At 29.3% G+C, this 57,671-nt stretch carries 60 protein-coding genes (1 of these 60 running past the window's edge); 23 read left to right on the top strand and 37 right to left on the bottom strand.

Annotated elements, in window-relative coordinates; translation table 11 throughout:
- Nucleotides 1-18 carry the start of a geranylgeranylglycerol-phosphate geranylgeranyltransferase gene (locus V3V28_RS05560; protein ID WP_331364038.1) on the bottom strand. Its footprint begins 843 nt before the window's first position, so only the first 18 of its 861 coding nucleotides appear in the window; it begins with the start codon at nt 16-18; its stop codon lies off the left edge, out of view.
- Nucleotides 19-69: 51 nt separating this feature from the next.
- Nucleotides 70-537 carry an SsrA-binding protein SmpB gene (gene smpB / locus V3V28_RS05555; RefSeq protein ID WP_331364037.1) on the bottom strand — a complete coding sequence of 156 codons (468 nt, stop codon included), beginning with the start codon at nt 535-537 and terminating at the stop codon, nt 70-72.
- Nucleotides 538-603: 66 nt separating this feature from the next.
- Here smpB and V3V28_RS05550 point away from each other — a divergent pair, with 66 nt between their 5' ends.
- A complete protein-coding gene (locus V3V28_RS05550; protein ID WP_331364036.1) occupies nt 604-1,368 on the top strand; it encodes a DUF6503 family protein in 765 nt (254 codons plus the stop codon).
- On the opposite strand, the gene V3V28_RS05545 is transcribed toward V3V28_RS05550, so the two are convergent.
- Both V3V28_RS05545 and clpB read right to left on the bottom strand, forming a co-directional pair.
- Complete coding sequence (locus V3V28_RS05545; protein WP_331364035.1) at nt 1,365-1,856, bottom strand: SixA phosphatase family protein; 492 nt, start codon at nt 1,854-1,856, stop codon at nt 1,365-1,367. The genes V3V28_RS05550 and V3V28_RS05545 overlap by 4 nt on opposite strands.
- A 98-nt stretch (nt 1,857-1,954) precedes the next feature.
- Nucleotides 1,955-4,564, bottom strand: a complete 2,610-nt coding sequence (gene clpB / locus V3V28_RS05540; RefSeq protein WP_331364034.1) for an ATP-dependent chaperone ClpB — start codon at nt 4,562-4,564, stop codon at nt 1,955-1,957.
- A gap of 168 nt (nt 4,565-4,732) precedes the next feature.
- Between clpB and ytxJ the strand changes: the two genes are divergently transcribed.
- From ytxJ to V3V28_RS05525, 3 genes are all read left to right on the top strand, one after another.
- The gene (gene ytxJ / locus V3V28_RS05535) at nt 4,733-5,134 is read left to right on the top strand and encodes a bacillithiol system redox-active protein YtxJ (RefSeq protein WP_331364033.1); all 402 of its coding nucleotides are present in this window, start codon (nt 4,733-4,735) and stop codon (nt 5,132-5,134) included.
- Nucleotides 5,135-5,195: 61 nt separating this feature from the next.
- A complete protein-coding gene (locus tag V3V28_RS05530; RefSeq protein ID WP_331364032.1) occupies nt 5,196-6,746 on the top strand; it encodes a DEAD/DEAH box helicase in 1,551 nt (516 codons plus the stop codon).
- A gap of 184 nt (nt 6,747-6,930) precedes the next feature.
- Nucleotides 6,931-7,920 (top strand): hypothetical protein, encoded by a 990-nt coding sequence (locus tag V3V28_RS05525; protein WP_331364031.1) that lies wholly within the window; start codon nt 6,931-6,933, stop codon nt 7,918-7,920.
- Between the two features lie 171 nt (nt 7,921-8,091).
- Here the strand turns inward: V3V28_RS05525 and V3V28_RS05520 are convergent, their stop codons facing one another.
- A complete protein-coding gene (locus V3V28_RS05520; RefSeq protein WP_331364030.1) occupies nt 8,092-9,126 on the bottom strand; it encodes a serine hydrolase domain-containing protein in 1,035 nt (344 codons plus the stop codon).
- 212 nt (nt 9,127-9,338) lie between these two features.
- A complete protein-coding gene (gene fahA, locus V3V28_RS05515) occupies nt 9,339-10,616 on the bottom strand; it encodes a fumarylacetoacetase (protein WP_331364029.1) in 1,278 nt (425 codons plus the stop codon).
- Nucleotides 10,617-10,815: 199 nt separating this feature from the next.
- Between fahA and glyA the strand changes: the two genes are divergently transcribed.
- Nucleotides 10,816-12,090, top strand: a complete 1,275-nt coding sequence (gene glyA, locus V3V28_RS05510; RefSeq protein ID WP_331364028.1) for a serine hydroxymethyltransferase — start codon at nt 10,816-10,818, stop codon at nt 12,088-12,090.
- Between the two features lie 156 nt (nt 12,091-12,246).
- Entirely contained in the window at nt 12,247-13,962 is a 1,716-nt protein-coding gene (locus V3V28_RS05505; protein ID WP_331364027.1) for an FG-GAP-like repeat-containing protein, read from the top strand.
- Between the two features lie 79 nt (nt 13,963-14,041).
- Here V3V28_RS05505 and rmuC read toward each other — a convergent pair whose 3' ends face one another.
- Entirely contained in the window at nt 14,042-15,382 is a 1,341-nt protein-coding gene (gene rmuC / locus V3V28_RS05500) for a DNA recombination protein RmuC (protein WP_331364053.1), read from the bottom strand.
- A gap of 44 nt (nt 15,383-15,426) precedes the next feature.
- On the opposite strand from rmuC, the gene V3V28_RS05495 reads away from it, so the two are divergent.
- The gene (locus V3V28_RS05495) at nt 15,427-15,966 is read left to right on the top strand and encodes a 1-acyl-sn-glycerol-3-phosphate acyltransferase (protein ID WP_331364026.1); all 540 of its coding nucleotides are present in this window, start codon (nt 15,427-15,429) and stop codon (nt 15,964-15,966) included.
- A 153-nt stretch (nt 15,967-16,119) separates the two neighbouring features.
- Here V3V28_RS05495 and pepT read toward each other — a convergent pair whose 3' ends face one another.
- Genes pepT through V3V28_RS05480 form a run of 3 tightly spaced genes read right to left on the bottom strand, consistent with a single transcriptional unit; the run spans nt 16,120 to nt 18,966 of the window.
- Nucleotides 16,120-17,361 carry a peptidase T gene (gene pepT / locus V3V28_RS05490; protein WP_331364025.1) on the bottom strand — a complete coding sequence of 414 codons (1,242 nt, stop codon included), beginning with the start codon at nt 17,359-17,361 and terminating at the stop codon, nt 16,120-16,122.
- Nucleotides 17,362-17,363: 2 nt separating this feature from the next.
- Complete coding sequence (locus V3V28_RS05485; protein WP_331364024.1) at nt 17,364-17,918, bottom strand: hypothetical protein; 555 nt, start codon at nt 17,916-17,918, stop codon at nt 17,364-17,366.
- A 4-nt stretch (nt 17,919-17,922) separates the two neighbouring features.
- Nucleotides 17,923-18,966 (bottom strand): WD40/YVTN/BNR-like repeat-containing protein, encoded by a 1,044-nt coding sequence (locus V3V28_RS05480; RefSeq protein WP_331364023.1) that lies wholly within the window; start codon nt 18,964-18,966, stop codon nt 17,923-17,925.
- Nucleotides 18,967-19,012: 46 nt separating this feature from the next.
- Between V3V28_RS05480 and V3V28_RS05475 the strand changes: the two genes are divergently transcribed.
- Nucleotides 19,013-19,981 carry a patatin-like phospholipase family protein gene (locus V3V28_RS05475; protein WP_331364022.1) on the top strand — a complete coding sequence of 323 codons (969 nt, stop codon included), beginning with the start codon at nt 19,013-19,015 and terminating at the stop codon, nt 19,979-19,981.
- 181 nt (nt 19,982-20,162) lie between these two features.
- Here the strand turns inward: V3V28_RS05475 and V3V28_RS05470 are convergent, their stop codons facing one another.
- Both V3V28_RS05470 and V3V28_RS05465 read right to left on the bottom strand, forming a co-directional pair.
- Entirely contained in the window at nt 20,163-21,584 is a 1,422-nt protein-coding gene (locus tag V3V28_RS05470; protein WP_331364021.1) for a S41 family peptidase, read from the bottom strand.
- 28 nt (nt 21,585-21,612) lie between these two features.
- Complete coding sequence (locus V3V28_RS05465; RefSeq protein ID WP_331364020.1) at nt 21,613-23,064, bottom strand: S41 family peptidase; 1,452 nt, start codon at nt 23,062-23,064, stop codon at nt 21,613-21,615.
- 168 nt (nt 23,065-23,232) lie between these two features.
- On the opposite strand from V3V28_RS05465, the gene V3V28_RS05460 reads away from it, so the two are divergent.
- The 6 genes from V3V28_RS05460 (at nt 23,233) to V3V28_RS05435 (ending at nt 28,808) form a co-directional block, all read left to right on the top strand.
- Nucleotides 23,233-23,742, top strand: a complete 510-nt coding sequence (locus tag V3V28_RS05460; RefSeq protein WP_331364019.1) for an RNA polymerase sigma factor — start codon at nt 23,233-23,235, stop codon at nt 23,740-23,742.
- The gene (locus V3V28_RS05455) at nt 23,729-24,151 is read left to right on the top strand and encodes a hypothetical protein (RefSeq protein WP_331364018.1); all 423 of its coding nucleotides are present in this window, start codon (nt 23,729-23,731) and stop codon (nt 24,149-24,151) included. The genes V3V28_RS05460 and V3V28_RS05455 overlap by 14 nt, the downstream gene beginning before the upstream one ends.
- Before the next feature lie 39 nt (nt 24,152-24,190).
- On the top strand, nt 24,191-24,703 hold the full coding sequence (locus V3V28_RS05450; RefSeq protein WP_331364017.1) for a DUF4252 domain-containing protein: 513 nt from the start codon (nt 24,191-24,193) through the stop codon (nt 24,701-24,703).
- Between the two features lie 62 nt (nt 24,704-24,765).
- Entirely contained in the window at nt 24,766-25,311 is a 546-nt protein-coding gene (locus tag V3V28_RS05445; protein ID WP_331364016.1) for a DUF4252 domain-containing protein, read from the top strand.
- 146 nt (nt 25,312-25,457) lie between these two features.
- Nucleotides 25,458-27,893, top strand: coding sequence for a M1 family aminopeptidase (locus V3V28_RS05440; RefSeq protein WP_331364015.1), 2,436 nt, complete (start codon nt 25,458-25,460; stop codon nt 27,891-27,893).
- A 36-nt stretch (nt 27,894-27,929) separates the two neighbouring features.
- A complete protein-coding gene (locus V3V28_RS05435; protein ID WP_331364014.1) occupies nt 27,930-28,808 on the top strand; it encodes a bile acid:sodium symporter family protein in 879 nt (292 codons plus the stop codon).
- A 254-nt stretch (nt 28,809-29,062) separates the two neighbouring features.
- Here V3V28_RS05435 and V3V28_RS05430 read toward each other — a convergent pair whose 3' ends face one another.
- From V3V28_RS05430 to V3V28_RS05370, 14 genes are all read right to left on the bottom strand, one after another.
- Nucleotides 29,063-29,488: a MaoC/PaaZ C-terminal domain-containing protein gene (locus tag V3V28_RS05430; protein ID WP_331364013.1), complete on the bottom strand. Its 426-nt coding sequence runs from the start codon at nt 29,486-29,488 to the stop codon at nt 29,063-29,065.
- Between the two features lie 44 nt (nt 29,489-29,532).
- Nucleotides 29,533-30,453 carry an EamA family transporter gene (locus V3V28_RS05425; protein WP_331364012.1) on the bottom strand — a complete coding sequence of 307 codons (921 nt, stop codon included), beginning with the start codon at nt 30,451-30,453 and terminating at the stop codon, nt 29,533-29,535.
- Between the two features lie 29 nt (nt 30,454-30,482).
- A complete protein-coding gene (locus tag V3V28_RS05420; RefSeq protein WP_331364011.1) occupies nt 30,483-30,788 on the bottom strand; it encodes an NIPSNAP family protein in 306 nt (101 codons plus the stop codon).
- A 12-nt stretch (nt 30,789-30,800) separates the two neighbouring features.
- Nucleotides 30,801-31,832 (bottom strand): threonine aldolase family protein, encoded by a 1,032-nt coding sequence (locus V3V28_RS05415; protein WP_331364010.1) that lies wholly within the window; start codon nt 31,830-31,832, stop codon nt 30,801-30,803.
- A 59-nt stretch (nt 31,833-31,891) separates the two neighbouring features.
- On the bottom strand, nt 31,892-32,194 hold the full coding sequence (locus V3V28_RS05410) for an ArsR/SmtB family transcription factor (protein WP_331364009.1): 303 nt from the start codon (nt 32,192-32,194) through the stop codon (nt 31,892-31,894).
- 65 nt (nt 32,195-32,259) lie between these two features.
- On the bottom strand, nt 32,260-32,595 hold the full coding sequence (locus V3V28_RS05405) for an antibiotic biosynthesis monooxygenase (protein WP_331364008.1): 336 nt from the start codon (nt 32,593-32,595) through the stop codon (nt 32,260-32,262).
- Between the two features lie 135 nt (nt 32,596-32,730).
- Nucleotides 32,731-33,309, bottom strand: coding sequence for a YceI family protein (locus tag V3V28_RS05400; RefSeq protein WP_331364007.1), 579 nt, complete (start codon nt 33,307-33,309; stop codon nt 32,731-32,733).
- Nucleotides 33,310-33,358: 49 nt separating this feature from the next.
- On the bottom strand, nt 33,359-34,240 hold the full coding sequence (locus V3V28_RS05395) for a nuclear transport factor 2 family protein (RefSeq protein WP_331364006.1): 882 nt from the start codon (nt 34,238-34,240) through the stop codon (nt 33,359-33,361).
- Between the two features lie 100 nt (nt 34,241-34,340).
- A complete protein-coding gene (locus V3V28_RS05390) occupies nt 34,341-35,201 on the bottom strand; it encodes an AraC family transcriptional regulator (protein ID WP_331364005.1) in 861 nt (286 codons plus the stop codon).
- A 51-nt stretch (nt 35,202-35,252) separates the two neighbouring features.
- Nucleotides 35,253-35,399 carry a PepSY-associated TM helix domain-containing protein gene (locus V3V28_RS14665; protein ID WP_442957520.1) on the bottom strand — a complete coding sequence of 49 codons (147 nt, stop codon included), beginning with the start codon at nt 35,397-35,399 and terminating at the stop codon, nt 35,253-35,255.
- Nucleotides 35,400-35,645: 246 nt separating this feature from the next.
- Nucleotides 35,646-35,804 (bottom strand): hypothetical protein, encoded by a 159-nt coding sequence (locus V3V28_RS05385; RefSeq protein WP_331364004.1) that lies wholly within the window; start codon nt 35,802-35,804, stop codon nt 35,646-35,648.
- 26 nt (nt 35,805-35,830) lie between these two features.
- Nucleotides 35,831-36,352, bottom strand: coding sequence for a LysE family translocator (locus V3V28_RS05380; protein ID WP_331364003.1), 522 nt, complete (start codon nt 36,350-36,352; stop codon nt 35,831-35,833).
- Between the two features lie 124 nt (nt 36,353-36,476).
- Nucleotides 36,477-36,854, bottom strand: a complete 378-nt coding sequence (locus V3V28_RS05375; RefSeq protein WP_331364002.1) for a RidA family protein — start codon at nt 36,852-36,854, stop codon at nt 36,477-36,479.
- A 14-nt stretch (nt 36,855-36,868) separates the two neighbouring features.
- Nucleotides 36,869-37,948 (bottom strand): alanine racemase, encoded by a 1,080-nt coding sequence (locus V3V28_RS05370; protein WP_331364001.1) that lies wholly within the window; start codon nt 37,946-37,948, stop codon nt 36,869-36,871.
- Nucleotides 37,949-38,059: 111 nt separating this feature from the next.
- On the opposite strand from V3V28_RS05370, the gene V3V28_RS05365 reads away from it, so the two are divergent.
- Nucleotides 38,060-38,551 (top strand): MarR family winged helix-turn-helix transcriptional regulator, encoded by a 492-nt coding sequence (locus tag V3V28_RS05365; RefSeq protein ID WP_331364000.1) that lies wholly within the window; start codon nt 38,060-38,062, stop codon nt 38,549-38,551.
- A 385-nt stretch (nt 38,552-38,936) separates the two neighbouring features.
- Here V3V28_RS05365 and V3V28_RS05360 read toward each other — a convergent pair whose 3' ends face one another.
- Complete coding sequence (locus V3V28_RS05360; protein WP_331363999.1) at nt 38,937-39,818, bottom strand: hypothetical protein; 882 nt, start codon at nt 39,816-39,818, stop codon at nt 38,937-38,939.
- Nucleotides 39,819-40,037: 219 nt separating this feature from the next.
- On the opposite strand from V3V28_RS05360, the gene V3V28_RS05355 reads away from it, so the two are divergent.
- Nucleotides 40,038-41,897, top strand: a complete 1,860-nt coding sequence (locus tag V3V28_RS05355; protein WP_331363998.1) for a B12-binding domain-containing radical SAM protein — start codon at nt 40,038-40,040, stop codon at nt 41,895-41,897.
- Between the two features lie 3 nt (nt 41,898-41,900).
- Here V3V28_RS05355 and V3V28_RS05350 read toward each other — a convergent pair whose 3' ends face one another.
- Together V3V28_RS05350 and V3V28_RS05345 are read right to left on the bottom strand one after the other, a co-directional pair.
- The gene (locus V3V28_RS05350) at nt 41,901-42,185 is read right to left on the bottom strand and encodes a hypothetical protein (protein ID WP_331363997.1); all 285 of its coding nucleotides are present in this window, start codon (nt 42,183-42,185) and stop codon (nt 41,901-41,903) included.
- A 9-nt stretch (nt 42,186-42,194) separates the two neighbouring features.
- A complete protein-coding gene (locus V3V28_RS05345; RefSeq protein WP_331363996.1) occupies nt 42,195-42,545 on the bottom strand; it encodes a helix-turn-helix domain-containing protein in 351 nt (116 codons plus the stop codon).
- 348 nt (nt 42,546-42,893) lie between these two features.
- Here V3V28_RS05345 and V3V28_RS05340 point away from each other — a divergent pair, with 348 nt between their 5' ends.
- The 6 genes from V3V28_RS05340 (at nt 42,894) to V3V28_RS05315 (ending at nt 48,393) form a co-directional block, all read left to right on the top strand.
- Complete coding sequence (locus V3V28_RS05340) at nt 42,894-43,952, top strand: M14 family zinc carboxypeptidase (RefSeq protein ID WP_331363995.1); 1,059 nt, start codon at nt 42,894-42,896, stop codon at nt 43,950-43,952.
- A 78-nt stretch (nt 43,953-44,030) separates the two neighbouring features.
- Nucleotides 44,031-44,510 carry an Lrp/AsnC family transcriptional regulator gene (locus tag V3V28_RS05335; protein ID WP_331363994.1) on the top strand — a complete coding sequence of 160 codons (480 nt, stop codon included), beginning with the start codon at nt 44,031-44,033 and terminating at the stop codon, nt 44,508-44,510.
- A gap of 111 nt (nt 44,511-44,621) precedes the next feature.
- Entirely contained in the window at nt 44,622-46,610 is a 1,989-nt protein-coding gene (locus V3V28_RS05330; RefSeq protein ID WP_331363993.1) for an alpha-ketoacid dehydrogenase subunit alpha/beta, read from the top strand.
- A gap of 9 nt (nt 46,611-46,619) precedes the next feature.
- Nucleotides 46,620-47,165, top strand: coding sequence for a PepSY-associated TM helix domain-containing protein (locus tag V3V28_RS05325; RefSeq protein WP_331363992.1), 546 nt, complete (start codon nt 46,620-46,622; stop codon nt 47,163-47,165).
- Nucleotides 47,166-47,212: 47 nt separating this feature from the next.
- Complete coding sequence (locus tag V3V28_RS05320; protein WP_331363991.1) at nt 47,213-48,214, top strand: NADP-dependent oxidoreductase; 1,002 nt, start codon at nt 47,213-47,215, stop codon at nt 48,212-48,214.
- Nucleotides 48,214-48,393: a CPXCG motif-containing cysteine-rich protein gene (locus V3V28_RS05315; protein ID WP_331363990.1), complete on the top strand. Its 180-nt coding sequence runs from the start codon at nt 48,214-48,216 to the stop codon at nt 48,391-48,393. The genes V3V28_RS05320 and V3V28_RS05315 overlap by 1 nt, the downstream gene beginning before the upstream one ends.
- Nucleotides 48,394-48,770: 377 nt before the next feature.
- Here the strand turns inward: V3V28_RS05315 and V3V28_RS05310 are convergent, their stop codons facing one another.
- The 8 genes from V3V28_RS05310 to V3V28_RS05275 all read right to left on the bottom strand — a co-directional run bounded on the left by V3V28_RS05310 (nt 48,771) and on the right by V3V28_RS05275 (nt 56,626).
- A complete protein-coding gene (locus tag V3V28_RS05310) occupies nt 48,771-49,475 on the bottom strand; it encodes a pseudouridine synthase (protein WP_331363989.1) in 705 nt (234 codons plus the stop codon).
- Nucleotides 49,472-50,668: a multidrug effflux MFS transporter gene (locus V3V28_RS05305; RefSeq protein WP_331363988.1), complete on the bottom strand. Its 1,197-nt coding sequence runs from the start codon at nt 50,666-50,668 to the stop codon at nt 49,472-49,474. The genes V3V28_RS05310 and V3V28_RS05305 overlap by 4 nt, the downstream gene beginning before the upstream one ends.
- Before the next feature lie 111 nt (nt 50,669-50,779).
- On the bottom strand, nt 50,780-51,196 hold the full coding sequence (locus V3V28_RS05300; protein WP_331363987.1) for a DUF805 domain-containing protein: 417 nt from the start codon (nt 51,194-51,196) through the stop codon (nt 50,780-50,782).
- Nucleotides 51,197-51,231: 35 nt separating this feature from the next.
- Nucleotides 51,232-52,566, bottom strand: a complete 1,335-nt coding sequence (locus tag V3V28_RS05295; RefSeq protein ID WP_331363986.1) for a DUF58 domain-containing protein — start codon at nt 52,564-52,566, stop codon at nt 51,232-51,234.
- 174 nt (nt 52,567-52,740) lie between these two features.
- Nucleotides 52,741-53,745, bottom strand: coding sequence for an AAA family ATPase (locus V3V28_RS05290; protein WP_331363985.1), 1,005 nt, complete (start codon nt 53,743-53,745; stop codon nt 52,741-52,743).
- Nucleotides 53,746-53,748: 3 nt separating this feature from the next.
- Nucleotides 53,749-54,900, bottom strand: coding sequence for a DUF4350 domain-containing protein (locus V3V28_RS05285; RefSeq protein ID WP_331363984.1), 1,152 nt, complete (start codon nt 54,898-54,900; stop codon nt 53,749-53,751).
- A gap of 53 nt (nt 54,901-54,953) precedes the next feature.
- Nucleotides 54,954-55,661, bottom strand: coding sequence for a hypothetical protein (locus tag V3V28_RS05280; protein ID WP_331363983.1), 708 nt, complete (start codon nt 55,659-55,661; stop codon nt 54,954-54,956).
- Complete coding sequence (locus tag V3V28_RS05275; RefSeq protein WP_331363982.1) at nt 55,661-56,626, bottom strand: stage II sporulation protein M; 966 nt, start codon at nt 56,624-56,626, stop codon at nt 55,661-55,663. The genes V3V28_RS05280 and V3V28_RS05275 overlap by 1 nt, the downstream gene beginning before the upstream one ends.
- Before the next feature lie 22 nt (nt 56,627-56,648).
- Between V3V28_RS05275 and V3V28_RS05270 the strand changes: the two genes are divergently transcribed.
- Nucleotides 56,649-57,461, top strand: coding sequence for an RDD family protein (locus tag V3V28_RS05270; RefSeq protein WP_331363981.1), 813 nt, complete (start codon nt 56,649-56,651; stop codon nt 57,459-57,461).
- Nucleotides 57,462-57,671 lie beyond the last annotated feature (210 nt).

The following is a 57,671-nucleotide window of genomic DNA, read 5'->3' as shown; positions in this document are numbered from 1 at the left end:
CATTGTTAATAAAACCATTAGAAGGTTTTTATAGCGAATGAGTTTTAAAAAAGAAATCATAAAATAAGTTTACGAATTAAAACTTTTTTTAATTCTAGCCAAGTCTCGTTTATTATCTCGGTCTTTCATCGTTTCTCGTTTATCATGCGTCTGTTTTCCTTTTGCTAGCGCAAGTTCTAGTTTAGCAAAACCGTTATCATTAATAAACAAACGTAAAGGAACAATTGTATTTCCTTTCGCTTCAACATCTTTTCTTAAAGAACGTAATTCGCGTTTATTCATTAACAATCTACGCTCACTTTTAGGCTTATGATTAAAATGATGACCAAACAAATATTCTTGTATATACATGTTTACAATAAATAATTCTCCACGATCATTAAACTCACAAAAACTTTCTGTAATTCTTGCTTGACTTAAACGAATCGATTTTATTTCTGTACCAGTTAATTGAATTCCAGCCACATATTTGTCTAGAATTTCAAATTCGAAACGTGCTTTTTTATTCTGTATGTTTATCTTTTTCTGAACAGCCATAGACTGATTTTTATTTTAATAATTTTAACAAAGATACATTTTTACTTTGGTCAAAGAAATGTAATTTTGAAATCTATTACCGACCAAACAAAACAAAAACCAATGAGATATTTATCATTCTTTTTATTAGTTCTTTTAATTTCTTGCAAACCATCAGAAACAAAATTAACAGTACAACAAATTATAGATAAAACCATTGTGTATTCTGGAGCTGATAAGGTTTCAAATTCTGAAGTTTCTTTTCAATTTAGAGATAAAGAGTATACTGCAGTTAGGGAAGCTGGAAAATTTATTTTAACCAGAAATTTTGATTCTATCAAGGATATTTTAGATAATAATGGTTTTGAAAGATATATAAATGGACAACCTTTTTCTGTTAACGATGGTTTTATTTCAAAATATAGCAATTCAATAAATTCTGTTCATTATTTCTCGGTTTTGCCTTTTGGCTTGAATGATAAAGCTGTCAATAAAAAACTACTAAAACCTTCAGCAATTAAAGGAAAAGAGTATTATAAAGTAGAAATTACTTTTTCTGAAAATGGTGGAGGAGAAGATTTTGAAGACGTTTTTATTTATTGGATTGGTAAAGAAGATTTTTTAATTGATTATTTAGCATATTCTTACCACACAAATGGTGGTGGAAAACGCTTTAGAGTATTAAAAGAACAATGTGTAAAAAACGGAATTCGTTTTGTAGATTATCATAATTACAAGCCTTTAACTAAAGAAATTACTTTATCAAATATTGACAAAGCATTTGAAGAAAATCAGCTTAAAAAAGTATCTGAAATCGTTTTAAAAGATATTGAAGTTAAACTTATAAATTAATTTACTTTCTCAATTAAACTCGTTTTTTTATCATTAGAAATAGTAACAATATATAGGCTAGCATTGTCATGATCGTCCATATTTTCATACTTTTTTTCTCTTAAAATTTTATTTACAAAAACCGGAGTAGTATTACTATGTCCAACTACTAAAACTGTTTTTCCTTTTGTATTTATTTGAAAAATAGAATCGTACATTTTACTAGGGTTATAATTCAGAATTTCTAAACCTTTACTCTTTGCGGTTGGTGTTGCAGTTTGCATTGTTCTGTTATACTTTGTAGAGTAAACAGCATCAAATTGTACCTCTTTAAATCTTTCTGTCCATTTTTTTGCTCTTTCTTGTCCGTTTTCATTCAAATCAGGATTTCTGTTTGTTTTATCTGTTCTGTCTTTTTCTGCATGTCGAATTAAATAATACTTAGTTGTATTATCTGACGTACAAGAACTTAATAAACTAAGAGCAAAAACAAAAAAATATTTTTTCATAATATATGATTTAAACAACGAATATAAACAAAAAAGAAAAAGTGATATTTTTAAGACATCACTTTTTCCAAACTAATCAAACAAACCAAACTTTATTTTCAAGAATTCTCTACCAAATCAGACTGATTTCTAAAAACCAATTTATCATCAAAAGCATCAATTAAAATTATACTATCTGTTGTTATTTTTCCTGATAAAATTTCTTTAGAAAGTTGATTTAAAATTTCTTTCTGAATTACTCTTTTTACAGGTCTTGCACCAAATTCTGGTTGATACCCTTTTTTTGCTAGGTATGTAATTGCCTCATCTGTTGCGTCTAAAGTTATTTCTTGTTTACCAATCATTTTCTTTAACAGCGCTATTTGTAATTTCACAATTTTAAAAATATCGCTTTGTTTTAACGGTGTAAACATAATTACATCATCAATTCTATTTAAAAATTCTGGTCTTACAGATTGTTTTAACAATCCAAGAACTTCAATTTTTGCTAACTCAGTAACAACATCAAAATCTGCTTTTGGATCACTGAATTTTTCCTGAATTATATGACTTCCAATGTTAGAAGTCATAATAATTATTGTGTTTTTAAAATCAGCTACACGGCCTTTATTATCTGTTAATCTTCCTTCATCTAAAACTTGTAACAATACGTTAAAAGTATCTGGATGAGCTTTTTCAATTTCATCTAATAAAACTACAGAATAAGGCCTTCTTCTAACAGCTTCTGTTAATTGACCACCTTCATCATAACCAACATAACCTGGAGGCGCACCAACCAATCTACTTACAGCATGTTTTTCTTGATATTCACTCATATCAATACGTGTCATAGCGTTTTCATCATCAAATAAATATTCTGCCAATGCTTTTGCTAATTCTGTTTTTCCAATTCCAGTGGTTCCTAAAAATAAGAAGCTACCAATTGGTTTATTAGGGTTTTGTAAACCAGCTTTAGAACGTCTTACAGCATCAGAAATTGCAACAATTGCTTCTTCTTGTCCAACAACTCTTTTATGTATTTGATCTTCTAATTTTAGTAGCTTTTCACGTTCAGATTGAATCAATTTTGTAACAGGAACTCCCGTCCATTTCGCAACAACTTCAGCAATATCATCATAAGTTACTTCTTCTTTTATCAACGTTTTTTCTGATTGATTATCTTCCAATACTTTCTGAAAACCTTCTAAATCTTCTTGCGCTTGCTTTATTTTTCCATATCTAATTTCAGCAACTTTTCCATAATTACCATCTCGTTCTGCTCTTTCTGCTTCAATTTTTAAATCTTCAATAGTTGCTTTTGCATTCTGAATATTATCTACAATTTCTTTTTCAGATTTCCATTTTGCATTCATCTCATTTCGTTCTTCCTTCAAATTTGCTAAATCTGAACGTAAAGACTTTAATTTCGTTTCATCTTTTTCACGCTTAATGGCTTCAATTTCAATCTCTAATTGCATAACTTTTCTGTCTAAAACATCTAGTTCTTCTGGTTTAGAGTTGATTTCCATACGCAGTTTTGCCATGGCTTCATCCATTAAATCAATAGCTTTATCTGGTAAAAAACGATTGGTAATGTAGCGTTGAGACAATTCTACAGCTCCAATTATTGCTTCATCTTTAATTCTAACTTTATGATGCGTTTCATATTTATCTTTAATTCCTCTTAAAATAGAAATCGCACTTTCGGTATCTGGCTCATTTACTTGTACTTTTTGAAAACGTCTTTCTAAAGCTTTGTCTTTTTCAAAATATTTTTGATATTCATCTAAGGTTGTTGCACCAATTGCGCGCAATTCTCCACGAGCTAAAGCAGGTTTTAAAATATTTGCAGCATCCATAGCACCATTTCCACCACCAGCACCAACTAATGTGTGAATTTCATCAATAAAGAGTACAATATCTCCATCTGAAGTTGTTACTTCTTTAATAACGGCTTTTAAGCGTTCTTCAAATTCTCCTTTGTATTTTGCGCCTGCAATTAATGCCCCCATATCTAAAGAGAAAATTAATTTATCTTTTAGATTTTCTGGTACATCTCCATCTACAATTCTGTGTGCTAAACCTTCTGCAATTGCCGTTTTACCAGTTCCTGGTTCACCAACTAAAATTGGATTATTCTTTGTTCTACGAGATAAAATCTGTAAAAGTCTACGAATCTCTTCATCTCTACCAATTACTGGATCTAGTTTACCGTTTTTGGCTAATTCATTTAAATTATTAGCAAACTTATTCAACGAATTATAGGTTTCTTCTTGAGATTGAGAAGTTACCCTTTCTCCTTTTCTTAACTCATCTATAGCAGTTTGTAAATGTTTTTCTGTAACTCCTTGGTCTTTTAAAATTTGAGAAATATTAGATTTCGACTTAAAGATTGCTAGAATTAAATGTTCAATAGAAACATAATCATCTTTCATTTTTTTAGCAATCACAAATGCTTCTGTTAATGTTTTATTTGCTTCTCTAGAAATCATTAATTCAGCTCTAGAAACTTTAGGAAAACTCTCTAACTGTTTATCTAAAATTTGATTTACTACTTCTATATTAATGTTCAGTTTCTTCAATAAAAAAGGCAATACATTTTCATCTACTTGTGTTAATGCTTTAAAAATGTGTTCATTTTCTATTTGATTATGACCAAAACCTTGCGCAATTTGCTGCGCCATTTGTATAGTCTCTTGTGATTTTGTTGTATAATTATTAAAATTCATTTTCTTTTATTTTTAGGGTTTCACTTTTTCAAGATGATATAATCAAATTTAATACCATCTAATTTCTAAAACAAAAACAAGTCAAATTGACTTGTAAAGTATTGTTTTTACTGACTTTTTGACAACTGAAAGTTTCTTACATTTGCAGCGACCAATAAAAAAAACGAAATGGGTATATTGAACAAGATGTTTGGCGATAAAAGTAATAAAGAGACAAAACCAGAAAAAAAATCATATTTAAATTGGCTTCCACTAACAACTATAGAGCAGTTAGAAGAAATTAAAAATGTTTCTAATACAGAAGCTGTTTTAATTTTTAAACACTCTACAAGATGCGGAATTAGTAGTATGGTAATTAAACAGTTTGAAAAATTATTTACAGAAGAACATCAAAAATTAAAAGTGTATTATTTAGATTTATTAAACTACCGAGATGTATCTGATGAAGTTGGTTATAAATTTCAAGTAATGCATCAATCTCCGCAGTTAATTGTTGTTAAAAATGGTGTTTCGGTTCACGATGCAGCACAATATGATATCACTCAGGCGAATTTAACAAGATTTATATAGTATAAATTTGGGATAAACCTATTTTAAGTCTTATTTTTGTAGCTTATCAAAAATAATAACCTTGGCAGAGACAAATACTTCACAAGTAAAAGTAGGTAAAGAATTATACGGGTATCAGAAAGATGCACTTCAGGAGATTTTTAATCGTTTTGAAACTGCGCCCCAAGATTATCACTTATTATATCAGTTGCCTACTGGTGGTGGAAAAACAGTTATTTTTTCTGAAATTGTTAGACGTTATATAGAAACTTTTAAAAAGAAAGTTTTAGTGTTAACGCACAGAATTGAATTGAGCAAGCAAACTTCTAAAATGATTAGCGAGTTTGGTGTTGATAATAAAATTATTAACAGTACTGCAAAGTTAGACGACCAAGAAGATTATCATTGTTTTGTAGCAATGGTAGAAACCTTAAAAAATAGGTTGAATGACGATAAGTTAGATATTTCTGATATCGGTTTAGTAATTGTCGATGAGGCACATTACAATTCTTTTACTAAAATTTTTAAATTTTTTGATCAATCTTTTATTCTTGGTGTAACTGCAACTCCTTTAAGTTCTAACATTAAATTACCAATGTATGAGAACTATCAAGAATTATACGTAGGTGAACCAATTCATCATTTAATAGAAAGTGGTTATTTAGCACAAGCTAATATGTACTCTTACAATGTAGGTTTAACTTCTCTTGAAGTTGGAGCAAATGGTGATTATACAGTAAAGTCTTCTGAAGATTTATATATGAATTCAGACATGCTAACCAAATTGGTAAGTGCGTATGAAGAAACAGCAAAAGGTAAAAAAACACTAATTTTTAATAACGGTATTAATACTTCTATACAAGTATTTCATGCGTTTAAAAAAGCAGGTTACCCAATTGCACATTTAGATAATACCAACACTAAAAAAGAGCGTGAGCTAATTTTAAGATGGTTTCATAAAACACCAAATGCCATCATTTCTTCAGTAAGTATTTTAACTACTGGTTTTGATGAGCCTAGTATTGAGGCTATTATCTTAAATAGAGCTACAAAATCTTTGACTCTTTATTACCAAATGATTGGTCGTGGTTCTCGTATTTTTGGCCAAAAAAATACGTTTGAAGTAATAGATCTAGGAAACAATTTCCACAGATTTGGTCCTTGGGGAGCAGATTTAGATTGGCAAAAAATGTTTAGAGCGCCAGATTATTATTTAGACGCTATTCTTTCTGATGAAGAAATAGAAAGTACGTTTAGATATGAGTTGCCTGCAAACGTTAAAAAAGAATTTGAAAAATCTACGGATACTTATTTCGATATGAAAAAAGTATATATAGATACAATTAAAGCAGGAGAGTCTTCTAAAAGAGTTTTAGAGAAGTCTATTGTACATCATGCAAAAATGTGTATTGAAAATAGTGAAGATGTTTTTGATGCGTTAATTTTAGCAAAAATGCTAGGTGAGGAGATAGATGATAGAATTAACAGATACGGAAAATGTATTTCTAAAAGTACACACAACTTTATCACTTGGTTAAAAGACGATTATCGTAAAAAATTAAATGCTTATTTAAGAGAAAACTTCGATGATGATTTTGAAGACATTAATGGTCATCCACCAATTGAAGAATAAAATATTAATTAAAAAGCTCTGAATTTTCAGAGCTTTTTTTTGTTTAGTTGATAATTTACTTTCTTTCCAAATACTTTTAAAAACATGTACAAATACCTGTTTTTTATAAAACGAATTTATACTGTTTTATAAAAGTTAGATTGTATTTAGTTTTGTTTAAATCTTAATTTTAAACAAAAAACGTATGCAAAAGTTAAAACCAAATCATATTCCTGCTAAAGGTTGGAAAGGTGGATTTTTAAAAAAGAATCCTGAAATGAACTATACAACACCTAATTTAGGTAGTTTAGATTTTAATGATAATTTACATAAAATACAAAATATAAAAAGGCAGCAGCGTGTGTTATGGCCAGAGTTTACTTGGGAAACTAAAAAAGGGCAAAAAGACCCAAAAAGATGTTTTCAAATGTTTGCTCCAGATATTTCTAGAGTAGGGTATGATAATACGGGGCAATCTTGGTCTATTATTTGTCCGCAACAAGGAACTTTTATTCCTGGTGTTGGTACTTTTAATGTAGAAGTTACAGTAAAAGGACAAAAAGGTTGGGTAGACGAAGCTAACAAATCTTTGGCTGTAGATATGATTGTAAAACCTAAAATTTGGTTTAGTCCTGCTGCAAATGAATCTGCGTATGGTAAATTATTATGGTCTATTTTCGAATTAAATAATCTAGGATATTGTTTTCCTTCAGAAAAAACGAAAGCGATTGAGTTAAATACATACCAAACTACTAGCCAAAAAACGACTACTATTACTTTACGAGATGGTTTATTTATGGAAGGAGATTTACCACCTTTTACTATACATAAAGAAGCGTGGAGTCATGCAAATGTGGAAGTTGAAATTGGTGAAATTGATTTAAATCATAGCGATTTGGTAAATGAATTTAATACCATAATGATGAAAGCTTTTAATATTGGTTCTGGTAATATGTTGCAACAAGGAAACATATTGGCTTGGAATGTTTGGTTTGATGCACCAAGTATCGTGAATAGAAAAGAATGGGAAAATCATGCAGATGTTTGGCGAAGATCTATTGATGTAGATCATTGCAGCCCAGACGGACCAGGAACAGACCCTAGATTTGCAGATGGTTCCATTTTTAATGTGGAAAAAGAACTTTTTGCTGAAGTTATAAATGAAATTAAGAAATTTATAAAGAAACATCTTTAAAATAAAAAAATAACTCTGAAATTTCAGAGCTATTTTATGTTTTTCGCTAACGTGTTTGTGTATGATTTCGTTGCGTGTTTCAGCAACTAACTTAGTAAACAAAAACGAACCAGAGGGAATTCCGAAGAAATTTCCAAGTAGGCGAGAACTAGCAATGAATTATGCATTTTGTTATGAGTTTTTTTTATTTCTAATTATTTTTATTATTCGGGTATATACTATTTCTGCCAAATTCCACATATATAGTTTAGAATCGGTTGTGTTATTAAACTGAACAACAACAGTATCAATATCTTCATGATATTCGGAAAAACTCTGATATCCAAGAACCCACCCCGAATGTTTGTACACATAGATTGAAGAATAGATTTCTTGTTCGCCTTTATCAAACACTGAACCATTGTTTAGTGCTCTTAAAAAAATGCCAACATCTTCTGCTGTAGCAAACATTCCACCATATTCCGCTTTTAAATCGGATTCATGGCCAACATGATAGCCACTCATAATATCGTCTATATTTACTTCATTAAGGGAATTGAATGTATTGTTTAGTTCGAGTGGTGTCAAAATTTTCTCCTTAATATATTGGTTACGGCTATAACCTAAGACCTTGTCCATGAGTTCCCGAAGCAATAAATAATTCGTGTTTGAATAACCATAATCTTCACCTGGTTCAAAATTGGCTGGCAAATCAAGTGCCAATTCAAGAGTTTCTTTACGGCTTCTCGGTGGATTATCCCAATAACCATAATCCGTATAATTTGGAATACCACTCCGATGTTGTATCATCAACCTCAGAGTAATTTTTTCTGCATTTTCAATTCTACCCACAAGTTCTGGGAAGTAATCAGCGAGCGTTTTATCTAAAGATAAATGTTTGTCTTTAACTAATTTTGTGATAGCAACAGCGACATATAGCTTGCTGATACTGCCAATATTGAATAAAGCTTGCGGGTCGGTAGGTGTTTTGTTTTTTCGGTCTTTCCAACCACTTGTATAAAATGCTGGCGGTTTACCAGCTTCGTCCACATAAACAATCACTCCATCAAACCCATAATCAATTGCCTTATTTACTTGTTCTTCAACAGTATCAGGTAGTGGTAATATCCAAGCTTTTACCAAAATCCATGGTACGAACCACAAAGAAGATATACTTGCAATAATAAACACTAATCTGAGTATTCGTTTTGTTTGTTTTTTTGTCATTTTATTTCAAGGGAATGGTTTTTTAATTGCTCATAACATTAACACGAATATGACGTCATTTTAATGACTTATATTCGTAGTTAGCGAAGTTCGGTTTTATTTAGTAGAAAATCAAAAATTAAAACCCCACTAAAAGTGAGGTTTTAAAATTTATAAAATTTGTAGATTCCTGTTTACACAGGAATTGCAATTAATATTTTTTAATATTAATTTTATTTAGCAGGTAAAACTTTACCAATACATTCACCAAAACCAATACGTACCTTATCGTTTTTACAATGCGCACGCATAATTACAGTATCGTTATCATTAATAAACTTACGTGTTGTACCATCTTTTAAAGTAATAGGGTTTTGTCCGCGCCAAGTTAATTCTAACATAGAACCATAACTATCTTTTGTTGGTCCAGAAATAGTACCAGAACCCATCATATCACCAGAACGAACATTACATCCGTTTACTGTATGGTGCGCTAATTGTTGCGCCATGGTCCAATACATATATTTAAAGTTAGAATTTGCAACTACTGTTTCTTCACCGTTTTCTGGTTGAATACCTACTTGCAAATGAATATCATAACTTCCTTTTCCTTCTTGTTTTAAATAAGGTAGTGGTTCATGAACTTGTTTTGGGTTGTCTGTTCTAAAAGGTTCTAAAGCATCTAAAGTTACAATCCAAGGAGAAATTGTAGATGCAAAGTTTTTACCTAAAAAAGGTCCTAACGGTACATATTCCCAACCTTGTATATCTCTTGCAGACCAATCGTTAAATTGTACCAAACCAAAAATATGTTCTTCAGTTTCACCAATAGGGATTCTTTCGCCTAAAATATTAGAATCTGTAGTAATAAATGCCATTTCTAATTCAAAATCCAATAATTTACTGGGTCCAAAATTAGGTGTTGTTTCTCCTTCATTAGGTTTTGTTTGTCCATAAGGTCTTCTAATTGGTGTTCCAGAAGGAATAATTGAAGAACTTCTTCCATGATAACCAATAGGAATTTGAAGCCAGTTTGGAAATAATGCATTTTCTGGGTCTCTAAATAAAGAACCAACATTAGTTGCATGTTCTTTACTTGCGTAGAAATCTGTATAATCTCCTACAGAAACAGGTAATAACATTTCAACTTCATCCATTCTAAAGATAATTTTATCTTTATGGTTTGCATTGTCTCTTAAACTTCCGTTGGTTACATCAAAAACTTCGGCAATTTTATTTCTTACTAAACGCCAAGTTTTTCTACCATCTGCAATAAAATCATTTAAGTTATCTTGTAAAAAAATATCGTCTGTTAAAGGAATTCCTTCAAAATAACCTAATTGATGAAATGCACCTAAATCAATTGCAAAATCACCAATTCTACTTCCTATTGTAATTATATCATCTCTTGTAATAAAAACGCCAAATGGAATATTTTGTATCGAAAAATCTGAATTTTCTTCTACTTTTAACCATGATTTTCTATTGGGATTATTTGCTGTTATTATCATAATAATAAATCTTTAATTTTTATCAAATCTATGCATTTTTTTTTCATTTTTAAAATGAAATTTCACGAATAACTTATTTTTAACACACCTTTTTTTAGAATAATATAAATCTTAATAACTTGTTGAAAGTTTACGGAAAAGATATTTAATACAATTTGGTTTTTAGTTACTTTTGATTCTTATTTTTAAAACGATAACAATGCAATTAGACAATCAAATTTTTGACCTTATTCAGGAAGAGAAAGAAAGACAGTTAAATGGATTAGAATTAATCGCTTCAGAAAACTTTGTAAGTGATGATGTAATGAGAGCTCAAGGTTCTATTTTAACCAATAAATATGCTGAAGGATATCCTGGTAAAAGATATTACGGAGGTTGTGAAGTAGTAGATGTTATTGAACAAATTGCTATTGATAGAGCTAAAGAATTATTTGGTGCTGAATATGTAAATGTGCAACCACATTCTGGTTCTCAAGCAAATACAGCTGTTTTTGCAGCTTGTTTAAAACCAGGTGAAACTGTTTTAGGTTTCGATTTATCTCATGGTGGGCATTTAACGCATGGTTCTCCGGTAAATTTTTCTGGTAAATTATACAATCCAGTTTTTTATGGAGTAGTTAGAGAAACAGGGATTATTGATTATGATCATGTTGCTGCACAAGCAAGAGAGCACAAGCCAAAATTAATTATTGCTGGTGCTTCTGCATATTCTAGAGATATCGATTTTGAAAAATTCAGGGAAATTGCAGATGAAGTTGGTGCTATTTTAATGGCAGATATATCTCATCCTGCAGGTTTAATTGCCAAAGGTATTTTAAACGATCCTTTACCTCATTGTCATATTGTTACTACTACAACTCACAAAACTTTACGTGGACCAAGAGGTGGAATGATTATGATTGGTAAAGATTTTGAAAATCCTTTTGGATTAAAATTAAAATCTGGTAAATTAAAGAAAATGTCTACTTTAATTAATTCTTCAGTTTTTCCAGGAAACCAAGGTGGACCTTTAGAGCATGTTATTGCTGCTAAAGCTGTTGCTTTTGGTGAGGCTTTAACAGATGAGTTTTTAGAGTATCAATTACAAGTAAAAGCAAATGCTGCTGAAATGGCAAAAGAATTTGTTGCTAAAGGGTATAATATTATTTCTGGTGGTACAGACAACCATTGTATGTTAATTGATTTACGTAATAAAGATATTTCTGGAAAAGATGCAGAAATTGCATTAGGAAAAGCAGATATTACTGTAAACAAAAACATGGTTCCTTTTGATGATAAAAGTCCATTTGTAACTTCAGGAATCCGTATTGGAACTGCTGCTATAACTACTCGTGGTTTAGAAGAACAAGATATGAAAGCTGTTGTAAACTTTATTGATGAAGCAATACAGAATGCAGAAAATGAAGAAGCTTTACATGAAATAAGCGAACGTGTTTCTCATATGATGAGTGCAAGAAGATTATTCGTTATGTAAACCACATTGTAGTTTTTATTATCTCACTCTTGTGAGTCTAAAATTTAAAAAGCATCAAGTTAATTCTTGATGTTTTTTTATTTATACACTAATTTTATAAGCTTGTTAAAGATTAAAATATTTGGTTTATATTTGTTTTTTAACAAATATTTAACAATGCGTAAAGTTTTAATTTTCCTCTTATTATTTTCTAACTTTTGTTGGTCTCAATTGCAATTTTCAGACATGGCAACTGGTACAAGTTTAGATTTTTCTTTTGGTGCAGGTGTTTATGGAGGTGGAATTTCTTTTGTAGATTATAATAATGATGGTTGGGACGATTTAACAATTGCAACAGAAACTGGTAGTTCTGTTCGTTTTTTTAAAAATAATGCTGGCACATATACAGAAGATTCTTCAATTTCAATTAATGATGGAAATATAGAAACCAAACAAATTATTTGGGTAGATTTTGATAATGACAATGACAAAGATTTATTTTTAACAAGTAGAGAGGGAGTCATAAAATTATTTAGAAACAATGGTAGTCTTATTTTTGAAGATATTTCTTACCAGGCAGGTTTAACTTCTTTTGCAGATTCAACTTGGGGAGCTTCATGGGGAGATATTAATAATGATGGTTATTTAGATATTTTTTTAGCATTCTTAAAAACAGGAAACACACAACCAAATGCATTGCTTAAAAACAATGGAGATGGAACTTTTACAAATATTAGCGCTAGTGCAGGAATTAATCAAATAAATGACCCTACTTTTTGTTCCGCTTTTTTTGATTATAATAATGACGGTTTACAAGATATATTTGTAACAAATCATAAATATGATCAAAGTTATCTTTATAAAAATAATGGAAATGAGACATTTAGTGATGTAAGTGCATCAACCGGAGCAGATATTTTAGCAGATGGTATGTCTTCAACAATAGGTGATTATAATAATGATGGTTGGTTTGATATTTATGTAACAAATTCTGCCGCAGGAAATTTTCATTTAAAAAATAATGGAAATGATACATTTACTAGAGTAGAAGAAGATATGGGAACAAAATTCTCTAATGTTTCTTGGGGCTCTGTTTTTTTAGATGCTGATAATGATTCTTATTTAGATTTATATGTTAGCGGACAAGAAAATGGTACAGATAACTTATTACCATCGGCTTTTTATAAGAACAACGCAAATTTAGGATTTTTAATTCCAGAAAATATAGGGCTTGAAAATGATAAAAGAAGAAGTTTTTCTAATGCTATTGGTGATGTTGATAATGATGGTTTTCCAGAAATTTTTGTTATCAATGAAAATGATTCTAATTTTTTATGGAAAAATGAATCTACGGATACAAATAATTGGTTGAAAATTAAATTAGTTGGTACAAATAGTAATAAAGATGGAGTAGGGAATAGAATTGAAGTTATTGCTAATGGAAAATCTCAATTTAGATATACACTTTGTGGAGAAGGTTATTTGGCACAGAATTCTAATTACGAATTTTTTGGATTAGCAGATGCAACAGCAATAGAAACCATAAAAGTTACTTGGAACAAAACAGGAATTGTAGAAACTATAAATAATGTTTCTATAAATAATTCTATTATAATTGAAGAAGGAAATGGCGTTTTAAATACGAGTTCTTTTGAAAAATTAAACATAAGTATTTCTCCAAACCCAAGTTCTACAGGTATATATAGTGTAAACTTATCTGGAAATAAAAATAGTAGTATTCAAATTTTTGATGTCTCTGGAAGACAAATACTTGTAAAGGAGGTTTCAGGAAGCAAGACAAATTTAGATTTAACAAAGAATGTTTCGGGTATTTATTTTGTAAAGATTAGTATTGATAATAAACAAAAGGTAATTAAAATAGTTAAGAATTAATTTCACAATAATATTACTATAAAAAAAGCATCAAGAATTAACTTGATGCTTTTTTTATCTAAACCTTTTATTTTTTTATTTACTCTTCACTAGCGCGTTCAATAATTTTCTCTGGAAGAGATTTCTTTGCTTTTGCACCCATTTTCTTTAGTTTTTCTACACTAACTATTAAATTCCCTCTACCATCAACTAATTTATTCATTGCGCTAGAGTATTCTTTTTTACTGTCGTCAATACGTTTACCAATGGTAATTAAATCGGTTAATAATCCTTGAAATTTATCATACAACGCACCAGCTTGCCTTGCAATTTCAAGTGCATTTTTTTGTTGCTTTTCATTATTCCACATAGTATCAATAGTACGTAGAGTAGCTAATAAGGTAGTAGGTGTAACAATTACAATATTTTTTTCGAATGCTTTATTATAAATATTATTATCAAAATTTATGGCAACAGCAAATGCAGGTTCTATAGGTATAAATAATAAAACAAAATCTGGAGATTCAATTTTGTAAATATCTTCGTATTTTTTTTCACTTAATTGTTCTACATGTCTTTTTAAAGAAGCTATATGTTCCTTTAAAAAACGTGCTTTTAAAAGATCATCTTCTTCATTAACAAATTGCTCATAAGCCACTAAAGAAACTTTAGAATCTACAATCATTTTCTTATTATCTGGCAAATGAATAACAACATCTGGTAAAACACGTTTGCCTTCATCATTTGTAAAGCTTTGCTGAACAAAATACTCCCTATCTTTCTCTAAACCAGACTTCTCTAAAACTCTTTCTAAAACCAATTCACCCCAATTTCCTTGCATTTTATTATCACCTTTTAGGGCTTTTGTAAGGTTTATGGTATCTTTACTCATCTGCGCGTTTAACTCTTTTAAATTGTCTAATTGCGTTTTTAAAGCAGATTGAAAACCAGCTCTTTTCTCATCACTATCGGTAACTTTCTTTTCAAAAACCTGAATTTTCTTTTCTAAAGGTTCTAAAATATTTTTAATGTTTTCTCTGTTTTGTTGCGTGAACTTTGTAGATTTTTCATCTAATATTTTATTTGCCAAGTTTTCAAACTCTTTGGTAAATTTTTCTTGAAGTTTATTTACTTCATCTTTATTTTCAGCTAACTTAATTTCGGTGTTTTTATATTCTGTTTCTAAACGTGTATTATCAGAAATTAAATTCTCTTTTTCTTTTTGAATGAATTTTAATTCACTTTGTAAGTCATTTATTTTATTATCCGAATTTTTAAGACCTTCTTGTAACGAAGACTTTTGTAGTTCTAACATCGTTTTTTCTTTTTCTGAACTTCCTTTCTCTTTTTCAAAATTTAGATTAGCAAGTAATCTTCCTATAAACAAGCCAATTACAGTAAAAACTATGGCAATTAATAAGTAAATAATTATTTCGGTCATCATATCAAATTAAGTCCTTAAATTTATCACTTTTAATAGACAACATGAAACGATTTGCAAGATTTATATTATTTACAATTTTAGGTTGGAAATTAGTAGGTGATTTTCCAAAAGACATCAAAAAATATGTAGTTATTGCTGCTCCGCATACAAGTTGGGTAGATTTTCCTATAGCTATACTATCTAGAATGGCTTCTGGTGTTATGATTAACTTTATAGGTAAGAATTCACTTTTTAATGGTCCTTTTGGTTTTTTCTTTAGATCATTAGGCGGAACTCCAGTAGACAGAACTCAAAGTAATAACTTGGTGGATGCTATTGTTGAAATATTTAATAACAAAGAAGAATTTAGATTGGGTTTGTCTCCTGAAGGAACTAGAAAAAAAGTAGACAAATGGAAGACTGGTTTCTATTATATTGCAAAAGGAGCAAATGTTCCTGTAGTAATGGCAACATTAGATTTTGAAAATAAACAAATTAAAATTTCTGCTCCATATTACACTACAGCCAATAAGGATAAGGATTTTGAGGCGTTTCATTCTTTTTATAAAGATGTAAATGGTAAAAATCCTGAATTATTTTAATTTTTAGCAAAAAAATATAGATAAAATGATTAAGTTTGTAAATGTAAACAATACTTTTTAATAGAGATTAGGGGCTTTATTATTGATGAGTTTGCTGAATAGCATACGCTATGATACTAAAGTCTTCAGTTTACTGAAGACTTTTTTTTATGCTTATTTAAATTTTTCTGATACTTTATTCGCAATTCCAACAATAACTTCAGTAGCTTTAACCATAGATTCTACAGGAACATATTCATAACGACCATGGAAATTATGTCCGCCAGCAAAAATATTAGGGCAAGGCAAACCTTTATAAGAAAGTTGAGAACCGTCTGTTCCGCCACGAATTGGTTTAATTAAAGGAGTAATACCAATATCTGTCATAACTTCCTCTACTAAATCTACAATATACATAACAGGTATTACTTTCTGTTTCATATTAAAATACTGGTTCTTAATTTCAACTTTAATTAAATTTTGTTGTAAACGTTCATTAAAGTCGAACGCTATTTTCTGAACTAGATCTTTACGTTTTTCAAACAAATCTAAATCATGATCTCTAATAATATATTCTAAAACAGTTTCTTCTACATTTCCGTTTAAATCGTGTAAATGAAAAAATCCTTCATAACCTGTGGTTTTTTCTGGAACTTCTTCTGCCGGAAGTGCTGCAATAAATTCATTTGCAATTAACATAGAATTTATCATTTTTCCTTTAGCATAACCAGGATGAACAATTTTACCGGTAATTGTAATTTTTGCACTTGCAGCATTAAAATTTTCGTATTCTAATTCTCCAATCTGACTTCCATCCATTGTGTATGCCCATTTTGCGCCAAATTTTTCTACATCAAATAAATGTGCTCCTTTGCCAACTTCTTCGTCTGGTGTAAAACAAATTCTTATTTTACCGTGTTTTATTTCTGGATGCTGAATTAAGTATTCCATAGCAGAAACAATTTCTGTAACACCTGCTTTGTCATCTGCTCCTAAAAGTGTTGTACCATCAGTAGTTATTATAGTTTGACCTTTATATTGTAATAAATCATCAAAATAATCTGGAGATAAAATGATGTTCTGTTTTTTATTTAAAACAATATCTTTTCCATCATAATTTTCTACAATTTGTGGTTTTACATTTTTGCCTGTAAAATCTGGACTTGTATCAATATGAGCAACAAAACCAATAGTTGGTACCTCATAATCTAAATTACTAGGTAATGTTGCCATTATATAGCAATTATCATCTAAATCAACCTCTTTTAAACCAATTTCCTTTAAATCAGCTACTAAAACTTTAGCCAAATCCCATTGATTTTCTGTACTTGGGAAAGCTGGGTTGTTTAGATCTGATTCTGTATCAATAGTAACGTATTTTATAAAACGGTCTATAATGTGTTGTTTATCAATCATTTTTATTGATTTGTTTTAATTTTTTTAATAAGGTTTATAGCTTTACACATTCTTTCATTTACCAAAGAACCTCCATAAACTTCTGCTTTTGCTAATATAAAATTTTGATTATTGACTTTCATAAAAATCTCACAAACTTGATAATTAAACCCGCTTTTGGTTCCTTTAGAAATGGTGTAATAAGAAGGTTTATTAAGAACAATTATTTCTTTAGTTTTAACTTGGATTAACTTTTTAACCAGGTTTTCTTGTTCTTTTTTAAGTTTGAAATCTTCATCAAAATTTATTTCTTTTTTAATATAAGTAACATCTAAAAGTAGCGTTTCTGTTAATTGTTTTGTAGTATCTGCAGTATAAATTGAAGATTGAAGCGCATCATAATATAAATTTGTTTTCCAGTTTTTTGGAATTTCTACAGAAAAAAGGTTTTTTACATCTTTTACTTCTTCTAAATTTTGATAGTTTTCTACTTTACAATCAAAATCTTTATTTATTTCTGATGAATTTTGACACGAAAAAAATAGGAGCGAAGTGACAAAAATAATTACGTACTTCATAAAATTATTTTAAAACCAATTTTCCAATTTTATTATTTCCAGATAACCAGGCATTATTTTTATCAACAAACTGAATTGCATAATAGCCATCTTTAGAAACGTCTTTCCATGTATTTCCACCATCATTAGAAAAAGAAACTCCAGTTTTACCAACAGCAAAAACTTCTTTTCCGTTGGTGTTTGGTACGTATTGAACACCACTTTTATAATTAGGGTTTTGTCCGTTAGAAACTAATGTCCAAGTTTTTCCCCCATCTTTGGTAATTGCTTTGTTAGCTTGGTTCTCTAATGGTTTAGAATAATCGCCACCAATAACAATCCCGTTATTTTTATCAGAAAAATCAATAGAATAAATTCCTTGTGGTCCATTTCCTTGTATGATTGGTGTATTATAAACTTGCCAAGTTTTACCAAAATTATCAGATTTTAGAATACGTGTTTTTTTTCCTCCAGAAGCAATCCAAACAGTGCTACCAATTGTTTTTATATTGGTATTACTTGCTGCAAAAAAGGCTTCACCTTCTTCAAATTTTGGTAAATTATCACAAGCTATTTTTTGCCAAGAATCTCCACCATCCGAAGTAACAATAATTGAGGCACAATTATCAGTAGGATCTCCAACTGCAATTCCGTGTTTATTATCATCAAAGAATTTAATGGCATCATAAAACACTTTTTCATGAGTTTCCTTATAAACTAATTCATGTTTTCCTTCAGAAATTTTATACAATAAAGCAGGATTTCCAATAGAAAGTGCAAAATAATCAGCATTATTATATGCCAAACTTCTAAAATGCGGTACAATAGAATCTTGGTGTTTTATATTTAATTTATTCCATATAATGCCTTTATTAGTTGTAAAACCAACATCACCTTTAGAACCTGCATAGTGCACTGTTTCTGAATTTATAGCATGAATAGCTCTAATACTTGTACTATCTATTTTAAATTCTTGAATGGTTATATTTTCAATATTTCTTGGTTCATATTCTTTAGTACTAGAACTATAAAAAAGTAAAGCGAAAATAAATACGGTTATTCTTATCATTTTTGATATTTTTATGCGACTAAATTAAACAAATCATTTATAGATAATGAAAAAAGCGTTGGTAATTTCTGGTGGTGGAAGTAAAGGAGCATTTGCAGGTGGAGTTGCACAATACTTAATGAAGAATGAAGGTAAAGAATATGATTTATTTTTAGGGACTTCTACAGGTAGTTTAATGGTGTCTCATTTGGCTTTAGGTATGTTAGATGAGTTAAAAGAGTTGTATACTAACGTTAATCAAGAAACAATTTTTAGTAACAATCCTTTTAATATTAAAAAGGTTGCAGGAGAAAAAGTAATTAGTATCAATCACTTAAATACACTTTGGAATCTTTTAAACGGTAGAAAAACTTTTGGAGAAAGTAAAAATCTACGAAGTTTAATTAAAAGAAAGATCACCAAAAAAATGTATGACAAAATTAGAGCAAAAAACAAAGAAGTTGTTATTACGGTTTCTAATTTAACAGCCAATCAAATTGAATATAAATCGATACAAGATTGCACGTATGATGACTTTTGCGATTGGATTTGGGGTTCTTGTAACTACGTACCTTTTATGAGTTTGTTGGAAAAAGATCATTGTCAATATGCAGATGGCGGTTTTGGTTCTTTAGTACCAATTAGAGAAGCAATTTTACGTGGTGCAACAGAAATAGATGCAATTATTTTAGAAACGGAAGTAACTCAAATAAATAGATTACATTCTAAAAATCCGTTTTCATTACTTTTTGATGTTTTTGATTTTATGCTAACTCACGTAGAAAGACACAATATTACAATTGGTAAATTAGCTGCTACTAATAAAGATATTAAACTAAATTTATATTACACACCTACAGTTTTAACTACAAATTCATTGGTTTTTGATGAAAAATTAATGACAAAATGGTGGAAATCTGGTTATAAATATGCAAAAACCAAGCAAGAAGAATTAATGAGTGAGTTTAGACCAGATATTCTTACAGATCAAGAAATTGAAGAAGGAATTGATGATGTAGATAACTTAAATATTTAATTTTTTTAGAAGCTATTTCCAGCTTTCCACTATATCTTTTTGCTGAAAAAGCAAAAAGGATGTCGTTTTAATCTGGGCTAAAATTGTTTGCTAACTTTATTAAGTTAAACGTTTTTAATTTATTGTAAAGAAAAAATCCAGCTTATCGCTGGATTTTATTATTTTGAAAAAGAAAAATTTACTATTCCTTAAGCTCTACATACATATTATTGCTAGAAGGTGTTGCTAATTTAGAATTATAAATCTCTTTATATTCTAGAATATCTTCTTTAAGGCTTGTTTTTGCGCCTGTAGAAATATAAACTAACGTTCTATCTAATAAAGGATCTGAACGTTCTCCTAAAACACCTAAATTACCATAATTTTCTGCCAATTTAATTCCAGGTAAAGTTAAACCAGGTATAAAACCTTCTGGATAATTTTGATTGTTTTTATTAGAAATTTCTAACACAATTGGCTGAATAGCATATTTATGATCTGGATTTAAATTATCACCAGTTCTTTGTAGATTTTCAGAATCATATAAAGTAATAGAGCCAACTTGTTTACCAACAGTTGTAGTACCTACTATTTTTACATCTATATAAGGACTTAAAGCATTAATTACTAATTCTGAAGCAGAAGCTGTACTTCCAGAAACAATAAAATAAACACTTGTTAAATTCAAATTATTTATAGTTTGTTTTATAGAACCATTTTCTATTTCATTTGTAAAGTTATTTATAAACCTATCTGCAGAAACTGCAGCTTGTACTTTTTCGTTCCAAACTTCTTTAGAATACAATTGCCCGTTAAATTGACCGGTAATCATAGATCCTAAATAAGTTGCGGTTCTAACAGAACCACCACCATTGTAGCGTAAATCTATAATTAACTCATCTACATTTGAAGATTTAAAAGTGCTAAAAGCTGCATTTAATTCGCCATCATAAGAACTTGCAAATTGATTGTATAGCAAATAACCTATTTTTTTACTTCCATCAGTAATTATTTTAGAAACTGCTATCGGGTTTTCTTGAATTTGTACTTTATTTAAATCAGCAGAACCTCCATTTGAACTTGGGTTTCCTGCATTATAGTCAGCAAAATTAGCAGTGTAATTGGTGTTACTACTAAATAGTAAACCTGTGTAATTGGTATCTGTAAGTTGTGTTCCGTTTATACCGTTAAAAATCATTCCACGTTTAACACCTTTGTTATCTGCATCAGAATTAGGAACAACATAACGTACATAACCATAGATATTTACAGCACTATTCTCGTACCTTTTTAGGCCAAACTCCATTCCATTGCTTAAGTTTATTCCTTGAAAAGAGTTTTCTAATTCAACATAATCATCAACAATCCAAGAAAAACGATCATTTGGTTTCTTTAATAAGCTTTCAAATACACTTCCTTGAGAAGAATATCCTCTAAAATGTGTGTACAAATCACTAAAAGTAGTAAATCTGTTATCTGCTAAATTTGGTATGTCTTTCTGCCAAAAGTAATAAGCATTCATACCTTTCCAAATGAAGTAATTCGCGTCATCACTTACGCCTGGTTTTATAGTATCTTCAGCTTCTCTATTTGTACAAGCTGCTAATAAAAGGATGATTGCCAATAAACTGAACTATATAATTTTTTTCATTCTAATTTGTATTTGGTAAATTCTGTTTTATAAAAACTCCGTTATCTGTTACTCTTTGCGTATCAATACTATTGTAAATAAATTCAAAATTATTGGGGTTACAATTAGAAGTACCAATAGTTCCTGAAGAAACGTAATTTAAAACACGGTCTAAAATAGGATCTGATGTTTCACCTAAAACACCTAAATTTAAAATATCTTCATTTGTACAAAGATCTATTGTAGGTGTAAATCCGTTTGTATATGTTTCGTCGTTTTTATTCAGAAAACTTAACACTATAGGCTGTAAAGCCACTGTATGTGTTTCATTTCTATTAATAAAATCATAATCTTCAGAATTATACAAAGTAATAGCACCTGTATTATTTCCTGCAGTTTGATTCCCAATTACATGTACCGTAATATGTGATTTTAAACTATTAATTAATAATTCAATTGCAGATGAACCTGTAAAATTATTTCCATTTAATACAATATAAACGTCTGTTAAATTTAAACTATTAATATTTGTAGTTGGGTTTAATTTTAATGGAAACTTGGTAATTAAAGAATCTGGTTGATTTGCCAAAAACCAAGGTTGAGCTTTAGAATTCCATTCTTCTTTTATAATTGTTTCACCTGTAAATTGCCCAGTTATCATGGCTGCAATTTCCGATACGTTTTTAGCAAAACTTCCGCCACCAACATTATACCTTAAGTCTAAAATTAATTCGTTAACAGATTGATTTTTAAAACTTAAAAACGTGTTATTTAAATCGTTGATGTAATTGGTAGAGAAGTCATTATTATACATTAAATAACCAATATTGTCTGTATTTATAGCAAACGTTTTTTCTAAAGAAATTGGAGCGTAATTATAAGTAAGTCTTTCTAAAGTAACTTGTTTTGTATTTGGTGTAATTATAATTCCATCAAAATCTACCATTTCTAAAATGATGGTTGAAGTTGTTGGAAAAAGTAAATTTAAATAATTATCTCTTGTTAATTGAATACCATCAACAGCGTTAAAAAACTCACCTCTTTCAATGTTTTTTGTTGAAGCATCAGAATTTGGTAAAATATGAGAAACATAACCTAAAACATTTTCTGTATTTCCAGGTTCTGCTGTAAGGCCAAACTCCATTCCGTTAGTATCTGCAGTTCTTAAAGGAACAACATCTAAATTTGTATAATCTTCAATTAAGGTCGATTTTGTGTCGGAAGTAATTAATAAACTTGAAAAAAGTGAATTGTAATCTGTAAAACCACTTAAAAAAGCATTTAATTGTTGATCAGAATTAAAACGCCTGTCAGATAAATCTGCTATTTCATTTTGATGTAAGTAATAAGCGTTTAAACCTTTCCAAACAAAATCTTGTACTATTAAATTATCAGGTACCTGATAATCTTTAGAACAATTAAAGAATAATGAGGTTATAAACAGTATTGAAACTATTTTAAAGAAATTTTTCATTCAAGTTTTTATAATAAGTTATCGTAAAACTAACGCAATATAAAGAGAATTAGTATTATTTTCGATTCTATTGTAACAAATTAAATAGTTACTCGTCGTAAAGATGTAAACCCAATAATAAGAAAGGTAACAATTATAGGTTTGCAAACAAAAATCAACCAAAACGAAATGAACCAGTCAGACTTTTTAAAAGTTGTTTTACCGTTTAAAGACAAAGTCTTCCGATTAGCGAAAAGGCTTTTAGTTTCTAGAGAAGAAGCTGAAGATGCTACGCAAGAATTGATTTTTAAATTATGGAAAAGCAAAGAAAAAATAGCTGATTACAAGAATGTTGAAGCATTTGCAATGACCATGACAAAGAATTATTGTTATGACAGGTTAAAATCTAAACAAGCAAGTAATTTAACGCTTGTACACAGTAATTATAAAGAAAAAGAAACGTCTTTAGATAAAAAAATTGAACATCAAGATAGTGTAAACCAAGTACACAAATTGATAGAAGATTTACCAGAACAACAAAAAATTATTATTCAATTAAGAGATATTGAGCAATATGATTTTGAAGAAATCTGTAAAATGGTGGATATGAAACCAACAGCAGTAAGAGTAGCGTTATCTAGAGCAAGAAAAACAATAAGGGAACAATTAATTAAAAAACACAACTATGGAGTTAGCTAACATAGAAAGATTAGTAGAAAAATATTTAAACGCAGAAACTTCTTTGCAAGAAGAAGCAACCTTAAAAAACTATTTTACAGAAGGTAATGTAGCACCACACTTGCAAGAATACGAATATATGTTTAATTATTTTGCAGTATCTAAAGATGAAACTTTTACAAAAACCATTCAGTTAGAACCAAAGAAATCTAAAAGAAGAAACTTAAAATGGTTATCTGTAGTTGCATCAGTAGTACTATTGTTTAGTGTATTTATTGGTAATAATCAATACAAAAAACACCAAGCAGAAAAACAGTTTGCGCAAGTAAGCAACGCGTTAAAAATGTTATCTAATAATCTTCAAAAAGGAGAACAAGCGGTAGCAACTTTATATACGTATGAAAACACAGTAAATAAAATATTAAAATAAACCAAGTAAAAATAATAAAACCAAGTAAACACAGAAATTATGAAAAAAATAATAGTATTAATAGCGTTAGTAATTGCACCAATGATAACCAACGCACAGTCATTTTTTGATAAATTAGAAGATATGGACGGAGTAGATGTGGTAGTAGTTACCAAAGATGCTTTTGAAATGATATCTAAATTCAAAAATGTAAAAATTGAAGATAATGAAACGCTTAAGGTTTTTCAAATGATTCAAGAATTGAAAGAATTAAAAGTTTTCTCTACAAACGATGCAGGTATTGCAGATAAAATGGATGGAATGGTAAAAACTGCCATTAAAAAAAGCAACTTAACAGAGTTTATGCGTGTAAAAAGCGATGGTTCTAGAGTTAAAATTTACATGAAAACGGGTAAGAATAAAGATTATGTAAGTGAAGTATTAATGTTTGTAAAAGGGATTAATAAGAAAACGAAAGAGAATGTAGATTCTGTAATTATTTCTTTAACTGGTAACATAGATATTAATAAATTATCTGATTTAGCAGACACATTCTCAAAGGATAAAAAGTAATAACCTAGATTTTAAAGCCGGGTTTTTATAGCTCGACTTTATATTTAATCAAAATATATACAATGAAAAAATTAACCACCATATTATCTTTAGTATTTTTAGTCTTAATGGTAAGTTCTTGTAAGAATGAAAAATCATTACAAAGTTACTTGGTAGACTCTAGTGCTAAAGAAGATTTTATGACAGGCGATTTACCTGTTGGCTCTATGTTAACAACTAAAGCAGATGTTTCTGATGATGTAAAAGAAACCATTAAAAGTATCAAGAAAATTAATGTTGCTTTCTTAAAGAAAACAGCAGATAATGATGCAGCATACGAAACTGAAAAAGCAAAACTGAAAAGCATTTTTGCAGATAATGACACTTATAAAACACTAATGTCTATGAAGGCAAAAGGTATGAATGTAAAAGTTTATTATTCGGGAGATACTGAATCTATAGATGAAGTAATTGCTTTTGGTTACGGAAAAGAAGCTGGAGTAGGAGTTGCAAGATTATTAGGAGAAAACATGAATCCTGCAAAAATTATAGAAATGATGAACAGTGTAAATGTAGATGGAGACAATTCTTCAATCGAACAATTTGCTAAAATGTTCAATGTAAAATAAACGCTTTCACATATTTATAAAAGCCACAATCTTATTTAGATTGTGGCTTTTATTATTTGTTTTGGTATACTTTTTGAAATTAACTAGTCATTAACAGCTTCAACCTATTTATTTCTTATTTTTGAAGCTTGAAGAAAATGATATTTATGAAGATTCAAAAAATACTGTTATTTGTTTTTGTGTTACTTACAACTTTTGGTTACTCGCAAAACTCATATAGAGCAGAAAATGATAAAGTCCATAGTTTAGTACATACAAAATTAAAAGTCGATTTTAATTTTGCTAAAAAACAGCTAAATGGTGAAGCTTGGGTAACAGCAAAACCACATTTTTACGCAACTAACAAAATTACTTTAGATGCAAAAGGAATGATCATTCATCAAGTTTCTTTAGAAAATAAAAAATTAGAATATTTTTATAATCATTTTGAGTTAGTTATCGATTTACCTAAAGAATACAGTAGAAACGAAGAATTTACATTATATATAAAATATACTGCACGCCCAGAAAAAATAAAACAGAAAGGGAGTAAAGCAATTACATCTGCCAAAGGTTTGTACTTTATAAATGCAGATGGCGCAGACAAAAACAAACCCACACAAATCTGGACACAAGGAGAAACTGAAGCAAGCAGTTGCTGGTTTCCAACCATAGATTCTCCAAATCAGAAAACTTCTCAAGAAATTTATATTACGGTTCCAGATAAATACAAAACACTTTCTAACGGAAAACTAGTCAATCAAACTAAAAACGGAGCCAACCGTACAGATTATTGGAAATTTGATCAAAAACATGCACCGTATTTATTTTTTATGGGAATTGGGGAATATGAAATCATTAAAGATTCGTACAAAAATATTCCGGTAGATTATTATGTAGAAAAGGAATACGCGCCGTATGCAAAAGATATCTTCGGAAAAACGCCAGAAATGATGGGGTTTTTCTCAAATATTTTAGGTGTAGAATACCCTTGGAACAAATACAGTCAGATTGTTGGTAGAGATTACGTTTCTGGAGCTATGGAAAACACAACCGCTGTAATTCATTCAGAAAAAGCATATCAAAAACCAGGGCAATTAATTGATGAAAACGTACAAGAAAACACCATTGCGCACGAATTGTTTCATCATTGGTTTGGCGATTTAGTAACATCAGAAAGTTGGTCTAATCTTACCTTAAATGAATCTTTTGCTAATTATAGCGAATATCTTTGGCGAGAACATAAATACGGAAAATTAGATGCAAACATGCATTTAAATGAAGATACAGAAATGTATATGAATGGTCAGAATTTCGACAAACATTTGGTGCGTTTTAATTACGATGACAAAGAAGATATGTTCGATTTGGTGAGCTACAATAAAGGTGGCGCTATTTTACACATGTTGCGAAATTATTTAGGAGACCAAGCATTTTTTGAAGGCTTAAAAACCTATTTAAACCAATACAAATACAAATCTGCAGAAGTACATCAATTGCGTTTGGTTTTTGAAGAAGTAACAGGTAAAGATTTAAACTGGTTTTTTAATCAGTGGTATTTTGGTGCTGGTCATCCAAAAATTGAAATTTCTTACGATTACAATACCATACAAAAGAAGGTAACTGTTAACATTATTCAAATGCAAGCAGCTTCTTTTAAGTTTCCTTTTGCAATCGATATTTTCGAAAACGGAAAAAGAACGCGTCATACTGTTTTTGTAGACGGAAAAGATGCATCCTTTACATTTCCCTATATAAAACAACCTACATTTATTCAAGTAAATGCAGATGGCGTTGTGTTATGTGAAATTAATGAGAATAAAGTATTAAGCGATTATATTTTTCAACTGAAAAACGCAGAAAACTTTGCACACAGAAAAGAAGCTTTGTTAGAAGTAATAAAAAAGCAAGAAGAAAAAGTTGCATTTAACGCAGTTTCTAATGCTATGAATGATACTTCCTATAAAATTAGAATTTTAGCATTAGAAAATATTGACTTAATTAACAAGTTTTCTAAAAAGAAAGACATTCAAAAAATAATACGAATTGCAAATAACGATTCAAAAACTTTGGTACAAGCTGCAGCTATAGAAACGTTGGGTAAATTAACGGATCCTATACTGAAATCTGTTTTTGTTAAGGAGTTAGATAGTAAATCTTATGCAGTTTTAGGTAAAGCCTTGGTTGCATTGTATTATGTAGACAAACCTTTGGCAATTGCAAAATCTAAAGAATTGCCAGACGAAGTAAGACAGATTTTAGCAACACCTTTAACACGTATTTTTATTGAAGAAAATGATGTAACAGAACTACCTTTTATCGCAAAAAACGTATTGTCTGGTATGTTTTTGACTGGAGATGATGCAACAAAAGTAATTTTTAAAAAAGCATTTAAACAAATTTCTGAAAGCAATAATACAGAAGCCATACAGAATTTAGTAGATGATATGGTGGTAAAAGGAAACCAATTTAAAGGTTTCAATTTCGATAAAGTAGTTATTAATTTAATGCGAAAAATGATTGAATACCAGCGTATTAAAGAAACAAAAAACAGACCTAGGAATACAGAAATCATTAAAGAAGCGATGGCGAAGTTATTGTAGGTTTTTATTAAATTTATTTCTACTAAATTATAATCTATGACAGCTGCCCAACTTATAAGTACTATTTTTTTACCATTATCTCTTGCAATAATTATGTTTGGAATGGGAATGACTTTAATTCCTGCGGATTTTACAAGAATTATAAAATACCCAAAAGCAATTTTAATTGGACTTACAAATCAACTTATAATTTTACCAATTATTGGTTTTTCTTTAGCAGTAGCTTTTGATTTAAATCCAATTATGGCTGTAGGATTAATGATTTTAGCAACTTGTCCAGGAGGACCAACAAGTAACCTAATTACACAAATTTGTAAAGGAAACATTGCTTTATCTGTTACATTAACTGCTATTGCTAGTATTATTAGCGTACTTACAATACCGTTTATTTTATCTTATGCATTGGCTTATTTTGGTTCAAATACCAATATTGCTATTAAATTACCAATTTTAGACACCATTTTACAAATTATGGTAATTACAGTTATTCCTATTTCTTTAGGAATGCTTATTCGTAAGTTTAAAACCAGTTTTGCAAAAAGAATGGAAAAGACAATGCGTATTGCATCAACCGTAATTTTTATTTTAGTTTTTATTGCGGTGTTGGCAGCAAACTATAAGTTAATAGGAACCGCAATGAAAGAAGTAGGTATGGTTACATTGTTCTTAAATTTAATAACGATGGCAATTGGTTACTTAACTGCTAGACTATTTAAATTAGATTTAAAAAATTCCATTTCAATTACTATTGAAAGTGGTATTCAAAACGGAACACTTGCATTTGTTATAGCAACAACTATTCTAAACAATGTAGAAATGGGAATTCCTACAGGAGCATATTCTATTTGGATGTTTATTACGGGAGGAATTTTAATGTGGCAATTGAGCAAAAGAAAAAACGTAGAATCTGTATAATTAGCTAACGGTTAGTATAAGAATAGTAGCGAATTTCAAGGCACGAATCTTTCAATTTAGCACTAAAACCGCTATTATTTTTATACCGTGTTACGTGCTGGCTATTCTGTTTTTCCGTTCTACTGATAGCGTTGGCAAGCCATACTCTTTTGCAGTTTTGCCTTGTGCTGTTGGCTTTTTTGAACGAAACGTAAGTTCACGAACACCTTAAAGTAAAAATATAAAAGACGTGAGTAATTGAAAATGTGTATGGCTTATGCGTTGGCTTTATTTACGCCAACCCAAATATATAGTAATTCTGCCACACAAAATGGTTTGCCATCATCAAGTGGTTCAAAAGTTATTTTAAATTTTGCTCCAGAATGATTCTGTTTGTTAAATGAGGAAAGAAAAACTAAACGGACTTGAAATTCTTGATCTACTTTAAGTGCTTGAGGAAATCGGACATTATTAAGTCCGTAGTTTATACGTGCTTTTGCATCAGTAACATTAAACAACTTATTTATAATATTCGGAATCATTCCTAACAATAAAAATCCGTGAACTATTGGAGTTCCATACTGAGATTCTTTTTGACACTTATCTTTATCAGTATGAATCCATTGTGTGTCTCCCAGAAGATTTGCAAATTCGAGTACATTTTTGAAAGGAACTGTACTAACTGGAGTAAGTCCAATCAAAAAGTCGGGTTCAGAATTATTTAATTCTTTTATTGTTGTTTTCATCATTTTTCTTTATAATCTGGTTCATTTTTAGTTGAATTGATAAAATATGAGCCTGTTAGTAATATGGTAGAAGCAATTACAGATTGCATCGTAAACTCTTCCTTTAGAAAAATAGCACCTAATAGTACCGCAACAATCGGATTCACTAATGCTTGAGTAGATACTTTATGTGGTGCAACATATTTTAGTAAATAATTAAAAGCCAAATAGGCAATTAAACTACCGAAAATTATTAGAAATAGCATTGATACAATTACATCGGTATTTATATTAAGTTCGTTAAAATTAGGTTTCTCAATAAGTAAACTAATCAGTAAAAGGATACTACCTGCGGAGAACATCTGTACACCCGAAACCCAATAAAAGGTGTTATGACTATTTTTTGATTTTGTTCTCGAAACAAATATAAGCCCTAAACTCCAAGCCGTTATGGAACATAGTAATACTGCTAAAACCCATTTTTGTTGATGAAGTATGTTTAGCGATCCTTGATTAATGAGTAGATACATTCCCAAGACTCCTAAAAAGATACCAACCCAAGATTTTGTTTGAATTCTTTTTCTATAGAGTAATCGCATAAGCAACAATATAATTAATGGTTGTGATGCAAATGCCATTGCCACAAAACCACTATCAACATATTTTAATACCCAAACAAGCAAGCCGTTTCCAAGGGTTATTAAAAGGATTCCTGCTATTATTGCGTTTTTAATTTCAGACCGAGAAGGTAACGTATTTTTAGAAAAATGAGCAATAATAAATAATAGTATTCCTGCTATTACAAATCGAATTCCGACCCATAAAAATGGCGGAATTTCCTGCATTACACCTACTTTATTGAATAAGTAGGTTGCTCCCCAAAAAATATAGATAGCAAAAAAGGATGCTATAATTAACCAAGTATTGTTTTTAAATTTCATTATTATATTTAGATAATCCGTTCAAGTGTTTATTTAAAAACAGGTCGCATAAAACTACGTTCATAATTGATGATACATCTAGTTTTAGCAGCATATTCAAAAGCCTCAATGCATTCTGCATCTTTAAAACTATCCTTTCTATACTTTTCGTAGGTTGCCAATGAAGGAAAACTAAATAGTGCAACTGCCATATCATTTGTTCCTTCATGAGGTAGAAAATAGCCGTGATGTGTTCCTCCAAATTTATTTACTAATGGAATCCATTTTTTAGCATAGATTTCAAATTCTTTCAATTTATAAGGGTCAATTTTGTAATTTAGGTAACAGGTTATCATAATTTTATTGTTTTAGTTATTTATATTGATTACATCTATAAATTCATCTACTTTAGATTCTTCAGTTGCCCAAGATGTTACTAAACGTAGTATTGTAAACTCATCATTTATTTTACTCCATCTGTAAAATTCAAAATTCTTTTCTAATTCTGTAATTAATTGGTTTGGTAGTATCGGAAATATTTGATTGGATGTAGATGCTGATGACATTTTATACCCGTTTGCTTGTATTGATTCTGAAAGTTTTGATGCCATAATATTAGAATGCTTTGCCAAATCAAAAAATAAATCATCTTTAAATAATTCTAAAAACTGAATACCTAATATTCGTCCTTTAGATAGCATTGCACCTCTTTGCTTGATGTGAAATGGAAAATCTTCTTTCAGTTTATCATTGGTAATAATGATGACTTCACCAATCAAAGCACCGTTTTTAGTACCTCCTATAGTAAAAATATCGGTAAGATTAGCAATATCTGATAACGAAATATCATTATTAGATGCTGTTAATGCAGAACCTAATCTTGCTCCATCTAAAAAAAGGTATAGATTGTTTTTTTTACAGAAATCGGATAAATTGGTTAATTCAGATTTTGTGTAAATAGTACCAATTTCTGTAGCATTAGAAATATAGACCATTTTAGGTTTTACAACGTGAGCACCAAAATCGTGTTCTTTCAGTACTTCTACAATGTCCTCTTTGGTTAGTTTTCCGTCACTTGAAATTACCGAATTTATTTTATGCCCTGTCGCTTCAATTGCTCCTGCTTCTCTCAAGGTAATATGCCCTGTATTTGCCGAAATAACCGATTCGTGAGATTTTAATGCTGCTGAAATGATAATTAAATTTGCTTGTGTGCCGCCAGAAACAAAAAAGACATCAAGGTTTTGATTACCTATTTTGTCTTTAATTAGTTTTTTTGCTGTATTGGAATAATCATCATCTCCATAAGGCGTTTGTTGTGCCATATTAGAACTTACCAAAGCATCTAATACTTTTGGGTGTGCGCCTTCGCTGTAATCATTTAAAAAACTGTATTTCATATCATTGGATTGTTTCAATATTTATATTTCTAGAATTATAGATGTATTATATAAAAAAATTAGAGTTCTATTTTTAAGAAATCAATATACGCTTCAATCATTTTCTCGTCTCTTTTATAATACGTCCATTTACCTTTTCTTGTTGAGATAATTAAATTTGCTTTTTCCATTTGTGATAAATAGGTAGAGATTGTAGATTGTGATAATGCAGCCTTTTCTTGTATATTACCAACACAAACACCAATTTGAAAACCATCTGCAAGTAACTGATAAGGAAAATTATCTTCAGGTTTTTTCAACCATTCTAATATGTTCAATCTGGTTTGATTGGAAAGTGCTTTGCTGATTTCTATAATATCCATACTGTAAATATATACATATCTATATAAGTAGATGTGTTATTTCAAATAAAAGTAGAATTTTGTTATTATTTTAGGATTAATTCCTTTCTTAATTCATAATATTCTACTGTTTCATCATATTTCAATAATACTTTCTGTGCATTTTCAGGTATATAGGCTTTTTTATAATTTTCACCAGCAAAAGTCTTGACAGCATCAAGAGATTCGAATTGAATAATGACAAAGAATTCTACTTCATCCTTTTTGTTTTGGGTAGAAATACTGACCTTTTCTAATCCAATAACTCCTTTCTTTTTTAACGCAGGAAATATTTCATTAATAAGCATATCTTCGTAGATAGGTGCATTTTCTATAGTAGTCCAACCTTTCCAGGTTCGTATAATTTTTAATGTTGTATTCATAATTGAAGTCTTAAAATTTTGTTTTAAAAATAATCATTTTCTTGAGAAAAATAATGCAATCTAAAATAAAAAAAGAGATCATCAAAAGTATCTATTTTAAATGATCTCCTTTAGTTATTGATTATTTAATTGATTTTAGAACTCTAAATCAGCAATTAAATCAAATTCGTCATATATAGCCTTATCTTTTAGATTCTCGAAAAAACTCGTAGAACCATACTTAACATCAAATTTACTTCTATCTATTTTAAGATTAGCCGTTGCTTTGTTTCCATAGACTGATATACAAAATGTGATAGCATTTGTTTTTCCTTTAATGGTTAGATTACCTGTTGCAGTATATGAATTTTTACCTACTAATTTAATATCATTAAACACTAAAGTTGCCGTTGGAAATTTCTCCACTCCAAAAAAATCATTCGATTTTAAGTGACCTTCTAACTTCCCTTTGTATTCACCTTCCATTTCGGTATTTTTAATAGACTTCATATCTATTACAATCTCTCCGCCAGATAATTTATCTTCAGAAAATGTTAAAGAACCTGACTGAATAGCAATAGTTCCTTGATGAGAACCAGTTACTTTATAACCTTTCCAGGTTACCTTACTGTCTTCCGTTTTAATTGCTTTTTTCTCGTTGTTTATTGTGGTGAACGATAAAGTAATAAACGTCATTACTAATATTGCTATCGAATTTTTAATTAATTTTTTCATTTTTAAATCACATACCATTACGTAAAGATACTTTGTAGTTTTTTAAACTTTAATAGTTAAACTTCCCATTATTATTTTTACGATTTTCTTTAGTAGGAATTTCTTCTATTGTATCCCAATGCTCTACAATTTTTCCGTTTTCTATTCTGAATAAATCATAAAATGATACGTGTTTTTTTAAGAATTCACCTTCCGAAATTGATAAAACAAAATTTCCTTCTCCAAGTATTTTATGGTTATTCGTAAATTTCATTGGCATTCCTGCTTTGGCTAATTCTTCTAATGCTTTGCCTAAACCGTCTAATCCATCTCCAACATTAGGATTGTGTTGTAAATAGGTTTCAGTTGAAATGTAATCAGTAATTTTTGATGGATTTGCACCCATTAAAACATCTACTACAAAGTTTTTTACCAATATTTTGTTTGCTTTCGTTTTATCTAAATCAATAATATCGGTTGTACCATCAAATTGAGTTCTCCCTGAAACAGTTTTATCAACAATTTCCTGTAAATTATCCCAATGTTCTACAATTAAACCATCTTCAAATTTGAATACATCAAATCCTGCTTTTGGTCCAAAAAAATTATACTTTGTGTGTGCAAATACATAGTTGCCATCTTCAAATACTCTTATTACTTCTACCTTTGCACTTCCTTTTGGCAATTGACTTAAAACTTGTCCAAAACCTGCCAATCCATCGCCAACTGCTAAATTGTGTTGTGTATATTTATTTGGGTTAATATATGATACTGGTTTTGTATCACCATTTTCGATACTGTTAAGTAGTTCAACTACTTTTACTTTTTGTTTGTTACTTTTTGTTACCATTTTTATTTCCTTTTTATTTGTTACTGAATCTTTTTTCTGCGAAGTAGAACAAGACCAAATTACTGTAGATAGTGCAACGCCCATTAAAATATTTTTTACCATAATTATTTGTTTTTAAATTAGAGTACAAAAGTAGAATGAAAGCAGAAAACTGAAAAGGTGTAAAATTTACAAATAATGGTGAAAATGGAACAATTATAGTTTAATGTAGTGTAAAAAGGGGGTGTTTGTGTTTCTTTTGAAACACTGAAGGTGTTATCTTTTCTTTATTTTTAAAGAATTTGATAAAATTGGTAGGTTCATCAAAACCTAAATCATATGTGATTTCAGATATTGAATATTTTGAGTTAATTAACATTCGTTTTGCCAACAAAATAATGTATTCACTTATAAACTGCTTAGCACTTTTGTCAATAATTTTTCTTATTGCTAAATTTAATGTCTTGGGACTTATAGACTGTTTGTCAGCATAAAATTTAACGCTTTTCTGCTCTCTATAATGCTCTTTAAGGTCTTTTTTAAACTGAATAAAACGTTGATAATAGATGTTTTGTAAAAGTAAATTTTCCTGTTTGGATTGAACTATTTCTAATAAAATGATTTCTAAATATTTTTTTAAAATATCGGATTTCATTTTCTTGGTAGAAATGATAGTAGATTTAATTTGTGAAATTAATAAATCAATTTCATTTAATAACTCAGCATTTAAAGAAAGGGTTGGATTGCCAATATTTTGCTCAAATACTTGTTCGATTAAAAAATCGTTTTCAAGAAATGAATTTGTGAACAGAATTACATTTCCTTCAGTTTTTTCAATGTTTTTAAAATAATGAATTTGCTCGTTTGAAATAAAAAAAATACTACCTTTTTTGATGTCATATTCTTTAAAATCAATAAAATATTTCCCGTACGAGTTTGTAAAATAGAAAATACCATAAAACTCCTGCCTATGTGGTAGCGATAGTTTTGATTTGCTTTTTTTATAAATAGCAGGCATTGATGTTAGTTCAAAATCTAAATTCTGACTACTATTAAATTTATATTTTGGTGTTTTTTTGCTCACAACTTTATACGATTATTGAACTAAACAATTTATACTTTTCTCTTATGTTTATTACTGAATTAAAAATAAGAAAATAAAGGGAAAAATAAGACCAATTAATGTTAATATCCATTCTCTTTTCTTAAAACTATACTTGCCTTTAGAAATAAACATTCCTGTTATTGCAATGATTAACATTGCAATTCCAAAGATATCTATCTGTAAACCAAATCCACCATTTACTCGTTGATTTATGTAGTATTGTCATTTGCCCTAAAACAGGAATGGTTTTTACATAATCAATTTCGCCAACCCCTGTTTTTGCATCAATATTTACAAATGCATCATTAAGATATAGCCGTATATCATTATCTCTATTTTATAATTTTCATTGATGTTTTTATCAGTTAAAGCCTTTCTAAAAAAATCATCTGTAATCAATAATTCATCTTTGGGTAAATCAAACTAAATAGCGTCTGTTTGAACTGTATATTCTTGAGGATCTATATCTACTCTGTGATTCAAAATAATCCCAGATGCCGAGAAAGCAATAATTAAACCTAAGAAAAAACAGGCTAAATCTCTGTGAATTAATCGGTTCCAATATGCTTTACTTTTTTTCATAATTATGTTCTTTTGTTGTTTGAAATTTACGGTATTAGCACCAAGAGTCCTGTTAAAAGTATAAGTATTGTAATCTTAATCCATTTTACTTTTTTCCAGAAGATATTTGAGTTTAAAAATTGCCTTAATTTCCCTGAAACAATCGCAATAATGCTAAAAACTAAAAATGTTTGTATCATAAATAGTATTCCTAAAATAATTATTTGTACGGAAAAAAGAAATCCATCTTTACTGACAAATTGAGGTAGAAAGGCAATAAAAAATAAGGTTACTTTAGGGTTTAATACATTCATAATAAACCCTTTTTTGTATAACGGAAACCATTTTTCATTGATGTATAAACCGATTGCTTGATTGGATATATTTACCGTAGTCGTTTCTTCATTGTATGTTAAATAGGCCAAATAGAGTAAGTATATTGCTCCAAATATTTTTATGCCATTAAATACATAAGGCGATTGTTGTACGAGAACTGATAAAGCTGTTGCTATTACAATGGTGTGTATAATGATACCTGATGCTAAACCTGCGGAAAATGATAATTCCATTTCTTTTACCTTTGGTAATGCTTTCGTTTAGTACAAAAACATTGTCAGGGCCAGGCATTAACGATAGTGTTATGGATGCCAATAAAAATGATATGAGTAACTCCATTTCCATAGTTTATGATTTTTATTGTCCAACTATTGCCGTAATTTCAATTTCTATCAAACAACCAAAATGTAATTCACGAGTGGGAATGATACATCTTGTAGGTTTATGTTCTTGAAAGAAAAAACTATATCGTTCATTGACTTTATCCCATAGTTCAATGTTCGAGATATAAACTCGTACTTGTAATATCTGCTTTTTAGAACTTCCTGCTTCGGTTAATACGCTTTCAATATTTTTTAGCACTAAATCTGTTTGCTCTTCAATGGATAAAGGAATAGTTTTTGTTTTTTGATCAATTGGAAGTTGCCCAGAAAGATATAATAGTCCGTTATGTTCAATACATTGCGAATAATGTCCGTTGGCTTTAGGCATTTTTGGAGTGTCTATTATTTTCATTTTATTGTTTTTTATTATAGTCTCGATATTACCTCACCTTCAAAAGTGGTATAACTTTTCATTGTGTTTCCTGCCATACAAGAATGTACAGGTAAAACCATTAAATAATCACCAATTTTATAATTATCCATATCCTCTTTTGGGACAGCGATAGTTCCGTGTTCTTGTGACAAACTTTTTACATACGTATTTGGAATTAAATCTCCCCAAGAATTAGTTCCTTTTTCAACCACTCTTCCAAATACCAAACCTTCTTTATCTTCCAATCTATCTTTGGAAAAGTGAACACCACCACCGTAAACGATAATTTCAGAACGTTCTTTATGTATTGCAACTATTGGGCAAGCCAAGGCAACTGCAATTTGTGCAATTGAATTTGAACCAATTAGATTTTGAGTGAGGTCGTAAAAAACAAAATTTCCTGGCCTAATTTCATCAACTCCTGAAAAATCTTCAGCAACACTGCAACTTGGTGTATCACCTAATGAAATGATTAGGTTCGGATAACGGATTTTATACTCACTTTTTAGTTTAGCCATAATCATTAAACTTTTAGAATGTTCTTCTTTAATTGTTTCGTGTGTTCTGCATTTGTAGGTATGACCAGCGTGACCCAAAAAACCAATAAAATTTAGTAATGGATTTTCACCTATTTTTTCTAAAATTATTTTGATTAAATCGCTATTATCTGGGCTTATTCCTGTTCGATGATAGCCTACATCCATTTTCAATAAAATATTTGCTTTGAATTTTAAATGCTCACTTAGAAATGATATACTTTCTTTATTTTCTATACAGAGGTTTAAAGTGATGCTTTTTGCCAATGCATTAATTGGTTCAATTTCTAAAATATTTGTTGGGAAAGCAATTGTGATATCATTCCATTGCGTAGAAAAATATTCAGCCATTGATACTGAAGAAACGGTAATTTTCTCTACTCCAGCATCTTTAAACCAAGATCCAACTTCTAATGATTGATGTGTTTTAAAATGTGGTCTAAATTCTAGATTATGTTTTTTTGCTTTTGAAAACATAGTAATGATATTTTCTTTACATTTTTTCTTGTCTAAAATAAGTGTCGGTTTTGTTATCATAATTTTAGTTTTAAATAATATCTTTATATAAAGATACTTTACAAACATACAAATAATATCTTTACGTAAAGATATTATTTGTATGTTTGTTTGTTTTTAAATTTATAAGATATGAATGAAAAAGACTTAATAGATTCATTAATTAGTGGATGGAAAGAAGAGCGACCTGAGTTAGATACATCTGCTATGGAAGTGGTTGGACGTATATTAAAGTTAAGCAAAGTACTTGAAAAAAGAGCAAGTAAATCGTTATCTATTTATAACATTCATTATACGGATTTAGATGTTTTAGCAACCATTAGACGTTCAGGTAAACCTTATGAATTAACACCATCACAATTAATGAAGTCGGTTTTGATAACTTCAGGTGCAATGACAGCCTTATTAAATAGATTGACTAAATTAGACTTAATTTATCGTTCTCCAGATCCAAAAGATGGTCGGATAAAATTAGTCGGTTTAACTAAAAAGGGATTTAAATTAATAGATAAAGCCATTGAAACACGATTTGTTGAGGCGAGTGATGCTATAAAAATTTTAAATAAAACTGAAAATATGGCACTTTCAATTTTACTGAAAAAGTTATTGAAATCTTTGGATTAATTATTTGTTGGTGAGTGTCGGAGAAAAATTGCTCTTTTGGTTTTTTGTGTTTTGACTTTTAGCGTTGGCAAAAACCAAATGTGCAATTTGTGCGGTTGGCTCTTTCTTTTTAGCACGATTTTTCGTCTGTGGTGCTTGCAGGTAACGATTACACGAATATGACGTCGTTTTAATGACTTATATTCATAGTTAACGAAGTTCGGTTTTTTTCAGCAGAAAATCAAAGGGGAAAACACCTGTTTTTATTATCTTTTTTAAATAAGAAAACTTTTGAATCTGTATGTAAAGTCAACCAAATTTTTAGCTACTTTTCCTAATTAAGATAGTATCGAGTTGTCACCGCAGTGTTTATAGATGCAATTAATTATAAATGGTAATAGCAACTTTAATTTATTTTTAATTCAGTGCTTATGTTAATTTCTTTTGATGAATTTTTGTCTTTTAATTTTACAATTAATTTGCAAGGATTATTAATAGTTCCTTCCGTAAAAGTGAGTTTTGCTGTTAATTGATTCTTTAAATCCTTAGGGTTTACTCCCTCTTTTTCATAATCACTCAATAAATTCTTATTTGAAATGATTTTAATTCCTTCACTATCTACAAGATCGATTGAGAAAATCGGAAAAACTTTTTTATTGCTTAATTCCAGACCTTCAATATCATCAAGTATTAATATTAATAAATCTTCGAAATTAACATTTTGGTTAATAACTGGTTGTTTTTTAGTTTCATTCCACAAGTATATTTTTGAATACTCAATTCCTTTGTTTTCTATTTTTAGTAAATTATTTTCTTTTATTGTGAATGGTAATTCATATGTGAATTCTCCTTTGCCTTTATTATCCCAGATGTTAACAAAAACTTTATACTTTTCATTATTTTGATACGGAAAAGTAGATACAAAATTTGCGTATAATTTTAGAGGAAAATGTTCAGTTCCGTTTTCTAAACTTTCCAATAAGTTAGGGTTTGAAAGAACAGTGTCTTTTTTATTCTTTACAATATACATTGAAATTCCTGGAAAGGTTTTATTTTCTAAATTAGTTAAACCAGTAATATTATTAAAAACAAGATTTACTTTTTCGCCAAAAACAAATTCATTTCTTTTCTCAATTTGTCCATTTATTTCTATGATAACATCATCACTTTCAATTCCATTTCCTCTTGAATAAGCTCCAGTAATTAAGTCAGTATTTGCAGATTTATTAAATTGACAAGAATTAAATGTGATAATTCCTAGTATTAAAATTAATATTCTAATTTTCATTACTTGTTTAGGTTTTCTTATTGTTAGTCGTAAATATGAATTTGACGTTATGTTAATGACTTATTATTCGTAGGTAGCGAAGTTCGTTTTTTTTAAGCAGAATATCAAGAGGAAAAATACCAGTTTGTTAATCACTGTATTTTATTTTAGAATAAGTATTTTTAAATTTCAAGTAAAACTAACCATATCAGATAGTATCTTTGCATTTTACAAGAATACATGTCTATAAACACACTTTTAATAACACCACCTTTTACACAATTAAATACCGCGTATCCTGCAACCGCGTATATTAAAGGTTTTTTAGATTCTAAAGATGTAAAAACAACACAGATAGATTTAAGTATCGAGTTGTTTACCGCAGTGTTTACCAAAGAATTTATAGACGCAATTTTTAAACAAGCACAAATGCTTGGTAATAAAGAATTGCCTTTAGTTTGGCAGCAAAAAGAAGACTATATAAATAAAGTAGATTCTGTAATGAATTATTTACGTGTGCAAGAAGTTACGGCAGCGTATCAAATTATGCATAAAGATTATTTACCACACGGACACAGACGTATTAAATTAGACAAAGATTTAAGTGTAGAATTCGGTAAACTAGGTATTTTAGACAAAGCAAAGCACATTGCTACTTTGTTTGTAGAAGAATTGGGCGATTTTATAAATGCCAATGTAGATGAGTTTTTCTCTTTTACGAGGTATGCAGAACAAATTAGTAGAGCAGCTTCTAGTTTTAATACTTTAGACGAATGTTTACAATACGAAACTACGTTAATCGAAGATGAAATGTTGTATTTGTTAGACGAGAAATTACAGCAAGATACGTATGATTTAGTTTGTTTTACAGTCCCTTTTCCTGGTAATTTATTTTCCGCTTTGCGATGTGCGCAATTTATAAAACAAAAATATCTTACTATTAAAATAGGAATGGGTGGCGGTTATTGCAACACCGAATTAAGACGTTTGTCGGATCCACGTATTTTTGATTTTGTAGATTTTATTACTTTAGATGATGGCGAAGGTCCGTTGTTAAGAATCACTGAATTTATTGAAGGTAAAATAGGCGAGGAGTCTTTAGAAAGAACTTATATCTGTAGAGAGAACAAAGTTATATATGCAGATAAGAAACCGAATACTATTTTTCATCATAAAAATTTACCAGCGCCAAGTTATATTGGTTTGCCAACAGAAAAGTATTTGTCTTTTTTAGATGTTATGAATCCGATGCACAGAATGTGGTCAGACGGAAAGTGGAATAAACTCACTATTTCTCATGGTTGTTATTGGAAAAAATGTTCTTTTTGCGATGTTAATCTAGATTATATTAGCAATTACCAAAATACAACTGCTGACGATTTGGTTGATAAAATTGAAAAAATAATATCAGAAACAGGTATTACAGGTTTTCATTTTGTAGATGAAGCAGCGCCACCAAAAATGTTAAGAGCGTTGGCAAACAAACTCATAGAACGTAAAGTTTACATTACTTGGTGGACCAACATCCGTTTTGAGAAAACATTTACTACAGAATTGTGTGCTTTATTATCAAAATCTGGTTGTATTGCGATTACTGGAGGCTTGGAGGTTGCGTCTGACAGGTTATTGGCAAAAATGAAAAAAGGAGTAGATATCGGTCAAGTTGCGAGAGTTACCAAAGCTTTTTCTGATGAAAACATTATGGTACATGCCTATTTAATGTTTGGTTTTCCAACAGAAACTGCCCAAGAAACGATTGACTCTTTAGAAGTTGTGCGTCAATTGTTCTACAACAATTGTATTCAATCTGCATTTTGGCATCAATTTGCCTGTACAAGTCATAGTCCGGTTGGTAAAAATCCAAATGAATTTCAAATAAAGATTATTGGTCCAGAATTTAAAGGTTTTGCAGAGAATGATTTGTATCATGAAGATCCAACAGGAGCAAAGCATCACTTGTATAGCGAAGGTTTAAATTTGGCTTTAAATAAGTATTTAAATTATAAGGGATTTGAGATTCCTTTAGAAGATTATTTTAATTTTAAGGTTCCTAAAATAACTTTAGAAAATAATTTGGTAGCCAATTTTTTAGATTATTAAGAATTATTTTTTATTGTTGAAAATATAATAAAAAAGAAATAATACAAAAGCGAGAATTAAGATGTTTAAGATAATCGTTTTAATTTTATTGTTTCTGTATTTTTTTCTGATTTCTTGTTTCAATACTTTCATTTCAGAATTAGAAATTTTTGGAAACTCTAATTCATAAGTATTATTATTAAAATAATTTTCTTTCTTTTTTTGAAGTTCATATCTTAAAGCCGCTTTTCTATTTTTAGAAGCTTCTTGTCTTTTGATTAACATTGTTAAAGAACCCCAACCATCCATATTAAAATTCTACTTTTTATATTCATCAAAAGTACCATCATTATAAAAAACGACAATACGTTGTATTTTTTTTCCATCACTTTTAGAAGTTTCATTAAATAAAGAAGGAAGAATAGGAGCAGGGTTTTCTGTATTTTTAGGAAAAACACCTTTTCCATTTAACAGCCATTGAATATCAACATCTATAAACTCTGATGTTACTTTTAGAATGAAATCTAAACTTGGTTTATTTCTTCCAGATAGAATATGTGAAATACTAGAACGTTGTACACCAACTTTATCTGCGAATAAAGAAGCAGAAAGTTGATGGAAATCCATTACTTTTTTTAAGCGAGCAGTGAATTCAGAAGTGTTTACCATTGTAATTGTTTAATATTTTACAAATGTAAACCTTCTGTGATTAGCTACAAAAGGAATTAACTTTAAATATAAAAAAGCGTCGTAATAAATTAAAGTAAAACTTTATGTAAACCCCATAAACACTTAAAAAAGAATTAACTAATGTTTATGTATAGTGAAAATCAATTCAAGTAATCTTATAAATGTCTATTTGTAACATTAAATAAGTAGGTTGTTTACAAAAGTAACAGACCTACAAACATCTACAGATTACATTTGTAATAATTCTACAATTTACAATTGTAACTTTTTCGTTTGTTAACAAATGTGAATGCTGTATTTTTGACAAATATTATTAGCAATAAAAAAATGAAAATACTTACTGAAGAATTTTTAGAGAACATTTATAAAGAACAAAAAGAGACTTCACTTTACGGAAAGTGGATTACTTTTAATGATATTAAAAAAATATTTACTAAATATCAATCTGTATTTCAAGTTTCAGAAATAGGAACTTCTGAAGAAAACAGACCAATTATGCGATTGAAAATTGGTAACGGAAAAAAGAAGATTTTAATTTGGTCTCAAATGCACGGAAATGAAAGTACGGGCACAAAAGCAGTTTTTGATCTTTTTAATTGTTTCTTAAATGCTGATAAAAAAGAATTTTCAATCCTTTTAAAGGAATGCACGTTAGTTTTTATACCAATGTTAAATCCAGATGGTTCGCAAGCGTACACAAGAGTAAATGCTAATAATGTAGATTTAAATAGAGATGTTGTAGATAGAGTTGCTAAAGAAAGTGTACTCTTAAGAAGTATTCTAGAAGAATTTAATCCGCAGTTTTGTTTTAACCTTCACGATCAAAGAACCATATTTAGTGTTGAAGGAACTAAAAACCCAGCTACTATTTCTTTTTTAGCACCTTCAGAAGAAATTACAAGAGAAATTACAACAGGTAGAAAACAAACCATGAATGTTATTGTAGCTATGAATAAAATGCTACAAAAGATTATTCCTAATTTTGTTGGTAGATATACAGACGAATTTTACCCAACTGCAACAGGAGATAACTTCCAAAAACTAGGTTACAATACAATTTTAATCGAATCTGGGCATTACCCGAATGATTATAATAGAGAAGAGTCTAGAAAATATACTTTTTATTCTTTGCTTCAAGGAATTTGTCATATTGCAAATTCATCAAATTTTGATGATTATGAAGAATACTTTAATATCCCGAATAATGACAAGATTTTCTATGATGTAATTCATAGATATGCGGACTCAAAAAATGATAAAGCATATCAATATGAAGATAAAATAATTGATAATCAATTAGTTTCAAAATTGAAGAAAATTGACGAAAAAGTGTTAAAATTACATATTGGACACAACGAAATCGTTTTCGAAGGCTCTAATTTTTAGATATTTCTCATATTTTCGATTGATTAACTAAATTTTATTCATAAATTTGTAGAGTTAAATGAATAATACGCAAAAAAAATGAAAAAATTTATATTAGACGAAATTGATCATCAGATTTTAGACATTTTAATTGAAAATGCAAGAACACCTTTTACAGATATTGCCAAACAATTATTAGTTTCTGCAGGAACAATTCACGTTCGTGTTAAAAAGATGGAAGATGAAGGTATTATTCAAGGTTCTACTTTAACTTTAAATTACGAAAAAATGGGCTATTCATTTATAGCACATGTTGGTATATTTTTAGAAAAAACATCTATGACACAGAACGTTATAGACAATTTAAGAAAAATATCTAACGTAACTGTTGCTTATGTAACTGCAGGAAAATATAACATTTTCTGTAAAGTAAGAGCAAAAGGAACCAACGACGCCAAAAATATTATTTATGCAATAGATGATGTACCTGGTGTAAATAGAACCGAAACAATGATTGCTTTAGAAGAAAGCATTAATGATAAAAAGAGAATGATGCACGCAATCTTTAAGGAATTGTAGACTTACATTTATTTTAATATTTAAAAAAATCCTTATCAGTAAAATGATAAGGATTTTTTTATGCGATATACTTCTTTATGACTATGTTTGTTATTACGAAATTTACAATTTATGAGTACTAAAATTGAGTTTAATGCAAATTCTATAAATAAGGAAATTCTTTTTCAATTATATAAAAACATGCTTAAACCTCGTTTAATCGAGGAGAAAATGTTAATCCTTTTACGTCAAGGAAAAATTTCTAAATGGTTTTCTGGTATTGGACAAGAAGCAATTTCTGTAGGTGTAGCATCTGTTTTAGAAAAAGATGAATACATATTGCCAATGCATAGAAATCTTGGTGTATTTACAACAAGAGAAATTCCATTACACAGATTATTTTCTCAATGGCAAGGTAAAATGAATGGTTTTACAAAAGGTAGAGACCGAAGCTTTCATTTTGGTACCCAAGAATACAACATTGTAGGGATGATTTCTCATTTAGGACCACAATTGGGTATTGCAGATGGTATTGCTCTTGCCAATAAGTTAAAGAATAATAATAAAATTTGTGCTGTTTTTACGGGTGAAGGAGGAACAAGTGAAGGTGATTTTCATGAAGCCTTAAACGTTGCTTCAGTTTGGAGTTTACCTGTTTTGTTTTGTGTTGAAAATAATGGCTACGGTTTGTCTACACCAAGTTCAGAGCAATTTAATTGTGTAAATATTGCTGATAAAGGAATAGGATACGGAATGGAATCTCATATTATTGATGGAAATAATATTCTTGAAGTGTATGCTAAAGTTTCTGAAATTGCAAAAAGTATTCGTAAAAACCCAAGACCAATATTACTAGAGTTTAAAACCTTTAGAATGCGTGGTCATGAAGAGGCGAGTGGTACAAAATATGTTCCGCAAGATTTATTAGATTTTTGGGGAGCAAAAGATCCTTTGGAAAACTATCAAGAGTTTTTGAAAAAGGAAGGAATTTTAACGGAAGAAATTGAAGTTTCTTTAAAAAAAGAAATCATACAGGAAATAAATGAGCATTTAAAAATTGCTTCTGATGAAGAAAAGATAATTCCGAATTTAGAAATAGAATTAAATGATGTTTATAGAAACCATAAATATCAAGAAATAAAACCATCAAATAATAAGAATAAAATTCGTTTAATTGATGCTATTTCTGAAGGATTGAATCAATCTATGGAAAAATATGATGATTTAGTTATTATGGGGCAAGATGTTGCTGAATACGGTGGCGTTTTTAAAATTACTGATGGATTTGTAGAAAAATTTGGAAAAGAACGCGTTAGAAATACGCCAATTTGTGAATCGGCAATTGTTTCTGCGGCATATGGTTTGTCAGTAAACGGAATAAAATCAGTAATGGAAATGCAATTTGCAGATTTTGTTTCTTCTGGTTTTAATCCAGTTGTAAACTTGTTGGCTAAATCTCATTATAGATGGAATCAAAATGCAGATATTGTAATTAGAATGCCTTGTGGTGCTGGCGTTGGTGCTGGCCCTTTTCACAGCCAAACAAATGAAGCTTGGTTTACTAAAACTCCTGGTTTAAAAGTAGTATATCCTGCATTTCCACAAGATGCAAAAGGCTTATTAATAGAAGCTATTAATGACCCAAACCCTGTGTTGTTTTTTGAGCATAAAGCACTTTATCGTTCTGTTTATCAAGAAGTTTCAGAAGAATATTTTACGCTTCCAATTGGTAAAGCAGTACTATTAAAAGAAGGAAATGAAGTTACAATTATCACCTACGGAGCAGGAGTTCATTGGGCTTTAGATACTTTAGTTAATAATTCCAACATACATGCAGATTTAATCGATTTAAGAACGCTTCAACCTTTAGATGTTGAAACTATATATTCATCTGTAAGAAAGACAGGAAAAGCTATTGTTTTGCAAGAAGACTCACTCTTTGGAGGAATTGCAAGTGATGTTTCTGCATTAATTACAGAAAACTGTTTTCATCAATTAGATGCTCCTGTAAAAAGAGTTGGTAGTTTAGAAACACCAATTCCGTTTGAACCCAATTTAGAAAAACAATATTTAGCAAAAAATCAATTTGAATTAGCTTTAAAAGAGCTAATAGATTACTAAAATAAAATTATGGAAAAGATTACAAATAGAGGCTTACATAGAGATATTGCCTATTTTTATGTAGGATTATTAATTGCATTTTCATTTTCTGGAATTATTTTAAACCATAGACAAGACTGGTACCCAAAAGAATACGTTATAGATTCTAAAGAAGTGAATATTACCTTACCAGGAAACACAAAAGATATAAATAAAGATTTCATAATTAATGCAACAAAAGATTTAGAATTAACCTATGAAAGTCATAGAGTTAGAAATGGTTCTTTAAGAGTTTATTTTGAAGGAAAAGCAATTTTAGATACAGATTTAAAAACTGGAGAAGGTATTTTAGAATTTAAAAGATTAGTTCCGTTTGTTGGACAAACAATATTATTACATCAAACTACAAATAGTTTTTGGATTTGGTATTCAGATATTTTTGGAATTGCAATGTTAGTGCTCTCATTTACTGGAATGTTTATTTCTGCAGGAAAGAATACATTTAAGAAACGTGGATGGAAACTAGCTTTGGCAGGATTACTATTTCCAATTGTATTTTTGTTATTATTAGCATAAAACTGCATTTTTTTTTATATTTAGACTCTACAAATTTAATATTATAGATGAACAAACAAGTTATTTTTAAAAAACGCCCAATTGGTAATGTTGAAGCTGATGTTTTTGAATTACAGAACAATGCAATACCAGAATTAGAAGAAGGAGAAATTTTAATTCAACAACATTATGTTTCTTTAGATCCCGCAATGCGTGGCTGGATGAATGATACAAAATCTTACATTCCTCCAATGGCAATTGATTCAGTTATGAGAGCCGGTTCTATAGGAAAGGTTATACAAAACAATAATAATCCAAAATTTGAAATTGGAGATTGTGTTACAAGTTGGGGAGGCGTACAACAATATGTGGTTACAAACGGAGATGGTTGGTATAAAGTAGACGAACGTTTAGCACCAATGCCAATGTATATTGGTACTTTAGGAATGCCAGGAATGACTGCCTATTTCGGTATTCAAGAAGTTGGTAAAATTAAAGAAGGAGATATTGTGTTAGTTTCTGGAGCTGCAGGTGCAGTTGGTTCTATTGTAGGTCAAATTGCAAAAATTAAAGGGTGTACCGTAATTGGTATTGCGGGGGGAAAAGAAAAATGCGACTATATTAAAAACGAATTAGGTTTTGATGATGCAATCGATTATAAATCCGAAAATATTTATACCGCATTAAAAAAGAAATGCCCAAAAGGAGTAGATGTCTTTTTTGACAATGTAGGCGGTCTAATTTTAAATGCAGCTTTAAGTAAATTAAGAATGCATGCTAGAGTTGTAATTTGTGGTGCAATTTCTCAATACAATAACAAATCTAAAATAGATGGCCCAAGTAACTATTTATCTTTACTAGTTACACGCTCTACCATGCAAGGAATGGTGGTTATGGATTACGCTAAAGATTATGCCATAGCTGCAAAACAAATGGGAGTTTGGATGAAAGAAGGAAAACTAAAATCTAGAGAAGATGTTTATGAAGGAATTGAGAATTTCCAAGAAACCTATAATCGATTGTTTTCTGGAGATAAAAATGGAAAATTAGTTCTTAAAGTTATAGAGTAGTGGAACACTTTTTTCAGTGTCCACATTGTTGGGAGGAAATTTCGATGCTTTTTGACACAAGTATTCGTCAACAAACCTATATTGAAGATTGTGAAGTTTGTTGTAATCCCATAGAAGTTACTCCAATTTTTGAAGGTAATGAATTAATTGAGTTTAATACTCAATCAATAGAACAATAAATTGAAATCCTGTTTTTGTAGATTTTTTTTTGAAGCTATTTCCTGCTTTCCGCACTCGCTTTTTTTAGTTTGTTCTCGAAACAAATTTTTCATACTTCAAAATTTACACGAACTGACACTAAAAAAGAGCTCAAACAAATGCTGCAATCAGGGCTAAACTTGTTTGTTAATTTTATAGAATTATTAAAAAATATTGAATTGTAAAAAAACTACTAGATTTTGTCATTCCTGCGAAAGCAGGAACCCATAAATAGTAATAAAAAGAAAACTTTCTAACAATATGCAGAAATAGAAAAACGGTAGTTTTAATTTATAATGCTTGTATAGATTCTTGTCTACGCAGGAATAACAAGTTTCAAAATACTTCTATTAAATCATTAATATAAAGGATTCTTCCATTTAAACTCTTCAAAAAGAGCAATCCAATCTGTTGGAAAAGGAGCTTTTAAAATCAACTCTTCTGCAGTAAAAGGATGTTTGAATTCTAATTTACCAGCATGCAAAAACATATTTACGCATTTAAAATTTTCTTCAAACATAATATTATGGTTTTTATCTCCATATTTTGGGTCTCCAATTAATGGATGACTAATTTTATTTGTATGCACTCTTAATTGATGCATTCTTCCTGTTTTAGGCGATAATTCTAACATACTATAACGAGAAGAATCATACGGTTTTACAGGAATATCTAATGTAATTTGCGCTAGTGTTTTTAAATGTGTTAACGCTTTTTTATGTACATTTGCATCACGCCCTTTTACAGGTGAATCTATAATTTTATAAGTAGGTGAGTAGCCTCTAACAATTCCGTAATAAGTTTTCTGAATTGCATCATTTGTAAATAAATCTTGAAATTTAGAAACATGAACCGTTTCTTTTGCTAATAAAATAATTCCAGAAGTTTTTCTATCTAATCTATGAATAGGATATACTTTTAAGCCAGTTTCCTCTAAAATTAATTGTAAAAGAGAAGTTTCATCAGCAACATTTCTAGAATGATGCGCATGATGTACCAACATATTATTAGGTTTATTTACACAGATAATATATTCATCTTCAAAAATTATTTCTAAACTCATTTTTTATCAGAAAATTTTAAATACTGAATTAATAAAATAGCGAACGTACCACAGATAAAGAAACCTATAAAAAGTGGTAAAGCTGTAGTATCTATAAAACTACCTATATATGTAGCAATAGGAACTGCCATAACGGTAGATACAAATCCATTTATTGCTGCACCAATTCCTGCAATATGCCCAATAGGCTCCATTGCCAAAGCTCTTGTGTTTCCAAATAGAAAACCTAAAGCAAAAAATTCTAAAACAAAAAATGTAATTAAAATAGTACTAGAAGGGTTTGGTTCTCCATAAAACAAAATAATATAAACAAGTGGAATTATTGTAAACACAACTGTAAATATAGACACTAGTTTAAACATACCTAATTTCATTACAAATGTTCCGTTTAAAAATGTAGCTAAACCTACACCAATTGCTAAACCTGCAAAAATAAAGGGAAACTCTTCAACTAAATCATATTGTTCTTGAAAAATTTGTTGGCTAGCACTTAAATAAACCATGAAAGAGCCAGTAACAAACCCAGAAAAAATAGTAAAAACTACTGCATTTTTATGTTTTAGAAATTCTTTTATACCGCCTATAAAAAGTGAAGGTGTTACTTTCTTTCTATTTTCAATTTTTAATGTTTCTGGTTGTCGTTTCCAAACCCATATCATCACAAAAAAACCAAATAATAACTGACTGTAAAAAATGAATCTCCAACCATATAAGTCTAACATCACTTTTCCAATAGCCGGAGCAACAACAGGGACTAATATGAAAATTACTACAACAAAAGACATAATTCTCGCCATGTGATTACCACTAAAACGATCTCTAACCATTGCTATACTTATAGTTCTTGGAGCAGAAAGACCAATTCCTTGAAGAATTCTACCAAAAACCATCATTTCTAAACTGGTTGCAAAAATACAAACTAAACTTGCAAGTGCAAAAACGATAAAACCAACATATATAATTGGTTTTCGTCCAAAACTATCTGATAAAGGTCCAGAAATTAATTGACCAAAACCTAATCCTAAAAAAATCATTGTAATTAATAACTGATTATCTTTAGAATCTGTAATTCCAACAGAAAAACCAATATCATTTAATGCAGGTAGTAAAGCGTCTATAGATAATGCTACTAAAGACATTAAAGACGCCATTACAATTATAAATTCTTGTTCTGATTTTTGCTTAATTTCCATGGCTACAAAAGTAGTTTTTTAAGGATGATATTTGCAGTAGTTTCTATCCTTTTTACGACAAAAAAAGAGCTGCAAAGTGCAGCTCTTTTATATAACTTAAATTGAAATTTATTATTCCTTCCCAATTTGATCTATTACAATATCGTTTCCTAATCCTTTCGGGTTTTGACCCCATTTGTTTGATTTGCTTTCACCGTCCATACAATTTAAAATTAGCAACCAAAAGCTACCTATATAAGGTATAAAACTAATAAAATACCATGTCCCACTTTTTCCTATATCGTGTAATCTTCTAACCGTTACAGCTAATGTTGGAACTATAGTTCCTAAAAAATAAATAAGAAGAACGATTAAAACTACAAAATTTGGTTCTTCGTTAGAATCTAAATATCCAGTTGAAAAAATCATTAAGAAAACAATTAATAAAACGATTATAAAGTGAAAAAGCATAAACATCCAAAATTCTTTACGTCTTGCTCTTCCAGAAAAATCTGCATACTGCTTTAATACTTTTAAATACCAATCCATAGTTTTTTTTTATAAAGGCTAATTTAGATAAAAAACTAAAACAAACCTCTAGATTTTAACTCTAAATATTTATTGATAGTATCGCCTGTTAAATCTTCTGGTTTTGTAAGTACAGATTGAATTCCGTATTTTTTTAATTCGTTTACAATTCGTTTTTTTTCATACATGAATTTTTCTGCGATTATGGTATCGTAAACATCTTCTATATTTTCTGCTTTTAGATTTATTAAACTATCTAACTCCGTATTATTAAAGAAAACTACCAATACTAAGTGATTTTTTGCCAATGCACGTAAATAGGAGAGTTGTCTATTTAAACCATCCATAGTTTCAAAGTTTGTATATAAAATCAATAAACTTCTATGTGTGATTTTTCTTTTAACCACAGCGTACAATGCACTAAAATCTGATTCTGAAAAATCGGTTTTTATATTGTGTAAAGCTTCAGAAATTAAACTCATTTGTGAGTTTCTTTTTTCAGCAACAACCCAATCTTCTAATTTGGTAGAAAAAGACAACATACCCGCTTTGTCTTGCTTTCTTAAGATAACATTACTAATTGCTAAAGTTGCATTTACAGCATAATCTAACAAGGTTAAATCGTTAAATTGCATTTGCATGGCACGACCTTTATCAATAATTGAATAAACAGGTTGCGATTTTTCTTCTACATATTGATTGATCATTAACTGATTTCTCTTTGCAGTAGCTTTCCAATTTAAAGTTCTAATATCATCACCAGAAACATATTCTTTAATTTGTTCAAACTCCAAAGAATGCCCAATTCTTCTTATTTTCTTGGTTCCGTATGCGGTAGATTTATTCGTAAATGCCTTAAAATCGAATTCTCTTAATTTTAAAAATGATGGATAACATTTTACTTCTTTTCCTTCTCCTAAAACATATTTTTTAGTTGCTAGTTGTAAAGGAGAACTTGCAAATACATTAATATTCCCAAAATTATAAACACCTCTTTCTGTTGGTTTTAAGTTGTAGTGAATTGTTTTATTTTCTTTGGAAGCTAAAACAAGGTTGTAATTAAAATCGCGTTTTTGAAACTGATATGGGAATTCTTCAATAATAGATACATGTGCATTAAAACCATATAAATTAGATAGAAGTAAGGTGATTTTATTTTCATCTCCGTTAGACAGTCTTTCTGGTAATATACGTTCTACATCAATTGCTTTTTTTAAATTATATAGAATAAAAACATCTACAAAAACTAAAATGACCAAGATGAATAATAATACTTTTGAAACTTCAAAAAATATAGGTACAAAGAAACCAACTACAAATAGTAGCGATATAACAGCTATTGCATAGAAAAATCTATTATTTAAGAATAATGTGTTGTAAAAGTGTTTCAATGTTCTGTGTAACTGTTTATTAGTTTAATTGTTGATATGTTTATTCGTTTTGAATGCATTCTGTCTGTTCGAGTGATTTCGCTTTTTTAGCGAAATTGTATCGAGAACTTTTTATTTATTTTATTAATGAGATTTCTTAATCGTTTTTCTTTTCGAAATGACAGAAAAAATTATCTATCTAGGTATTTCAACCGCTTCAATAATCTGTTCAATAATCTGTTTGCTTGTTAAACCTTCCATTTCTCTTTCTGGAGTTACAATTACTCTGTGTTGTAAAACCGGAATTGTTGCTCGTTTAATATCTTCTGGCGTTACAAAATCGCGTCCTTCAATAGCTGCAAATGCTTTTGAAGCGCCTAAAATAGCAATACTTGCTCTTGGCGAAGCACCTAAATATAAAAAGGAATTTGAACGTGTGTTCACAACAATATTAGCAATATATTTCAGTAAGTTTTGTTCTATACTAATTTTCTTTATCAAACTTCTAAACTCCATTATTTTTACTCCAGAAACTACTTTTTCTATTTGATCTATTTTAGTTTTATCTTTTAAAGATTGTTCTCTTGTAATGATTTCTAACTCTTCTTCAGCATTCGGATAATCGATGTTTATTTTGAATAAAAAACGATCTAATTGCGCTTCTGGTAAACGATAGGTTCCTTCTTGTTCAATTGGGTTTTGCGTAGCTAAAACTACAAAAGGTTCGTCCATTTTATACGTAGAACCATCGATTGTAACTTGCTTTTCTTCCATTACTTCAAACATGGCAGCTTGCGTTTTTGCAGGCGCTCTATTAATTTCATCAATTAATATCATGTTAGAGAAAATTGGTCCTTTTTTAAACTCAAATTCAGATGTTTGCAAGTTATAAACTGAAGTTCCTAAAATATCTGAAGGCATTAAATCTGGCGTAAACTGAATTCTACTAAAATCGACATCAATAGTTCTAGATAACAGTTTAGCAGTAATTGTTTTAGCAACTCCTGGAACACCTTCTATAAGTACATGTCCGTTTGCTAGGAGTGAGACAATTAGCAAATCCATCATGTCTTTTTGACCCACAATTACTTTTTGTAACTGTTGTTTTATTTTGAACACACTTTCCTGTAATTCAGACAAATCTATTCTGTTTTCAAAAGCTATATTTTCTGATGTTTGTTCGTTTTTTTCTGTTTCCATATCTTACTTATTAAAGAAATTTTCTATCATTTTATACAACCCAATCAGTTCTTCTTCAGAACATTCTGGCTTTTTATTTAAAGCAATAATTGTATTTATTAAATATTTTGTTTTTTGACTGTCATTACCTGATTTTGCTGCTAATTTCTCCATAAAAATAGTATTTAAGTTCCCAGTATCAATCAAGTATTTTGTTCTTACTTTCTCTAGAAAAAAAGCAATTTTCTTATCTATTAAATTCTTATGATCTTGTTCTTTTAAATACAAATTGGCAATGGTTTGTGTAAAAGCAACTGTTGTATTTTTTAAAGGATCCTTTATAGGAATTGGTCGTTGTTTTCTTCTTGCGTTAAAAAGCATAAACAGTAAAGTTCCTGCTAAAGAAACAAATAAAAACCAGGTTAATGTTTTATGCTCTAGAAAGAATTTAAAAACGGAAGTGTTATCGTTTTTTTTATTCTCAAACTTACTCGATTTAATATGTGGATCCCACAAAAGTGTATTATTAGGCACATAAGAAAGTACATTTTCTGCATAGTCTTCTTTACCGTTTAGCATATTGTAATTGGTAAATACAACCGGATTTGTATGTAAATAAAAAGCACCTTTACCATGATAAATTTTGATAAAATTAGGTACTTTCTCACCATCAATTTTTGTGACTCCTAGTACAATAGTGCTATTTTCTTTGTATTCTAAAAAATAATTTCTGCGAATATTTCTATCAAACTCATAAACCTCTTTTGTAAAATGGTCGTTTTCTAGATAGAATTCTCCTTTTAGATCCCTTAAAGCAGCAACAGAATTTGCCTTTTTGTCTAAATTATTGGTCGTAAAACCTAGCTTTTCTTTTAAGTCTTCATTAAAATAATTAAGAGCAATAAAAGCATCATTCCCATTTTTTACAAATTCTAATAAATTGTCAATTCCGCTATCTGTTAATTTGTAAGCACTATTTTTAATACAGACATAAGTTCCAAAATCTCCTCTTTCACTATAATTGTGAAATAAATAATCGTAAAAATTCTCCTTTAAAAGTGTTACTTCTTCTGTCTTAAAAAGATTTTTTGCTTCATTATAAACAATATAATTACCAAACGGGCTTTTTTCTTTCTCTTTAAAATTTTCTTGCCAATTAGTTTTATTACAACTCATTAGCTGTAGTAAAATTAACAAAAAGGCATATTTATTTATGTGTGTAAATCCTTTCAAATGTTTGATTTTAAAAATGATTTATACTTACTTTCCACAGATTTAAATTTAATTTCATCTATTGGAAATTCTCCATACCAAACATAAGAATACACATATGATAAATAAGAGAATTGCCTTCTAGTTTCTTGGTTCTCAATTTCGAAAAGATATTCTGAATTGGTCTTGTCTTTATGATAGTCTATTATTTTTTTAGAAGACAATCCTTTTAAAACCGATAAATAATAATAGCGAATAGCCAATCTGTATTCTTGTTTAGAAATTGCATCCTTTAATAAAGCTTCAATATCTATTTCATGAATGTCTTCATCTTCAAAAATTAATTTTTCTGAAACGATTTTTTTATTTTTTTTGAAGTTCCAAAAACTAACTTCTGATCCTAAAAATGTTTTTAGAATGATAAATATGATAATTCCACCTAATAAATATGGAAAAACATTCGTCATAAAAGACATAAATGCACGCATAAAACCTAGGTTAGGAGTAGCCGCTTTTTTTTCTTCTTTAACTTCTGTATAGATGAAATCTTCATCAGTATACTTTTCTTTTAAGTTGTCTTTGAATTCTCTTTTTGAAGTAAAATCTATATTTTTAGCATAGATAATGGTGTCTTTAATAACAGCAGTAGAGTCTATTTCTTGTATTTGTGCATGTGTAAAAACACAGAAGGCCATCAAAAATAAAAAGAGGATTCTTTGCTTCATTAATAGATTTGATGTTTTCTGGCCACTTTAAATGGTAATATTAAATAATAATAACTGATAGACACCAAACTAATTCCTATTATTAGAAAACAAAGAATTGTTGGCATTATATTAGAATATCTTGTAATATAACCTTCTAAAATTGCAGCAACTAATGTAAATGGAATAGTACTAATAAAGATGTAAAAAGCTTCTCTAATTCCTATTTTAAAAGATTCGAAACGTTTTAATGTTCCCGGAAACAAAATACTTGCGCCAATAATATAACCTGCAGCAGATTCAATAATCATACTAAAAATTTCATAAGTTCCATGAATCCAGATTCCTTTAATACTATCAAAAAAACTATTATGTTGATAGAAAAAAGCTTGAAAAACGGCCACCATAATGGCATTATAAATAATATAAAAAGCAGTTCCTATACCTAAAAACAAACCAGAAAGAAACATATTTAAACCAACTCTTTGGTTGTTATCGTAAATACCTATAAAAGTTCCCCAATTGCTTCCGCCTTTATAAATTGCCATAGCATCGCCACTTTCTATGTTTTCTAAAGTGGTATCTACATAATTATTTCCTAAAATCTGTCTTGCAAAACTATCATCATTAAAAGTAGATAGTAATCCGATGAAAAAACAACAAAAGAAAATAATAAATGAGAGGTAAATGTATTTTCTGTATTTATAAGAGAGTAGTGGTACTTTATCAAAAAAGAAGTAGAGTAGTGGGTTTTTATCTTTTCTTTTGGAGTGATAAACTTTGTCAAAGCTAGTCTTGGCAAGCTTATTAAGATATAATGTAACTTTACTTTTTGGATAATATGTTTGCGCATATACAAGGTCATTCATGATCTTGATATGCAGGTTGGCAATGTCATCTGGACTTTTTTTCTCTTTATTTGAAAATCCTTGTTCGAATTCGAGCCATTTTTCTTTATTTTGCTTTATAAAAGCGACCTCTCTCATTAAGAGCGAATTTAAACATTGTATGAAAAGACTGCAAATAAAAACTGCACAAAATGTAAACATCAATTTTGCCTTGGCAAATGTTGGTCAAAGGCTCTTGGCATTTAGTATTGATAACCTTTTAAAGTTTGCCTATATTTATTTTTCAATAAAAGTATTCGACTTTACATTAATTCAAGCTGCATTTGGTGATGATAATTGGACTTTAAAAGCCATAGATATTCTTATATTTCTGCCCATAACATTCTATTCTTTGTATTCAGAAATTTTAATGGACGGACAAACTGTTGGTAAAAAATTAATGAAAATAAAAGTGATAAATATTGATGGTTTTAAGCCTTCAATAACCGATTATATTATGCGTTGGTTTTTACGTATTATAGATTTTAACCTCTTTATATTAATTTTTGTTTATGTTGCTTCTTTAGGTTTAGATGGTAGAGAAGAGTTATTGTGGTTGTTGTTTTTATTTGGAAAAATGTTAGGTTTTTTATTGATTCTATCCACAAATAAGAGTCAAAGATTTGGTGATATTATTGCAAATACTGTTGTTATTGCTATAAAAGATGAAGTAAAATTCTCTGAAACCATTCTTGAGAATATTTCTAATAAATATATACCAACATATCCTAACGTTATTAAATTATCTGATAATGATGCACGTATTATTAAAGAAACCTTTAGAAATGCATCAAAATTTAATGATTATAAAACCCTTATAAAACTCCGCTCTAAAATATTAGAAGTAACAGGTATTACTTCTAAACATAAAACCGACAAAGAATTTATAGACGCGGTTTTAAAAGATTATAACTTTTACACACAAAATATGTAACTATAAATTCCTTAAAAACTACATATTATTATATCTATTGTAATATTCTAAAATTTTTATTAGTATCATAATTTCATATAGTTCTTTACCTGTTGTGCATTATAAAAAAGCTGTTCATTGATTAAGAGAATCGTATATTTAATTGAATTTCAAACATTTAAATAGATGAACAGCTTTAGAGCAAATTACGAGAAAATTTTAGAGGTATTA

Origin of the sequence: Polaribacter sp., from assembly GCF_036480315.1 — a bacterium.
Taxonomy (GTDB): Bacteria; Bacteroidota; Bacteroidia; order Flavobacteriales; family Flavobacteriaceae; genus Polaribacter.
This window is presented reverse-complemented; position numbering and strand designations above follow the sequence as displayed.

Bases quoted from the DNA above. Each gene is read 5' to 3' on its own strand.
- smpB (WP_331364037.1), bottom strand. From the start codon at position 537: ATGGCTGTTCAGAAAAAGATAAACATACAGAATAAAAAAGCACGTTTC.
- V3V28_RS05545 (WP_331364035.1), bottom strand. From the start codon at position 1,856: ATGAAAAAATATTTTTTTGTTTTTGCTCTTAGTTTATTAAGTTCTTGT.
- clpB (WP_331364034.1), bottom strand. From the start codon at position 4,564: ATGAATTTTAATAATTATACAACAAAATCACAAGAGACTATACAAATG.
- ytxJ (WP_331364033.1), top strand. From the start codon at position 4,733: ATGGGTATATTGAACAAGATGTTTGGCGATAAAAGTAATAAAGAGACA.
- V3V28_RS05525 (WP_331364031.1), top strand. From the start codon at position 6,931: ATGCAAAAGTTAAAACCAAATCATATTCCTGCTAAAGGTTGGAAAGGT.
- V3V28_RS05520 (WP_331364030.1), bottom strand. From the start codon at position 9,126: ATGACAAAAAAACAAACAAAACGAATACTCAGATTAGTGTTTATTATT.
- fahA (WP_331364029.1), bottom strand. From the start codon at position 10,616: ATGATAATAACAGCAAATAATCCCAATAGAAAATCATGGTTAAAAGTA.
- glyA (WP_331364028.1), top strand. From the start codon at position 10,816: ATGCAATTAGACAATCAAATTTTTGACCTTATTCAGGAAGAGAAAGAA.
- V3V28_RS05505 (WP_331364027.1), top strand. From the start codon at position 12,247: ATGCGTAAAGTTTTAATTTTCCTCTTATTATTTTCTAACTTTTGTTGG.
- rmuC (WP_331364053.1), bottom strand. From the start codon at position 15,382: ATGACCGAAATAATTATTTACTTATTAATTGCCATAGTTTTTACTGTA.
- V3V28_RS05495 (WP_331364026.1), top strand. From the start codon at position 15,427: ATGAAACGATTTGCAAGATTTATATTATTTACAATTTTAGGTTGGAAA.
- pepT (WP_331364025.1), bottom strand. From the start codon at position 17,361: ATGATTGATAAACAACACATTATAGACCGTTTTATAAAATACGTTACT.
- V3V28_RS05485 (WP_331364024.1), bottom strand. From the start codon at position 17,918: ATGAAGTACGTAATTATTTTTGTCACTTCGCTCCTATTTTTTTCGTGT.
- V3V28_RS05480 (WP_331364023.1), bottom strand. From the start codon at position 18,966: ATGATAAGAATAACCGTATTTATTTTCGCTTTACTTTTTTATAGTTCT.
- V3V28_RS05475 (WP_331364022.1), top strand. From the start codon at position 19,013: ATGAAAAAAGCGTTGGTAATTTCTGGTGGTGGAAGTAAAGGAGCATTT.
- V3V28_RS05465 (WP_331364020.1), bottom strand. From the start codon at position 23,064: ATGAAAAATTTCTTTAAAATAGTTTCAATACTGTTTATAACCTCATTA.
- V3V28_RS05460 (WP_331364019.1), top strand. From the start codon at position 23,233: ATGAACCAGTCAGACTTTTTAAAAGTTGTTTTACCGTTTAAAGACAAA.
- V3V28_RS05455 (WP_331364018.1), top strand. From the start codon at position 23,729: ATGGAGTTAGCTAACATAGAAAGATTAGTAGAAAAATATTTAAACGCA.
- V3V28_RS05450 (WP_331364017.1), top strand. From the start codon at position 24,191: ATGAAAAAAATAATAGTATTAATAGCGTTAGTAATTGCACCAATGATA.
- V3V28_RS05445 (WP_331364016.1), top strand. From the start codon at position 24,766: ATGAAAAAATTAACCACCATATTATCTTTAGTATTTTTAGTCTTAATG.
- V3V28_RS05440 (WP_331364015.1), top strand. From the start codon at position 25,458: ATGAAGATTCAAAAAATACTGTTATTTGTTTTTGTGTTACTTACAACT.
- V3V28_RS05435 (WP_331364014.1), top strand. From the start codon at position 27,930: ATGACAGCTGCCCAACTTATAAGTACTATTTTTTTACCATTATCTCTT.
- V3V28_RS05425 (WP_331364012.1), bottom strand. From the start codon at position 30,453: ATGAAATTTAAAAACAATACTTGGTTAATTATAGCATCCTTTTTTGCT.
- V3V28_RS05420 (WP_331364011.1), bottom strand. From the start codon at position 30,788: ATGATAACCTGTTACCTAAATTACAAAATTGACCCTTATAAATTGAAA.
- V3V28_RS05415 (WP_331364010.1), bottom strand. From the start codon at position 31,832: ATGAAATACAGTTTTTTAAATGATTACAGCGAAGGCGCACACCCAAAA.
- V3V28_RS05410 (WP_331364009.1), bottom strand. From the start codon at position 32,194: ATGGATATTATAGAAATCAGCAAAGCACTTTCCAATCAAACCAGATTG.
- V3V28_RS05405 (WP_331364008.1), bottom strand. From the start codon at position 32,595: ATGAATACAACATTAAAAATTATACGAACCTGGAAAGGTTGGACTACT.
- V3V28_RS05400 (WP_331364007.1), bottom strand. From the start codon at position 33,309: ATGAAAAAATTAATTAAAAATTCGATAGCAATATTAGTAATGACGTTT.
- V3V28_RS05395 (WP_331364006.1), bottom strand. From the start codon at position 34,240: ATGGTAAAAAATATTTTAATGGGCGTTGCACTATCTACAGTAATTTGG.
- V3V28_RS05385 (WP_331364004.1), bottom strand. From the start codon at position 35,804: ATGAAAAAAAGTAAAGCATATTGGAACCGATTAATTCACAGAGATTTA.
- V3V28_RS05380 (WP_331364003.1), bottom strand. From the start codon at position 36,352: ATGGAATTATCATTTTCCGCAGGTTTAGCATCAGGTATCATTATACAC.
- V3V28_RS05375 (WP_331364002.1), bottom strand. From the start codon at position 36,854: ATGAAAATAATAGACACTCCAAAAATGCCTAAAGCCAACGGACATTAT.
- V3V28_RS05370 (WP_331364001.1), bottom strand. From the start codon at position 37,948: ATGATAACAAAACCGACACTTATTTTAGACAAGAAAAAATGTAAAGAA.
- V3V28_RS05365 (WP_331364000.1), top strand. From the start codon at position 38,060: ATGAATGAAAAAGACTTAATAGATTCATTAATTAGTGGATGGAAAGAA.
- V3V28_RS05360 (WP_331363999.1), bottom strand. From the start codon at position 39,818: ATGAAAATTAGAATATTAATTTTAATACTAGGAATTATCACATTTAAT.
- V3V28_RS05355 (WP_331363998.1), top strand. From the start codon at position 40,038: ATGTCTATAAACACACTTTTAATAACACCACCTTTTACACAATTAAAT.
- V3V28_RS05350 (WP_331363997.1), bottom strand. From the start codon at position 42,185: ATGGATGGTTGGGGTTCTTTAACAATGTTAATCAAAAGACAAGAAGCT.
- V3V28_RS05345 (WP_331363996.1), bottom strand. From the start codon at position 42,545: ATGGTAAACACTTCTGAATTCACTGCTCGCTTAAAAAAAGTAATGGAT.
- V3V28_RS05340 (WP_331363995.1), top strand. From the start codon at position 42,894: ATGAAAATACTTACTGAAGAATTTTTAGAGAACATTTATAAAGAACAA.
- V3V28_RS05335 (WP_331363994.1), top strand. From the start codon at position 44,031: ATGAAAAAATTTATATTAGACGAAATTGATCATCAGATTTTAGACATT.
- V3V28_RS05330 (WP_331363993.1), top strand. From the start codon at position 44,622: ATGAGTACTAAAATTGAGTTTAATGCAAATTCTATAAATAAGGAAATT.
- V3V28_RS05325 (WP_331363992.1), top strand. From the start codon at position 46,620: ATGGAAAAGATTACAAATAGAGGCTTACATAGAGATATTGCCTATTTT.
- V3V28_RS05320 (WP_331363991.1), top strand. From the start codon at position 47,213: ATGAACAAACAAGTTATTTTTAAAAAACGCCCAATTGGTAATGTTGAA.
- V3V28_RS05310 (WP_331363989.1), bottom strand. From the start codon at position 49,475: ATGAGTTTAGAAATAATTTTTGAAGATGAATATATTATCTGTGTAAAT.
- V3V28_RS05305 (WP_331363988.1), bottom strand. From the start codon at position 50,668: ATGGAAATTAAGCAAAAATCAGAACAAGAATTTATAATTGTAATGGCG.
- V3V28_RS05300 (WP_331363987.1), bottom strand. From the start codon at position 51,196: ATGGATTGGTATTTAAAAGTATTAAAGCAGTATGCAGATTTTTCTGGA.
- V3V28_RS05290 (WP_331363985.1), bottom strand. From the start codon at position 53,745: ATGGAAACAGAAAAAAACGAACAAACATCAGAAAATATAGCTTTTGAA.
- V3V28_RS05285 (WP_331363984.1), bottom strand. From the start codon at position 54,900: ATGAGTTGTAATAAAACTAATTGGCAAGAAAATTTTAAAGAGAAAGAA.
- V3V28_RS05280 (WP_331363983.1), bottom strand. From the start codon at position 55,661: ATGAAGCAAAGAATCCTCTTTTTATTTTTGATGGCCTTCTGTGTTTTT.
- V3V28_RS05275 (WP_331363982.1), bottom strand. From the start codon at position 56,626: ATGAGAGAGGTCGCTTTTATAAAGCAAAATAAAGAAAAATGGCTCGAA.
- V3V28_RS05270 (WP_331363981.1), top strand. From the start codon at position 56,649: ATGAAAAGACTGCAAATAAAAACTGCACAAAATGTAAACATCAATTTT.